General features: G+C 46.0%; 53 protein-coding genes and 2 pseudogenes (1 of these 55 running past the window's edge). 2 read left to right on the forward strand and 53 right to left on the reverse strand.

Features of this window, described 5'->3' with window-relative positions; genetic code table 11:
* Positions 1 to 57: 57 nt before the first annotated feature.
* The 3 genes from RIC19_RS09670 to RIC19_RS09680 form a co-directional block, all read right to left on the reverse strand.
* On the reverse strand, positions 58 to 696 hold the full coding sequence (locus tag RIC19_RS09670; RefSeq protein ID WP_350178106.1) for a nucleotidyltransferase family protein: 639 nt from the start codon (positions 694 to 696) through the stop codon (positions 58 to 60).
* On the reverse strand, positions 696 to 1874 hold the full coding sequence (locus RIC19_RS09675; protein WP_350178107.1) for a hypothetical protein: 1179 nt from the start codon (positions 1872 to 1874) through the stop codon (positions 696 to 698). The genes RIC19_RS09670 and RIC19_RS09675 overlap by 1 nt, the downstream gene beginning before the upstream one ends.
* A gap of 148 nt (positions 1875 to 2022) precedes the next feature.
* Complete coding sequence (locus tag RIC19_RS09680) at positions 2023 to 2265, reverse strand: hypothetical protein (protein ID WP_350178108.1); 243 nt, start codon at positions 2263 to 2265, stop codon at positions 2023 to 2025.
* A 702-nt stretch (positions 2266 to 2967) separates the two neighbouring features.
* Here RIC19_RS09680 and RIC19_RS09685 point away from each other — a divergent pair.
* Positions 2968 to 4248, forward strand: coding sequence for a GNAT family N-acetyltransferase (locus RIC19_RS09685; RefSeq protein ID WP_350178109.1), 1281 nt, complete (start codon positions 2968 to 2970; stop codon positions 4246 to 4248).
* 1584 nt (positions 4249 to 5832) lie between these two features.
* Here the strand turns inward: RIC19_RS09685 and RIC19_RS09690 are convergent.
* The 4 genes from RIC19_RS09690 to RIC19_RS09705 form a co-directional block, all read right to left on the reverse strand.
* Positions 5833 to 7434: a hypothetical protein gene (locus RIC19_RS09690; protein WP_350178110.1), complete on the reverse strand. Its 1602-nt coding sequence runs from the start codon at positions 7432 to 7434 to the stop codon at positions 5833 to 5835.
* Between the two features lie 1222 nt (positions 7435 to 8656).
* Entirely contained in the window at positions 8657 to 8860 is a 204-nt protein-coding gene (locus RIC19_RS09695) for a hypothetical protein (RefSeq protein WP_350178111.1), read from the reverse strand.
* A 227-nt stretch (positions 8861 to 9087) separates the two neighbouring features.
* A complete protein-coding gene (locus RIC19_RS09700; protein WP_350178112.1) occupies positions 9088 to 9546 on the reverse strand; it encodes a hypothetical protein in 459 nt (152 codons plus the stop codon).
* On the reverse strand, positions 9531 to 9875 hold the full coding sequence (locus RIC19_RS09705; RefSeq protein ID WP_350178113.1) for a hypothetical protein: 345 nt from the start codon (positions 9873 to 9875) through the stop codon (positions 9531 to 9533). Before RIC19_RS09705 ends, RIC19_RS09700 begins: the two co-directional genes overlap by 16 nt.
* Positions 9876 to 10087: 212 nt before the next feature.
* Between RIC19_RS09705 and RIC19_RS09710 the strand changes: the two genes are divergently transcribed.
* Entirely contained in the window at positions 10088 to 10291 is a 204-nt protein-coding gene (locus tag RIC19_RS09710) for a helix-turn-helix transcriptional regulator (protein ID WP_350178114.1), read from the forward strand.
* 371 nt (positions 10292 to 10662) lie between these two features.
* Here RIC19_RS09710 and RIC19_RS09715 read toward each other — a convergent pair whose 3' ends face one another.
* The 46 genes and pseudogenes from RIC19_RS09715 to RIC19_RS09940 all read right to left on the reverse strand — a co-directional run.
* The gene (locus RIC19_RS09715) at positions 10663 to 11091 is read right to left on the reverse strand and encodes a putative toxin-antitoxin system toxin component, PIN family (protein WP_350178115.1); all 429 of its coding nucleotides are present in this window, start codon (positions 11089 to 11091) and stop codon (positions 10663 to 10665) included.
* Complete coding sequence (locus tag RIC19_RS09720) at positions 11072 to 11290, reverse strand: hypothetical protein (RefSeq protein ID WP_350178116.1); 219 nt, start codon at positions 11288 to 11290, stop codon at positions 11072 to 11074. The genes RIC19_RS09715 and RIC19_RS09720 overlap by 20 nt, the downstream gene beginning before the upstream one ends.
* Before the next feature lie 1218 nt (positions 11291 to 12508).
* The gene (locus tag RIC19_RS09725; protein WP_350178117.1) at positions 12509 to 14449 is read right to left on the reverse strand and encodes a polysaccharide biosynthesis protein; all 1941 of its coding nucleotides are present in this window, start codon (positions 14447 to 14449) and stop codon (positions 12509 to 12511) included.
* Between the two features lie 2266 nt (positions 14450 to 16715).
* On the reverse strand, positions 16716 to 17168 hold the full coding sequence (locus tag RIC19_RS09730; RefSeq protein ID WP_350178118.1) for an NUDIX domain-containing protein: 453 nt from the start codon (positions 17166 to 17168) through the stop codon (positions 16716 to 16718).
* A gap of 280 nt (positions 17169 to 17448) precedes the next feature.
* Positions 17449 to 17808 (reverse strand): four helix bundle protein, encoded by a 360-nt coding sequence (locus tag RIC19_RS09735; RefSeq protein WP_350178119.1) that lies wholly within the window; start codon positions 17806 to 17808, stop codon positions 17449 to 17451.
* 238 nt (positions 17809 to 18046) lie between these two features.
* A complete protein-coding gene (locus tag RIC19_RS09740) occupies positions 18047 to 19186 on the reverse strand; it encodes a DegT/DnrJ/EryC1/StrS family aminotransferase (protein ID WP_350178120.1) in 1140 nt (379 codons plus the stop codon).
* 312 nt (positions 19187 to 19498) lie between these two features.
* Complete coding sequence (locus RIC19_RS09745; RefSeq protein WP_350178121.1) at positions 19499 to 19885, reverse strand: hypothetical protein; 387 nt, start codon at positions 19883 to 19885, stop codon at positions 19499 to 19501.
* Positions 19875 to 20168 carry a BrnT family toxin gene (locus RIC19_RS09750; RefSeq protein ID WP_350178122.1) on the reverse strand — a complete coding sequence of 98 codons (294 nt, stop codon included), beginning with the start codon at positions 20166 to 20168 and terminating at the stop codon, positions 19875 to 19877. Before RIC19_RS09750 ends, RIC19_RS09745 begins: the two co-directional genes overlap by 11 nt.
* Before the next feature lie 483 nt (positions 20169 to 20651).
* On the reverse strand, positions 20652 to 21443 hold the full coding sequence (locus RIC19_RS09755; RefSeq protein WP_350178123.1) for a GDP-L-fucose synthase family protein: 792 nt from the start codon (positions 21441 to 21443) through the stop codon (positions 20652 to 20654).
* Between the two features lie 8 nt (positions 21444 to 21451).
* A complete protein-coding gene (locus RIC19_RS09760) occupies positions 21452 to 22291 on the reverse strand; it encodes an ATP-grasp domain-containing protein (RefSeq protein ID WP_350178124.1) in 840 nt (279 codons plus the stop codon).
* Between the two features lie 175 nt (positions 22292 to 22466).
* Positions 22467 to 23600, reverse strand: coding sequence for a CapA family protein (locus RIC19_RS09765; RefSeq protein WP_350178125.1), 1134 nt, complete (start codon positions 23598 to 23600; stop codon positions 22467 to 22469).
* The gene (locus RIC19_RS09770) at positions 23593 to 24546 is read right to left on the reverse strand and encodes a hypothetical protein (protein ID WP_350178126.1); all 954 of its coding nucleotides are present in this window, start codon (positions 24544 to 24546) and stop codon (positions 23593 to 23595) included. Before RIC19_RS09770 ends, RIC19_RS09765 begins: the two co-directional genes overlap by 8 nt.
* Before the next feature lie 167 nt (positions 24547 to 24713).
* Positions 24714 to 25778: an ATP-grasp domain-containing protein gene (locus tag RIC19_RS09775; protein ID WP_350178127.1), complete on the reverse strand. Its 1065-nt coding sequence runs from the start codon at positions 25776 to 25778 to the stop codon at positions 24714 to 24716.
* Positions 25779 to 25902: 124 nt separating this feature from the next.
* Positions 25903 to 26286 (reverse strand): annotated as a pseudogene (locus tag RIC19_RS09780) (GxxExxY protein).
* Between the two features lie 528 nt (positions 26287 to 26814).
* Complete coding sequence (locus RIC19_RS09785; protein ID WP_350178128.1) at positions 26815 to 27795, reverse strand: sugar-transfer associated ATP-grasp domain-containing protein; 981 nt, start codon at positions 27793 to 27795, stop codon at positions 26815 to 26817.
* A gap of 44 nt (positions 27796 to 27839) precedes the next feature.
* Positions 27840 to 28442 (reverse strand): sugar transferase, encoded by a 603-nt coding sequence (locus tag RIC19_RS09790; RefSeq protein WP_350178129.1) that lies wholly within the window; start codon positions 28440 to 28442, stop codon positions 27840 to 27842.
* Positions 28426 to 29439 (reverse strand): hypothetical protein, encoded by a 1014-nt coding sequence (locus tag RIC19_RS09795; protein ID WP_350178130.1) that lies wholly within the window; start codon positions 29437 to 29439, stop codon positions 28426 to 28428. Before RIC19_RS09795 ends, RIC19_RS09790 begins: the two co-directional genes overlap by 17 nt.
* Before the next feature lie 122 nt (positions 29440 to 29561).
* Entirely contained in the window at positions 29562 to 30749 is a 1188-nt protein-coding gene (locus RIC19_RS09800; RefSeq protein WP_350178131.1) for a glycosyltransferase family 4 protein, read from the reverse strand.
* Between the two features lie 88 nt (positions 30750 to 30837).
* Entirely contained in the window at positions 30838 to 31875 is a 1038-nt protein-coding gene (locus tag RIC19_RS09805; RefSeq protein WP_350178132.1) for an NAD-dependent epimerase/dehydratase family protein, read from the reverse strand.
* Between the two features lie 69 nt (positions 31876 to 31944).
* Positions 31945 to 33084: a glycosyltransferase family 4 protein gene (locus RIC19_RS09810; RefSeq protein ID WP_350178133.1), complete on the reverse strand. Its 1140-nt coding sequence runs from the start codon at positions 33082 to 33084 to the stop codon at positions 31945 to 31947.
* Positions 33081 to 33812: a sulfotransferase family 2 domain-containing protein gene (locus tag RIC19_RS09815; RefSeq protein WP_350178134.1), complete on the reverse strand. Its 732-nt coding sequence runs from the start codon at positions 33810 to 33812 to the stop codon at positions 33081 to 33083. Before RIC19_RS09815 ends, RIC19_RS09810 begins: the two co-directional genes overlap by 4 nt.
* 12 nt (positions 33813 to 33824) lie before the next feature.
* Positions 33825 to 34901 carry a glycosyltransferase gene (locus RIC19_RS09820; RefSeq protein ID WP_350178135.1) on the reverse strand — a complete coding sequence of 359 codons (1077 nt, stop codon included), beginning with the start codon at positions 34899 to 34901 and terminating at the stop codon, positions 33825 to 33827.
* A 4-nt stretch (positions 34902 to 34905) separates the two neighbouring features.
* The gene (locus tag RIC19_RS09825; protein WP_350178136.1) at positions 34906 to 36231 is read right to left on the reverse strand and encodes a transposase; all 1326 of its coding nucleotides are present in this window, start codon (positions 36229 to 36231) and stop codon (positions 34906 to 34908) included.
* 83 nt (positions 36232 to 36314) lie between these two features.
* On the reverse strand, positions 36315 to 37418 hold the full coding sequence (locus RIC19_RS09830) for a hypothetical protein (protein ID WP_350178137.1): 1104 nt from the start codon (positions 37416 to 37418) through the stop codon (positions 36315 to 36317).
* Between the two features lie 38 nt (positions 37419 to 37456).
* Complete coding sequence (locus tag RIC19_RS09835) at positions 37457 to 37789, reverse strand: integrase catalytic domain-containing protein (protein ID WP_350178138.1); 333 nt, start codon at positions 37787 to 37789, stop codon at positions 37457 to 37459.
* 104 nt (positions 37790 to 37893) lie between these two features.
* A complete protein-coding gene (locus RIC19_RS09840) occupies positions 37894 to 39066 on the reverse strand; it encodes a glycosyltransferase (protein WP_350178139.1) in 1173 nt (390 codons plus the stop codon).
* A gap of 17 nt (positions 39067 to 39083) precedes the next feature.
* The gene (locus RIC19_RS09845; RefSeq protein WP_350178140.1) at positions 39084 to 40382 is read right to left on the reverse strand and encodes an EpsG family protein; all 1299 of its coding nucleotides are present in this window, start codon (positions 40380 to 40382) and stop codon (positions 39084 to 39086) included.
* A gap of 133 nt (positions 40383 to 40515) precedes the next feature.
* Complete coding sequence (locus RIC19_RS09850) at positions 40516 to 41424, reverse strand: ATP-grasp fold amidoligase family protein (RefSeq protein WP_350178141.1); 909 nt, start codon at positions 41422 to 41424, stop codon at positions 40516 to 40518.
* Entirely contained in the window at positions 41393 to 41836 is a 444-nt protein-coding gene (locus tag RIC19_RS09855) for a transposase family protein (RefSeq protein ID WP_350178142.1), read from the reverse strand. Before RIC19_RS09855 ends, RIC19_RS09850 begins: the two co-directional genes overlap by 32 nt.
* A 391-nt stretch (positions 41837 to 42227) precedes the next feature.
* Complete coding sequence (locus tag RIC19_RS09860) at positions 42228 to 43274, reverse strand: polysialyltransferase family glycosyltransferase (RefSeq protein WP_350178143.1); 1047 nt, start codon at positions 43272 to 43274, stop codon at positions 42228 to 42230.
* A complete protein-coding gene (locus RIC19_RS09865) occupies positions 43271 to 43954 on the reverse strand; it encodes an acylneuraminate cytidylyltransferase family protein (RefSeq protein ID WP_350178144.1) in 684 nt (227 codons plus the stop codon). The genes RIC19_RS09860 and RIC19_RS09865 overlap by 4 nt, the downstream gene beginning before the upstream one ends.
* The gene (locus RIC19_RS09870) at positions 43951 to 44997 is read right to left on the reverse strand and encodes a nucleotidyltransferase family protein (protein WP_350178145.1); all 1047 of its coding nucleotides are present in this window, start codon (positions 44995 to 44997) and stop codon (positions 43951 to 43953) included. Before RIC19_RS09870 ends, RIC19_RS09865 begins: the two co-directional genes overlap by 4 nt.
* Positions 44984 to 46105: a UDP-N-acetylglucosamine 2-epimerase gene (gene neuC / locus RIC19_RS09875; protein ID WP_350178146.1), complete on the reverse strand. Its 1122-nt coding sequence runs from the start codon at positions 46103 to 46105 to the stop codon at positions 44984 to 44986. Before neuC ends, RIC19_RS09870 begins: the two co-directional genes overlap by 14 nt.
* Positions 46087 to 47118: an N-acetylneuraminate synthase gene (gene neuB / locus RIC19_RS09880; protein WP_350178147.1), complete on the reverse strand. Its 1032-nt coding sequence runs from the start codon at positions 47116 to 47118 to the stop codon at positions 46087 to 46089. Before neuB ends, neuC begins: the two co-directional genes overlap by 19 nt.
* Complete coding sequence (locus RIC19_RS09885) at positions 47111 to 47785, reverse strand: acetyltransferase (protein ID WP_350178148.1); 675 nt, start codon at positions 47783 to 47785, stop codon at positions 47111 to 47113. Before RIC19_RS09885 ends, neuB begins: the two co-directional genes overlap by 8 nt.
* Entirely contained in the window at positions 47727 to 48881 is a 1155-nt protein-coding gene (locus RIC19_RS09890) for a LegC family aminotransferase (protein WP_350178149.1), read from the reverse strand. Before RIC19_RS09890 ends, RIC19_RS09885 begins: the two co-directional genes overlap by 59 nt.
* The gene (locus RIC19_RS09895) at positions 48881 to 49879 is read right to left on the reverse strand and encodes an NAD-dependent epimerase/dehydratase family protein (RefSeq protein WP_350178150.1); all 999 of its coding nucleotides are present in this window, start codon (positions 49877 to 49879) and stop codon (positions 48881 to 48883) included. The genes RIC19_RS09890 and RIC19_RS09895 overlap by 1 nt, the downstream gene beginning before the upstream one ends.
* A complete protein-coding gene (lhgD, locus tag RIC19_RS09900; RefSeq protein ID WP_350178151.1) occupies positions 49876 to 51060 on the reverse strand; it encodes an L-2-hydroxyglutarate dehydrogenase in 1185 nt (394 codons plus the stop codon). Before lhgD ends, RIC19_RS09895 begins: the two co-directional genes overlap by 4 nt.
* A gap of 602 nt (positions 51061 to 51662) precedes the next feature.
* The gene (locus tag RIC19_RS09905; protein ID WP_350178152.1) at positions 51663 to 52568 is read right to left on the reverse strand and encodes a sulfotransferase domain-containing protein; all 906 of its coding nucleotides are present in this window, start codon (positions 52566 to 52568) and stop codon (positions 51663 to 51665) included.
* Positions 52569 to 52691: 123 nt separating this feature from the next.
* Positions 52692 to 53372, reverse strand: coding sequence for an NAD(P)/FAD-dependent oxidoreductase (locus RIC19_RS09910; RefSeq protein WP_350178153.1), 681 nt, complete (start codon positions 53370 to 53372; stop codon positions 52692 to 52694).
* A gap of 107 nt (positions 53373 to 53479) precedes the next feature.
* Positions 53480 to 54184 (reverse strand): annotated as a pseudogene (locus RIC19_RS09915) (UDP-N-acetylglucosamine 4,6-dehydratase); the annotation flags it as partial.
* A gap of 122 nt (positions 54185 to 54306) precedes the next feature.
* Positions 54307 to 55404: a hypothetical protein gene (locus tag RIC19_RS09920; protein ID WP_350178154.1), complete on the reverse strand. Its 1098-nt coding sequence runs from the start codon at positions 55402 to 55404 to the stop codon at positions 54307 to 54309.
* A gap of 219 nt (positions 55405 to 55623) precedes the next feature.
* On the reverse strand, positions 55624 to 55848 hold the full coding sequence (locus RIC19_RS09925) for an SAF domain-containing protein (protein ID WP_350178155.1): 225 nt from the start codon (positions 55846 to 55848) through the stop codon (positions 55624 to 55626).
* A gap of 15 nt (positions 55849 to 55863) precedes the next feature.
* The gene (gene pseF / locus RIC19_RS09930; protein ID WP_350178156.1) at positions 55864 to 56589 is read right to left on the reverse strand and encodes a pseudaminic acid cytidylyltransferase; all 726 of its coding nucleotides are present in this window, start codon (positions 56587 to 56589) and stop codon (positions 55864 to 55866) included.
* The gene (locus RIC19_RS09935; RefSeq protein WP_350178157.1) at positions 56586 to 57185 is read right to left on the reverse strand and encodes a GNAT family N-acetyltransferase; all 600 of its coding nucleotides are present in this window, start codon (positions 57183 to 57185) and stop codon (positions 56586 to 56588) included. Before RIC19_RS09935 ends, pseF begins: the two co-directional genes overlap by 4 nt.
* On the reverse strand, positions 57154 to 57671 hold the end of the coding sequence (locus tag RIC19_RS09940) for an N-acetylneuraminate synthase family protein (RefSeq protein WP_502930831.1). The gene runs 559 nt beyond the window's last position; the window shows 518 of its 1077 coding nt (coding positions 560-1077); the start codon falls outside the window, past its right edge; it ends in the stop codon at positions 57154 to 57156. Before RIC19_RS09940 ends, RIC19_RS09935 begins: the two co-directional genes overlap by 32 nt.

Below are 57671 nucleotides of genomic sequence, written 5' to 3' on the forward strand. Positions count from 1 at the left end.
CGGTTTTGTCATGAAAATCAAGGATTTATGGCTCTGGCGAAGTCACTAAATTTGAGTTTAGCGGGCTAAATGAAAATTTAGTGAGGAAGTCAGGTTCATAAAGCGTTGATTTGCAATAGAAACGAGCTCCAAACATGCTCTAAGACGGTTATGAATTTCTACTGCTGCTATTTTGTCCGGGTGGGAAATCCGTGGCAGGTGCGTTTGCTCCAAGGATTCAGTTAGAGAGGGGTGGAAAAATCCTACAAACAATTCGCGATATCCTAACTCTTCCAGTAGCTTGAAAGTGGAAATACTATCCTCAATATTAACCAGCAGGTCAATGTCGCCCATCATACGCTCCCCAATATCCTCGTAGTAGCCACCAGCGAGCATCGCCCCGCCTTTCAAAAAGACATATTCTATACCTTTAGCATCGAATAGCGCCCCGAGCTCTTTCATTTGAACCAGGATTTCCTGATTGCGAAGCCGGTTCTCTGCGGTTACTGCTTCGAGGTAGGCGAGGAGGTCCTCCGGAAAATAGTGGCTCCAGCCTTTTCGCAGGATCTGACAGTAGATAGCCGGCAGCACTAAGTGACTGCTGCTGATGAAAATAAAGCGCTCCCAATCCACGGAGGCATGGAAAGGGTCTATCGTCTCTTCGTCCGGGCTTAAAACAGAGGCGATCAGCCGGTAGTAATCTTCAAGTCCTTTCATTATGGTTGCGCGGTAAGGGACCGGATGGCTTCGATACCACCCTCCGGGCTACTGTAAGTCAATTGATAAAACGGCAGCCCGTCCAGCCACTTCATAAAAGCGCGGGCGTGGTCCGGTTTTGGGGAAACCCAGGAGTCGGGGATGAGGTCTTGTAATACTTCGCTCGGCTCTACCGGTCGCAGCTGGGCCTCGGCTCCTTCCTGATAATTCACCAGGACCATTGCCTTGCAGGGGTAGTGCAACCGCTCGGGCGGCGGCAGGGGCAGGTACTTTACCGTCCCTTTGAAGGCATTGATGAAGACTTCCGGACAGGATTCAAAGGTGTCAAAATGTTGCCCTACCAGCGGGAAAGCCCCTTTCTTGATGGAAACTGCACTTGGGTTGTAAAACAGTTCGAGGGAGCCGGCGTGAAGGGGCGTGATGTCATCAGCCAGGAGCTCAAAGCCTCCGCTGACTAAAAGGGTAGTCAGGGTGCTTTTGCCTCTGCCGGATTGCCCGGTTAGCATTATCGCGGACTCGTTGCTGACCACTGTAGAGGCATGCAGGGTGCATATCCAGTCGGATTCACTTAAACCATGAACCAGGCTGATCACCCGGAATAGGAATTTACCCCTAATGTAATGATCCATTTGTTCGTTGACAGCCTGCACCAATACACTATCCTGAAAGAGGTAAAGAAAGCCGCCTTCCCTGTAAAGCCAGAATGCGGTTTGTGGTTGTGTTGCGCTACCCTCCGAGTAGTGGGCAAAAATATGATGAATCAGATCGAGCGTTTCCTCGTTTTGGTAATGCACCCGGAAGGACACCCCGTTCATCGTATACCCTTCAGACCGGGTACAGTAGTCAGGGTTGAAAGCAGCAGCCGGGGCATCTGCAATCTCCTTTTCGGGTGCTTCCTGAGCAGCGGACAAAAAAGCCGTCAGATCCTGATAGAGTACCTTGAGGTCCAACTGCTCCACGCCCTCTTCCTGATGCATGCGGGCATAGAATGCTTCTTCGTTACGGGATTCGAGGAACCTGTCGAGGACTTTTTTTAGTCCACTCTCCAATATAGTGTAACGGTTACTTTCTTTAAACCACAGCAGCCACGACCTGCCCAATTGTTGTTGCAGGTGTGGCTCTACGGTACCCGTTACTTCTTTAATAGAGTTTATTAATGTAGGTTTTGTATAGGTCATGGATTAGGATTTTTTGCCAGATTAAAGAACGCCCGGAATCTCGTAGCCTGAGCTACGAAGGTGAGGACGTGATGCAGAGCTGGTGAAAAAGACAATTCAGGGACATACAAAATTTACGTTAATAAACTCTAATACTCAAAGTCTTGATTTACCGGCTCTTGCGTTCGGAATCTCCATTGTCCCAAATGCTGCCGCGGTCCTGATCGGACTCGGCTTCTTCGGTTGAGTTGCTGCCTGGTCGTGGTAATGAATCCGCCTGAGCCTGTTTGGGGCTCAGTAAAATAAAAGTCCCCGCAGCGGTAGCAGCAGCGTACTTGCCCATTTTCCGCAGGGCTTCCTGCCGGCTTATGGTTGTTTTTTGTTCGTCGGAATTTTGTTGTTTAGGTTCCATGGTTGATTTTTTGTGCGGTTCATGGCTTCAGAAGCTCTGAACCAGGTAAAAAAGAAATGCTGCTTAGATTTTCTATTCTATATGAACAGAAGCTTCAAGCAACGGGGTTTTATGTTATAGCGTATCCCTTGAGCCAAATCTTTGGATTCCCGTTCAGCATATTACATACGGTAGTCTGCGCTAAGCCCCAAAGTCGTTTCAATTAAGATAGATACCTCAAGAGGCATGCCTTTTAAATAATTTATTGAGTTGGGATTGCATCCTGGTGGGTTTTAGAAAAAGAAGAACGCAACTGTTTGTTCAATCTCAAAGTTAGAAAATCTCTTTAAGATAAAAAAATAAAGTTAAGGAAAAGAGTGTTTTGTGGACAAAGTGCATTGTGGGGTGGGGGGCACGGATGGTTTAGCCACGGAGGCACGGGGGCAGGGAGTTTCACGGAGGTAATATCTGCTCAGTGGTCCTCAGTGCCTTGGTGTCTCGGTGGCGGGGAAGTAGTCACGGAGGCGCGGGGACGCGGAGGTTCACGGAGGAGGATTCTCTGCGGCCCTCAGTGCCTTGGTGTCTCAGTGGCGAAAAAAGTAGCCACGGAGGCTATATCTACTCTGTGATCCTCAGTGCCTCAGTGGCGAGCACCCCCCAATCACAACCAACTCCAGCCCCCAAGCGTTACGGTAAAGGACAAAGCCACCCGAAAGCAAAAACATGAAAGAAACGATGGAGCGCCTCACTGCCCGATGCCCGATTTACGATACTGTACAGCAGTTGCTGCAGCCCGAAGCCCGGCTGGGGTGCGGCAAGGCAGTAGAAGAAGTACCGGTGGATGCCGGGGCCGGAGGCAAGGTGCTGGCGCTGGGCAGCTGTGGTTATCAGGCAAGAGTGTATAGCTCTGCCATCGACTTGCCGGCCGACTGGGACCAACTGGCGGGCGGTGCGCAGGTCTTCCTGAGCCGCAACTACCTGCTGGCCTGGGAAGAGGTGCGGCCGGAAGGCATGGCGCTGGCTTATGTGGTGCTGGAACGAGACGGGAAAGCACTGGGCATTGTGTCTTTGCAGGTGGTTGAATTCCGGATCGGGGAAGCGCTGCCGCAGTGGGAGCGCCTGGACTGGGGGCTGCGGGTGCTGGTGTGCGGCGCGGCGCAGGCGTCGGGCCCTTTTGGTTTTGTATTTGCTCCGGAGGTGGGGGCGACAGAACAGCCGGTCCTGCTGGAGTCGGTGCTGGAGCTGATGCGCCAGCGGCTGGGCGCCCGGGCGGTGGTGGTGAAGGACCTTGCGGAGACGGCTTTCCCGGCAGTGCGCGGGGGGCTGAAGCGCAGTGGGTTTACGGCTTTCGACTTTGAACCCAATATGGTAGTGGAGGTAGACCCCGCCTGGCGTACCCTGGACGACTACCTGGAGGCGATGACCTCGAAGTACCGGGTACGGGCGCGGCGGGCTTTCCGCAAGGGAGAACACCTTGGCTGCCGCTCTCTGACGCTCCGCGATTTGCAACGCTACCAGGACCGCATGTACACGCTCTACACGGAGGTGGCCGACCGGGCGGATTTCAGCCTGGTGCGCTTGCAGCCCGGCTACTTTGTGCGCCTGAAAGCGGCGTTTGGGGCTTCCTTTAAAGTCATAGGGTATTTTGATGGGGAGTCGCTGGTAGGCTTTTGTACGGTTTTGCGCAGCGGCACGGCAGCGGAGGTCCACTTTCTGGGCTTCGAGGAGGCTTACAATACCTCGGCTCAGCTTTACCTGAATATGTTATTGGCTTCTATCCGTACGGGCATCGAGGATTTTGGGAGCCGCCGCATTATACTGGGGCGCACGGCTTCGGTCATCAAGAGTTCGGTGGGTGCCCGTCCGCACCGGGAGCAGGTGTGGCTGCGGCATTCGAGCTGGTGGGTGCAGGCGTTGCTGCCGCGTGTGGTGCGTTTCCTGCAGCCGCCAATAGAGGTGGGGGAAGGGTTGCGGCATCCGTTTGGGGAGGAGGTTGAAGGTTAGAGGTTAGAGTGTAAAGTTTAGGGTTTAGAGGGGGGGCTTGGAAGTATAAAGGTTAAAGTGTAAAGGTTAAAGGGGTGAGCGGTGCGGGTTGGTTGGTCTTTGAAGTTTAAAGTTTAGAGTGTAAAGTTTAGGGTTTAGGGGGGCGAGCGGTGCCGGTGGGTTTGGCAGTCATTGCAGTTGCCGCCCCAGCCTTTGCAGCCAGCACCTTGCCTCCGGAGATTGAAGTGGGACAGCTGGCTAATCCAATTTTGAGAAGATTATGTTGCCCAGGAAAGGTTGATGACTTCGCTAAAGGCTACGTCGTCCAGAGAAGGTTAAGAGCCTGGGCTAGACCACCCGGGAGGGAGACAGCGAGCTGTCTTGTCAGTGGAGTGTGTACAGGCAGCGCACGGTCCGCCCGGGAGCGAAGGCAGCTCGCTGCCGGTGGGGTTGTCGCCCCTGCTTGCGCTCAACCTTAACCTGAGCCTTGACCTTTACCCTTGCCTGTTGATTTTTCTAAAAGTAAAAGCGTCTTATTCCACCCCCGACCCCCGCCAGGATGATAATGGGTTTTGGTTCGGTTATTGTTTTGTGCGGGGGACAGCGAGCGGTGCCGGTCGGTGGGGCATGGGTGCCAATCTAGCGTGCACTTTTTTCTTGATAAAAAAGTGCCCAAAAAATCAAGGCTGTGTACCGTTTCCCCTGCCTGTTCTGAGCTGTGTCTGTGGTCAGGCAGGGGCCGCACAGAAAAAGCAAGAATGCCGCGCATATCAAAACTCGCTTTGGTGTGTAGTGTGTTGCGTTGTTCGCAGTAGATTGCTGGCCGTTTTTTGTAGGCTCCTGGCGTGGTTTTTAGCTCAAACACTGATCTGCTTCACCGGCATTCTTGCTTTCCCTGTGCTAAACGCTACAAGGCCGGGGGCTAGGCTGGCACGGCGGGGGCTGGGGGCGAGCAGTGCCGATTGGTGAGGCAGGCAGCGCACAGTCTGCCTTGGAGCGGAGGCAGTTTGCTGCCGGTGGAGTTGTCGCCCCTGCTTGCCCTCAACCTGAACCTTTGCTGGTCTAATTTTTCTGGAAGTAAGCGGGTTTTCTTTTTTGCTTTTTGCCTTTCCCGGAAGAGGTTGAGGTTGTCCAGGCTAGGTCAGGTGAGGAGGTTAAGGTTGAGGCGCCAGGCTAGGGCACCCAGGGGGAGACAGCGAGCTGTCTTGATCAGAGGAGCGTGTACAGGCAGCGCACGGTCTGCTTGGGAGCATAGGCAGCTCGCTGCCGGTGGAGTTGTCGCCCCTGCTCGCGCTCAACCTGAACCTTAACCTGAGCCTCAACCTTTACCCTAAGCACTTTCCTTTTGGTTGCGTTGAAATTCCACCCCCCAACCCCCCGCCAGAATGATAATGGTCTTCCATTCGGTTATTGTTTTGTGCGGGGGACAGCGAGCGGTGCCGGTGGGTGGGTCTGCCAGGAGGCGGTCGCAAAGCGGCCGTGCCCTGAAGGACGCTGTCTGGTGCTTCTCCGTCCGACGTAGCTTTGTGAAGTCGGAAACCTCGGCTGGGTCTTGTCCGGGACCAACCTCAGCCTTAGCCTGGGGCAGTCCTCACTCCTCCAGCATCAAAAATCCTGATAAGAAGCATACACATTTGTACGCAGCCCGAAGTAGGCCCAGCGGCTGTCCGGAAAACCGCCGACTTCGCTGGTCTCGGTGCGGGCACGGTAGCCGGCGTGGACCTCCAGGTTGTAGACCGGGTTGATGGTGAAAGCGGCTTCCGCGCGCAGGTAGGTGAGGTCGCCCAGATTGCCTTGTACGGCGAAAACGCCGGTATCGGCGGAGCGGATATCGAAGGACTTGAAAATATCACCGCCCCAGTTTTCTCCCGGTGCATCGCGGCCGGTGCGCCCCTGATGGTAGGCGGCCAGGAAGCTCCAGCGGCCAACGCGGTAGTGGGCGCGCACGAGCATTTCTTCAAAATTAGCGCCCCAGGGGTGGGCGAGGGGCTGATTGTAGTGCCCCCAGTTGGTGAGGATCTCTCGGTGGGCGTACATGTGGGGGCGGGCGATGTTGTACTCGGCGCGCAGGAAGAGGTTGCGGATGCCAAAGGCGTCGCCCCATTTGAGCCCGGCCTGCCAGGCCATCATATTGCGCCAGTCGCCCTCGCTCCAGTTGAAAACAGCGGAAGACGTGAACTCATCCATGGCCATTTGCCCGTAGGCCAGGATGCCATTCTTAAAGTGGTAGGAGGCTTGTAAGCCCATGAGGGTGTTGCCGCCGGCAAAGCCTTGGGCAAACTCCACCGGACGATAGAGGATCACCGGGTTGAGGAAGTTGGGGTCGAAGCCGTAGCGGTTGAGCTCGTCCCCCCACATGATGCCTTCGAAGAGGCCGAGGTTGAAGCGCTTGCCGATATTGGCGCTGAGGTAGTGCATGGACATATACTTCTTGGCGAAGATGTTGCCGACCATCACGCTGTCGCGCAGGTCGTTCATAATGGCCCAGGTATTGACGTAGCGGAATTTCCAGAAGGTGGTCTCGATGCGGAAGTAGGGATAGTTGACGCTGTTGTCGGACATCAGCAGCGACCGGTAGCCTTCGCCGATGAATTGCTTGCCGTGGCCGAGGCGGAAGTGGAAGTTGTCATTGGGCGTATATGCCACCTCTCCGGCGGCGTAGGCGTAGTCGCGGGCCCCATTCTCAAATCCTTTGGACAGCCAGTAGCCCGGTACGACGCCCCGGCTTTGGCGTACGAAGTCACGGACATGCTCTGGCAGGCGGGCCTGGGTTTCCACCAAAGTGGTATAGGCGGAGACCTTGCCGAGTTGTAGCTCCAGGCGGGCGCCCCGGCTGTTGCGGTAGGTATAGTCGAAGTCGCTCTCGGCGTCCTGCCCGCCGCGGAAGTACACCACGGGGTTGAGGGTAAAGTAGTGGTCGTCCCCCCGGGAGTGGATGAAGTCTTCGTACAGGGCTTTGCGTTCCACCCAGTCCCAAAAGCCGCCTTTTTTGACGACGGTGTCGGGCAGCAGATCTCCTTTGCGGCTGTAGGGGTCTACTTCATCGCGCCGCCAGGGCCGTACTGCGGTGTGGAGCTGATGGGTGTCGCGGAGGAGGGCGTTTTCGTACCAATAGCGTTCTTCGGCATTGAGCTGCAGGAGCTGGTATTGGGAGAAGGTGAGGGTGGGGAGGAGGAGCAGGAGGTATATTAGGATGTGGGCTTTCATTGCTTTGGGTGGTTTTGGGGGTGAAGGTAGGGGTTTTTTGGGTTTTGGGAATATGGTGTTTTGGTTCTAGGGTATTTTGGTCCCTCCTTCGCCTGAAGGCTTCGGCGGGCGGTGGGTGGGTCAGGCTGGATGGGGGACAGGGCGGTTGGGGGGGGCTTGGGCGCAGGATTGGCTTGGTCGTATGCCCTGACTTGTGGGTGGGTATTTTTAAAACGAAGGAAAGGTGCGACGCTCTACGAGGTCGAAAAACCGATAGGAGTGGGGGTGACTAATATTCGACGCTCTACGAGGTCGGTTGGCTTGGGCTGCTGGGGGACATGGCTTCGGCGGGCGGTGGGTGTTTTGGTATTTTGGTCCCTCCTTCGCCTGAAGGCTTCGGCGGGCAGAGGGTTTTTTGGTGCGGCAGTCTCGCCCGGCGCACTCGCCGTCCGACGTAGTTTTATACAGAGTCGGTCCTTTCGCCGGGCGTGCTTGTTGGGTTGGTCTTGGGTTTCGAGCGTTGCCGGTCGGTGGGTATTTTGGTATTTTGGTTCTATGGTATTTCGGTTCTATGGTTTTTTGGTGTGGGAGCCTCGCCCGGCGCACTCCTTTCGCCGGGCGTGCTTATTGGGTTGGTCTTGGGTTTGCGAGCGTTGCCGGTCGGTGGGTATTTTGGTTCTATGGTATTTCGGTTCTATGGTTTTTTGGTGTGGGAGCCTCGCCCGGCGCACTCCTTTCGCCGGGCGTGCTTTTTGGGTTGGTCTTGGGTTTCGAGCGTTGCCGGTCGGTGGGTATTTTGGTTCTATGGTTTTTTGGTCCCTCCTTCGCCTGAAGGCTTCGGCGGGCGGTGGGTGTGGCAGGTTGGATAGGGGTATGGCGGTTAGGGTATACTTTGAGCGCAGACTTGCCTTTGGAGTGTGCTAACTTGTGGGTGGGCGGTGTGCGACGCTCTACGAGGTCGGTTGGCTTGGGCTGCTGGGGTACACTTTGAGCGTAGGCTGCTTTGGGGAGTGTGCTCCAGCTTGTGGTTGGGATGGGTAAGGTTAAAGTTTAAAGTTTAAAGTTTAGAGGGGCGAGCGGGGGCTGTAGGGGCGGGCGGTGGGTGTTTTGGTCCCTCCTTCGCCTGAAGGCTTCGCCGGGCGTGCTTATTGGGTTGGTCTTGGGTTTGCGAGCGTTGCCGGTCGGTGGGGCACTGTTTTCACATGCTGTACCTACGGCACAGGGCGACGGGTTGGCTTGGAGGTTACCGGTATTTTGCCCCTATGGGGCATTGGCTGTGGTGGGTCTGCCGGGGCGGTGGCTTGGGGCGGGCGTTGCTGGGCGGTGGGTATTTTGGTTTTTTGGTGGGGTAGTCTCGCCCGGCGCACTCCTTTCGCCGGGCGTGCTTGTTGGGTGGGTCTTGGGTTTCGAGCAGTGCCGGTCGGTGCGGCAGTCTCGCCCGGCGCACTCGCCGTCCGACGTAGTTTTACACGGAGTCGGTCCTTTCGCCGGGCGTGCTTGTTGGGTGGGTCTTGGGTTGCGAGCAGTGCCGGTCGAGGGCGCTGCCGGGAGGCGGTCGGAGAGCGGCCGTTGCCTGGTGCTTCTCCGTCCGACGTAGCTTCAGCGGAGTCGGAAACCTCCCTCGGGCTGCGCTCCGGACCAACCTTAACCTCAACCGCCCAGGCCCAAGCCTGCCTACCCTTCCCCAACCGCCTTATCTTCTACCAGCCATTGGTGGAGGAGGTGGCGGGCCTGCGCGGCGGTCTCTTCCGTGAGGTAGAGGGTGATGACGAGCTCCGGGATGGGGGCATCGCGCAGGGCAGGATCGGTGGGGTGGGGGCGTTTGTCGGGGTCCATCTCGGGGGTGGGCCAGGTGTCGGTGTAGTGGCCGACGGGACCTTCTTCGAAGGTGGCCGGGTCGTATTGGATGATGCGGACGAGCTTGTGGCGCCCGGGGATGTAGCCGTTGAAAATAGGGTTGCCATCGGCGATGGGCTGGCCGTTGCCGAAGTGATTGGTGTAAAAGGGGTGGTGGCTGAGCCCGTGGGGCTGTAGCAGCTGGGTGACGGCATCCGACCAGTACTGCTCGGCTTGCTGGTAGACGTTGTAGTCGGACAGGAAATCGGGGAATAGAGGGTTTATAAGAGTCGCCATAGTACGATGGTTATGATCAGAATAATGGATACAAAAGCGGTGCCGCTCCAGACTTCGATATCGACCCGGATGCTGCGGCGCTGCCGGTTGTTGAAGCTTTTGCGGACCGGGGCATCAATGCCGCCTTCGGTTTGGTTGATGAACCGCCCGGCTTCTTCAAAGGGGCGTTCCCGAAGGGCCTGGTCTTCCGGGCTGAGCTTGTTGCGCAGCCGCTTCAGAAGGGATAACCCTTTTTCTTTGCTTAATGGTTCCGTTTGCGACCAGCTTTCGCTGGCTTCCAGGCCGCCGCCCTGGGCTTGTATGCGACCTCGGTGTGCTTTTCTCGGCATGAGAAAGAGTTTTAAAGGTGAATAATGGTCGCAAGTGTGGGTTTGAAATTGGGTGCTTTACGCCTTTACCGTAAGGGTGAACGCGCTTGCATTTGATTGCAAGGTATAAGAAATATGCATGAAATGCAAATTATAGTGAATTTGGTTCAAAAATTCTTGATTTTACGCGAAAGGTTATTGGTTATATTACAGGCTAACCACTTTAGCTGATTATGTCAAAATACAACCGGATTAAAGCCGTACTTGCGGATAAGGATAAAACGGCCAAATGGCTGGCGCAGGAGATTGGGCGGGACCGGTCTACGATCTCTCGTTGGTGTACGAATGATGTTCAGCCGCCATTGGAGGTGCTGTACCAGATTGCGGCGTTGCTGGAGGTGGATGTCCGGGAGTTGCTGGTGCCTAATAAAAAATAAGGATTTCTGGAAAAGGGCTTTAATCGGGAGAAATAGGGATGTGCGACACTCTACGAGGTCGTAAAACCTGGAGGAGTGGGGGTGACTAATATTCGACGCTCTACGAGGTCGGTTGGCTTGGGGGCGAGCGGTGCCGGTCGGTTGGTCGTCAGGAGGCGGTCGCAAAGCGGCCGTGCCCTTGGGTGACGCAGGCTGGTCCTTCTCCGTCCGACGTAGCTTTAGCGCCAATATCCATCCGTATGGACTGGCCCGTCCATACGGACAAATTATGAGGAGTCGGAAACCTTAACCTTAGCCTTGGGGGGATGGCTTGTGGCGAGCGTTGCCGTTGGTGCAGTCCTGAAGGGCGAGCTTATGAGTAAAAACGTAGTTTATTCCGGCAGGTCAATAGAGGTGAGGAATCCTGAATAGGTAAGAATAGGCGTGTGACCAAATTTTTGCAGAACCAGTAAATCTTGGTCGCCTGTAATAAGGAAGTCTGCCTGACTGTCCTTTGCTAATGCCAAAAGAAAGTTGTCTTTAGGGTCTCTGCACACTTCTACAATGGAAAAAACTGAGGCGATACGGCCGTAGCTTTCGAATGTGCGTAGCAAGGCTTCAATATCTGGCCCGGAAAAGTACTTTTGAAACTTTGGACGACGTACGACTATCAAAAACTCCTCTAAAAGCTGTTCGCTGAAAATCAGCCGTACTTTCCCTTCGATAAGCAGTTGGTCCAAATGGGCAAGGCTATTCGAAATGAGGTGACTGATCCATAGATTAGTATCGAGTATTACATTTTTAGGAGCTGCTTTTTCCATGCTGTTCTGCTCTAACGGCTTCTACTTCAGCCCTGATTTCATCATCAGACAGTGGGGAGGTGGCAGCTCGTTCCCGGACACGCTGTAAGGCATCCCGGAAATCTGAACTGGGGTTTTCCTGAATACGGATAAGGTTAAGTTTTACCAGTTCGTCCAGTAAGCTTCTTGCTCTGGGGTCTATTAATTCTATGGTTAACATGCTTTTTTCGTTTTAATGTACAAAGAAAATACTTTCAAAGCGAAATTTGTTTGGTGATCGGTGCTGTGGGGGCGGTCTTGAGGGGGTAAAGGTTTAAGTGTAGCGTCCAGAGTTTAAAGTTTAGAGGGGCGAGCGGGGGCTGTAGGGGCGGGCGTTGGTTTTGGGCGGTACTGGAGTTGGTGTTGTCCCTCCTTCGCCTGAAGGCTTCGGCGGGCGGTGGGTGGGGCAGGTTGGATAGAGGTATGGCGGTTAGGGTATACTTTGAGCGCAGACTTGCCTTTGGAGTATGCTAGCTTGTGGGTGGGTGGTGTGCGACGCTCTCCGAGGTCGGAAAAATGGGATGAGGTCGGGGGTGACTAATATTCGACGCTCTACGAGGTCGGGTTGCTGGGGTACACTTTGAGTGTTGGCTGCTTTGGGAGTGTGCTCCAGCTTGGGGTTGGGATGGGTAAGGTTAAAGTTTAAAGGTTAAAGTTTAAAGTTTAGAGGGGCGAGCGTTGCCGGTGGGTGGTTCCGGGGGCGCTTCGCTGTTCATAAGAATGTCTTTCCAAAATGGGAAATGGTTTGAAAATGGGTAATTGGGTACTGGTGCGGGCGGTTCTTCCCCCTTTCTCTGAGCGCCGAAGCTGATGCGAAGGCGTTAGGGGGTCAGGGGGCAGCGTGGGTGGTTGTTTTTTATGTGGCACTACTCCTAAAAAGGAGAAGTTGGAACCTCCACCCCCGACCCCCGCCAGGACAGTAATGGTTTTGTGTTGGGTATTGGTTTGTAGCGGGGGACCTGCCTTCGCTCTTGCTTCAGCAGACGGAGCACGAGCGGTGCCGTTGGTGCGGTCTTGGGGCGAGCATTGCCGGTGGGTGGTTCCGGGGGCGCTTCGCTGTTCATAAGAATGTCTTTCCAAAATGGGAAATGGTTTGAAAATGAGTAATTGGGTTTTAGTGCGGGCGGTTCTTCCCCCTTTCTCTGAGCGCCGAAGCTGATGCGAAGGCGTTAGGGGGTCAGGGGACAGCGTGGCCACTCTCGAGTCGGAAACCTCAACCTTAATCTAAACCTCGGCTGGGCTGCGCCCGGGACCACCCTCAACCTTAGCCCTGACCGGAGCCTTTAACCTTTAACCTTGCCCCCCTTTAACCTTGAAACTTTAACCTTTAACCTTTAACCTTCCCCCCTTTAACCTTGAAACTTTAACCTTTAACCTTTCTCCCTTTAACCTTGAAACCTCAACCCTTCGACCCCGTCCGCGGCCGGTCCAGCTCCTCAAAGTCGGAATTCTGGCTGGTGAACTCCGGGACGAGGTCCTTCATATAACGGACGATCTCCCGGGGCGGGGCACCATCGCTGGCGAGGTCGATGAGCCGCAGGATATCGATGGTGACCGAGTTGTGGTCACACTCCCGGACGCTGGCGATTTTGATCTTCTGGTGGTGGGTGGGACGAGTGTTTTCCCCATTGTCGAGGAGCTCCTCGTAGAGCTTTTCGCCGGGGCGGAGCCCGGATATTTGGATTTCGATCTCCTCCCCGGGGGTGAAGCCGGCCATTTGGATCATCTTCTTGGCGAGGTCGTAGATGCGGACGGGCTTGCCCATGTCGAAAATGAAAATCTCGCCGCCTTTGCCCATGGAGCCGGCCTCGAGGACGAGCTGACAAGCCTCAGGGATGGTCATGAAGTAGCGGGTGATCTCTTTGTGGGTGACGGTGACGGGCTGCCGCTTCTCTATCTGTTTCTTAAAGATGGGGATGACGGAGCCGTTGGAGCCGAGGACGTTGCCGAAGCGGGTGGTGATGAACTGCGTCTCGTTGCCGCTGCGTTTGTTGAGGGACTGTACGTAGAGCTCAGCAATGCGCTTGGAGGCGCCCATGACGTTGCTGGGGTTGACGGCTTTATCGGTGGAGACCATCACGAATTTGCCGACTTTATACTCGGACGACAGGCGGGCCATATTGTAGGACCCCTGCACATTGGTCTTGATGGCTTCCTCGGGGTGGTCTTCCATAATGGGCACGTGCTTGTAGGCGGCGGCGTGGAAGACGTAGTCGATGCAGTGGGACTCGAACAGGCGGCGCATGCGCTCTTCGTCCCGGACATCGGCGATGACGGTCTTCAGGCGCTTGGCTTTGATCTGTTCCTGGAAGGACAGGGCGGTCTCGGCCAGGGGCGTCTCGGCTACATCGGCTCCTATCAAAAGGTGGGGCTCGAAGCGCAGGCATTGGCGGACGATCTCTTTGCCTATGGAACCGGCACAGCCGGTGACGAGTATGGTCTTGCCTTTGATGGATTGCTCAATGGCGTTCAGGCTCAGGGTGATGGGCGGACGGTTGAGGAGGTCCTCGAATTTGATGTCCCGCAGCTTGTCGACTTGCAGGTTATTCTGTATCCAGGCTTCCGTGACCGGTACTTTCTTGACCTTTATCTTATGCTCCAGGCATTGGTCGATAAAGGCGATGCGCCGCTCTTCGGTCAGGCTGGGGCCAATAGCAATGATGGCGGTTTTGATATTGTACTTTTTGACTACCTCCCCGAAGCACTTGCCGGGGTTGTAGACGGGTATGCCGTTGAGGTGTTTTTTGTGGACTTTCTGGTTGTCGTCAAAGTAGGCCATCACCCGGTAGTCGTGGTTGACGTTTTGCTTCAGCACCTGATAGAGCTGTGCGCCCAGTTCCCCGGCCCCAAAGATAACCGTATTGATACGGGAAGCCCCGTTGTGCATCCGTCCCCGGTTGAGGTCAGCCAAAGACCGCAATGTCAGCCGGAAGCCGCCGGCAAGGGCGATGAGGGCTAAGGTGTCCACCAGGATGATTTTCCAGTTATCATCGGTATTCAGCAGGGTAGGGAAGCAATAGGTGGCGAGGAGGAAGGTCAGGGAGGAGGTCAGGACGGCCAAAAAGATATTCCGGGCGTCCTTCAGCCCGGCGAAGCGGATGATAATCAGGTAGGTCTTGAAGAGATAAAACGACAGTGCCCGAAGGGACAGCAGGAGGACTAGCCCGGTGCTGATGATGAAGATGCCTTGGTTCAGGAGGCCCATGTTGTCAGTCAGGAGCAGACCGAACGAGAAGGACATCAGTGCCGCGAACAGGTCGATGGCTAGGATCATCACTTTGGAGGCGGTGCCGGAAACGGCAGTGCCGCTGCCGGGGAGGTAGTGTAATGGGAGTTTCATGGGGATATTTTGTGCTTAGGTCTTTACAAAGATAATTGTTTTTTTGTAATCGGCACAGAGACATTGAGGGCGCGGAGGTTCACGGGGTTATTTTTGTAATCGTCACAGAGACACAGAGGACACGGAGGTTCAGGGAGTTTTTTTTGGTTTTTGTCACAGAGGGCTACTTCGCGCGAGGCTACGTCGCCCGGAGACACGGAGGGCACGGAGGTTCAGGGAGTTATTTTTGTAATCGTCACAGAGACACGGAGGGCAGGGAGGTTCAGGGGGGAGGATGAGGTTGTCCCGGTGCAGCTCCCAGAGAAGGGTAAGGTTGAGGGGCCAGGCTAGGTCACCCGGGAGGAGACAGCGAGCTGTCTTGCCAGCGGAGCGTGTACGGCTAATGCAAGGTCAGCCCGGGAGCGAAGGCAGCTCGCTGCCGTTGGTGGTTGTCGCCCCCGCTCGTCCTCAACCTGAACCTCAGCCTTAACCTTTGCTGGTCTAATTTTTCTGGAAGCAAGAGGGTCTTCCTTTTTACTTTTTTCCTTTCCCGGAGAAGGTTGTCAGGGCTGTGGCAAGTGAGGAGGTTGAGGCGCCAGGCTAGGTCACCAGGGAGGAGACAGCGAGCTGTCTTGCCAGCGGAGCGTGTACAGCCAATGCACAGTCAGCCCGGGAGCGAAGGCAGCTCGCTGCCGGTAGAGTTGTCGCCCCCGCTCGCCCTCAACCTCAACCTGAGCCTCAACCTTGACCTTGGCTGTTCATTTTCCTAGGAGTAAAAGCGTCTACTTCCACCCCCTAGCCCCCGCCAAAGCATACCGGTTTTTTTATAGCTTTTGCTCTATTGCGGGGGATACGAGCAGTGCCGGTCGCTATGGCATGGGTGCCAATCTTACGTGCCCTTTTTCCTTGATAAAAAAGTGCCCAAAAAATCAAGGCTGTGTATCGTTTCCCCTGCCTGTTCTCAGCTGTGTCTGTGGTCAGGCAGGGGCCGCACAGGGAAAGCAAGAATGCCGCGCATATCAAAACTCGCTTTGGTGCGTAGTGCTTTGTGTTGTTCGCAGTTGATTGCTGTTCGTTTTTTTTGTAGGCTCCTGGCGTGGTTTTCAGCTCAAACACTGATCTGCTTCATCGGTATTCTTGCTTTCCCTGTGCTAAACGCTACAAGGCCGGGGGCTAGGCTGGCACTGCGGGGGCTTGGGGCGAGCGTTGCCGGTCGGAGTGGCAGTCAGCACACAGTCCGCCTGGGAGCGGAGGCAGCTCGCTGCCGGTGGAGTTGTCGCCCCTGCTCGCGCTCAACCTCAACCTGAGCCTCAACCTTGACCTTGACCTTGACTGTTCATTTTCCTAGAAGTAAAAGCGTCTACTTCCACCCCCTAGCCCCCGCCAGGATGGTATTAGGCTTCCATTGGGTTGTTATTTTGTGCGGGGGACATCGAGCGGTGCCGGTTGGTTTTGCAGCCCAAGCGATGGCAGCCAAAACGGTGCTGCCGTCCCCGTTGTGCAGAAGGTGCCGTTAGGTACCGCGCATGGGTAGCCATTACGGATGTAGCGGGGTTGGGTGCCGTTAGGTACCCTGGGTAGGAGATTTTTGTTTTTTTGCTTCCGCTTTTTTGCTTTGCGTGTGCTGCTTGGGTTTGGCTGCTGGGGGGTGTTGCTTGTTCGCCAATCTTACGTGCCCTTTTTCCTTGATAAAAAAGTGCCCAAAAAATCAAGGCTGTGTACCGTTTTTAACGCGGATTGGGCTCCCAAAAACCTAAACTGCTCAAACTCGCCTTGGTGCAGTGTGGATGCACTGGAGGTGGGGAACTGCATAGGGCTGTGTTTTGAAGCTAATAGGGGAGTATTGGCTCAAACAGTGAGCCGTTTTTCACGGTTTTTGGCCGCCCAATCCGCTAAACGCTACAAGGCCGGGGGCTAGGGCAGAACGCCGGGGGAAAGTAGAGCCCCCGGCGTTGGGCGAGCGGTGCCGGTCGGAGTGGCAGTCAGCGCACGGTCTGCTTGGGAGCGGAGGCAGCTCGCTGCTGGTGGTGGTTGTCGCCCCTGCTTGCCCTCAACCTCAACCTGAGCCTTAACCTTGACCTTCTTTTGGCAGCGTTGAAATTCCACCCCCCAACCCCCCGCCAGGATGATAATGGTCTTCCATTCGGTTATTGTTTTGTGCGGGGGACAGCGAGCGGTGCCGGTCGGAGTGGCAGTCAGCGCACAGTCAGCCCGGGAGCGAAGGCAGCTCGCTGCCGGTAGAGTTGTCGCCCCCGCTCGCCCTCAACCTCAGCCTCAACCTGCACCTTTACCCTTCAACCTGTACCACCATACGCAGTGCACGCTCATAAGCATCTGGGAGGCCAAGCTGCAGGGCTTCTTCGGGTGGGAAAAGGCGGAGCTCAAAGCTCTCGCTGCTCAGGCGCAGGGCATCGGCAGAAGATTTCGTAAAACATTGGTAGAGGAGGACCACCACATTGACTTGGCGCAGTATGCGCAGGGTGGTAGCGTGGAGGAGAGGGCCGACTTCGACGGCTATGCCGAGCTCTTCGCGCATCTCGCGGCGGAGGCACTCGGGGAGGGATTCCCGGCCATGTAGCTTGCCGCCGGGGAAATCCCACTCGCTGCGCTCGTTGCGCAGGAGGATGACCTCGCCGTCGAGAAGGCAGATGCCTTTGATGGAGACGGGGTAGCGGCGGGCGAAGTAGTCGGTGGGGAGGAGGCGGCCGAGGGTTTTAAGGTAAATAGATTTTAGGGTCAAGGATCAAGGTTAAAGTATCAAAGGATAAAGGTTAAAGTTGGGTCAAGGATAAAGTGTCAAAGGATAAAGTGTCCAAGGATAAAGTGTCCAAGGTTAAAGTATCAAAGGATAAAGGTTAAAGTGGGGTCAAGGTTAAAGTGTAAAGGTTAAAGTTGGACCAAGGTAAAAGTCTAAAGTGGGGTCAATTTGGGGTAAGGATAAAGGATCCAAGGTTAAAGTATCAAAGGATAAAGGTTAAAGTTGGGAAAGGGTGTGGGTAGGAATACAGGGACAGGGCTGGTTATCTTTTTCTGGAAGTTTTGCTGTATATGCTGCCGAGGATGCGCTTGAGTTCATCGGCTTCTTTTTCCAGGGGGAGCCAGGGTTGGTGCTCGGGTAGGGTGGCGACTACGATTCTGATCCAGTAGTGGGTCTCCCGCATTTCTTTTAGGGCAATGCCTATTTTATTAGAGAAATCTGCATTGGAAACGGCGGCTTGTGACTCCTCATAATTTGCTCCGGTAGAAGTCGCCGATTTTACCAGCTGATGGATAATGACCCGGTATTCAGCTGCATTAGGAAGCTTCCGCGTCGCTTTGATGACCGCTACCGCAAAGCGAAAAAGCCGGTCTGCCAGATCATTTTTTCCTTTCTCAACCACAAGAGATACTCTTTATTTACCCTTCGCCAAGCCAAGTCCAAGCCCCCTTTAACCTTTGCCCAGTCAAAGCCTCGCAATCCTTTAACCTTTACCCTTCCCCAAGCCAAAGCCCCAGCCCCCTTTAATCTTCCTCAGCCCTAGCCAAGCCAACTTTAACCTTTACCCTTTCCCAAGCCAAAGCCAGGTCACCTTTAACCTTCCCAAAGCCCCAGCCAAGCCCCCTTTAACCTTCTCTACTTTATCCTTTAACCTTATCCAACCCCCCAAATATCCGCTCCCAATCCCCCTCCGACATATTGGTACCTGAGGGCAGACATAGTCCAATCTCAAACAACCGCTCCGAAGTCCCATCCCCATAGAACGGAGCCTCCTGGAAAACGGGCTGCAGGTGCATCGGCTTCCAAAGTGGGCGGGCTTCGATATTGTCTTTTTCTAAATGGAGGCGGATGTCCTCGCGGGTGAGGCCTTTGTTTTGTTTGGGATCTACGAGGACGGTGGTGAGCCAGCGGTTGCAGAAGGTGCCCTCGGGCTCGGCGGGGAAGTGGATGTGGTAGCCTTTGTCTTGCCAGGTGGCGAAGTAGTCTTTATAACGCTGGAAGTTGGCGCGGCGCTGGGCGATGCGCTCATCGAGGACTTGCATCTGACCGCGGCCGATGCCGGCCAGGACGTTGCTGAGGCGGTAGTTGTAGCCGACCTCGGTATGCTGATAGTGGGGCGCAGGGTCGCGGGCCTGGGTGGCGAGGAAGCGGGCTTTGTCGATCAGGGCTTGGTCGTTGCTGACGAGGGCGCCGCCGCCGCTTGTGGTGATGATCTTATTGCCGTTGAAGGAGTAGACGCCGAGCTTGCCGAAGGTGCCGGTATGCTGCCCGTGCAGGGTGGCACCGAGGCTTTCGGCAGCGTCTTCGATGATGGGGATATCGAAGTTGTTGCAGAGGCGGGCGATCTCGTCCATTTTGGCGGGGGTGCCGTAGAGGTGGACCGGTATGCAGGCTTTGGGGCGGATGCCCTGACTGTAGAGGTCTTCTATGGCTTCCCGCAGATGGGCGGGGCTCATGTTCCAGGTGTCGGGCTCGGAGTCGATGAAGACGGGCTTGGCGCCCATGTATAGGATGGGGTTGGCGGAGCCGCAGAAGGTGAAGCTCTGGCAGAGGACATAATCGCCGGGCTGCACGTCCAAGAGCCGCAGGGCAATGTGGATGGCGGCGGTGCCGGAGGAGAGGGCGGCAGCGTGGGGGACTTTGTTATATTCTTGCAGATCGGCTTCAAAGCCGTTGACGTTGGGGCCCAGGGGGGCGATCCAGTTGGTGTCGAAGGCTTGGTGGACGAAGTGGAGTTCTTCGGTGCCTAAATGTGGACTAGAGAGATATATTTTATTCATGAGCTAAATTACAGTTGTATTTTTAGAGGTCCCGCCTTCGCGCTATGGTAGTTCATGATTGGCTACGGCGGGCGGAGGGGGGCTGGATAAGTATATTTTGTTATTCATTATTTTTGTTTTTACCACTAAGGCACATTAGGCACTTAGGAACACTTAGTAGGAAGGGTTTTGCCTTAGTTTCGCTTAGTGCCTAAGTGTCTTAGTGTTGACCCTTGGTTTTTATTACTAAGTCACTAGAGACACTGAGGGCATTAAGGGGTTACTAAGTGCAGCATACTGACTACCACTCCACGCCGCACAACCAGCAATACCTCAACCTTTCCTAAGCCGCTGCTCAGTACGGTAAAAATTCACTAGCAGCTGTTCGAGGAGCTGGCTGGTAGGAATGGACTGCTGTTCTAACCAGGCTTTAACTTCCGGATTTAGCTGCAGGCGGACGTTCAGTGCTGCTTCGGCTTCCGCTTCCGCAAGGCCATCGGTAGCCACTGGTGTCCATTCGCCTTCGAAAGCTTCGTCTTCGGCAATAGCCTCATCATCGTAGTAGATGCTTTCCTCGGGCACCTCTACCCCGGCTTTGGCAAGCTGCATCGCCTCCAGGGCTTCGACTTTATGATCGGTAAAATCCACTTGGTAGCCTTGTAATGGCTCTTCGGCCCTGGCTCTTTGCAGGGCTTCGGCTACGGTTAGTTTAGTTTTCATCGTCCTGCGATTCTAATTTTTTGCTAAGGTAGGCTCTCCGCTCTTTTTTATTGGCCCTACGGGCTGATATGATGCGCACCACAACGCCACGGAGCGTATAAGCGAGGCTTATTATGGCTAAGAACGCTTTGCCTACCGTCATAAACCGCTTCTCTCCGTTGCGCTCTTGCTCAAAAGTTAGCCGGTCCCGGTCGTTGAAAATATCTTTTGCGTCCTCAAAAGGAATTCCATGTTTCGCCTTATTCTTAACGTTTTTGTGCTCATCCCATTCAAATTTTGGCATAGCGGTAGGGATTGATATTGTTTAATAAACCTTCTTTTCCGGGGAGTAGTTCCGGGGCGAGGAGTTTTTTGGGGCTCACGCGGCGATAGCTACGCAGCAACGGTACGCGGCGTGGCTTGGTGATGGGCTGCGGAGGTGGTACAGGCTTGTTGAGTGCACCCCTCTTCGTTGCGAGTCTTGGCTGCGTTGCGTGCGTGGCGTTAACCCCTTTTAGCTCACGCGGCGATAGCTACGCAGCAACGGTACGCGGCGTGGCTTGGTGTTGTGCTGCGGAGGTGGTACCATGGCGTTGCGAGTCTTGGCTGCTTGGCGCTCGTGGCGTGCTCCCCCCTAATACCAGGGATTTTACCACTAAGGCACATGAGGCACAAAGGGGGGAACCATGGAGTTTCAGGGAGTTGCAGGGAGTTTTAGCACTAAGGCACTATGGTAGTAAGTCTGAGGAACTCTGTGGAACTCCATGCGTTTCTGTGGTTTAAAACATCAATACCAACTCTCCCCATTCAGGCTTTCATATACCCTTTGAATCCCCTCCCGCAGCCCAATCTGCGCCGTCCAGCCTGCCTTTGTGAGCTTGCTGACGTCCATCAATTTACGGGGGGTGCCATCAGGTTTGGAAAGGTCGTGCTCCAGTTGGCCTTCGAAGCCGACGATCTCTTTGATGAGCAGGGCCAGGTCTTTGATGGGGATATCCTCTCCGGTGCCGATGTTGACTAGCCCGGGCTCATTGTAGGTCTGCATCAGGTAGTAGCAGGCATCCGCCAGGTCATCTACGTGGAGGAACTCCCGCTTTGGGGAGCCGGTGCCCCAAATGGTTACCGATTGTTCGCCCCGCTTCTTTGCTTCGTGAAATTTGCGGATGAGAGCCGGGAGGACATGCGACTTTTCCAGGTCGTAGTTGTCATTGGGCCCGTACAGGTTGGTGGGCATGACGGAAATGAAGTTGCAGCCGTATTGGTGGCGGTAGGCGTCGCAGAGCTTTATCTTGGCGATGGCGTAGGGCTCGTTGGTGGGCTCGAGTTCTCCGGTCAGCAGGTAGTCTTCCTTCAGGGGCTGTGGGGCCATTTTGGGGTAGATGCAGCTTGAGCCGAGGAACATCAGCTTTTCCACGCCGGTTTCCTTTGCGGCGTTGATGACGTTGTTTTGGATCATCAGGTTGTCGTAGAGGAATTCGCCCCGGTAGGTGTTGTTGGCGAGGATGCCTCCTACTTTGGCGGCGGCGAGGAAGACGTGGGTGAGGGGATTGAGTAGGAAGTGGGCGATGGTGCGGAGCATCTCAAGGTTTATGCTTCTGCTTTCTGTTTGGCAATTTGCTTCAGCACCAAATCAACCATCCAGTCTTGCGAGTTGAACCGCTCTTCGTGCCAGTTTAAATCGCTGTCCCAGTAACCCGGGCAATCCTCGTATCCTGCGGGTGAGAAACCGTAGCTTATTTCAACGACCAATGGCTCATCATTTTTACCAAAAACAAAGTCATATGCTGCACATTGTGAACCAATTTTTTCAGTCATTTCAAAGGAGAGCTTGATGCATCGTTCATCAAAGAGCTCGCGTTCATAGGCGAAGCTGCCGCTACCGGATGCCCGGAAATCATTCTTGCGCACGTAACGCCTAAGCCCGAAGGCTTTGCCGTCGATGACGATGATGCGTGTATCGTATGCGTTGTTGGGAATGAAATCCTGAAAGTAAACATAGCCCCTTTCTTTCCCCATAACTTTGCTGTAGTGGGGTGGGTATAGAAAACGAGCTACCCCTTTTGCCAGGTCTACTACCCCTGATTTTGACCATTTGAACTTACGTACCCGTTCCCTGAATGTGCCCCACCGGTCGAAATTTTCAAAGCCGGACCTGAAAGCCCGGCGGATCAATTTTCGGGCTTGGGCTTTGGTTTTGACTAGCTTGACATTCGCAGAACCAGCCCCACCCCTTAGCTTGAAAACCTTAGGGAAATCTGTTTCTTCGGTCCAAGCCAGCGCAGAGGCTTTATCGTAGAAAACGTAGGAGGGTACCAAGGGCGCATTTATTCCTTCAAACAAGTACTTTTGCCCCACCTTATCGTCGAAGTGCCAAGCGGTATGGAAGTCAGGGAAAGTGACCATACCGGTATTTTGAACTGCAAACAAAATTTGTTTTGCTACTAAAATATCTGCAGGATTCTGTTGCGAATGGTGCCACATCAGGGCGTCACAGTCTTTGAGTTGCTGTACTAGATCATTAGCGTAACAGTTGACCAACTTGTAAGGAATATCATTCTGGTCACAGTAAGTAATCCACCTGGGCGTAAACCCCCTGCTGCTTTTATGTATCGCTATTCGCATTGGAAAGTAAGTGTTGTACAACATCACGATGAGCTTCACATCTGATTAGGTTCTCTAACAAAAGCCTCTTTCGCTTTGACCAAGTGGAGGGTAAAAATCCTCTATTTTGCATGGCGACTATCCACCTGTTGTTGTGTGGTTCTAAATAGGCGCTGTACATTCTTTTTTTTGATGAACAGTAATCTCTAAACTTCGAATGGAGAATTTCAGAATCAGCGATAGCTAAATTCAGCCTGTTTATTTTATCGATTACCTGCTCTCTTGGGATCATCTCAAGAGTTGGTATTTCCTGACACTGATTAAAATAATAAGGGTGAAAGTTAATTGTATCTGAAGAGAATTCTAAATATAGAGCAACTCCAATATTCCAAATGCCATTTCTTTGCTTATCCTTATCAAAAAGGAAGTTCCCTAAAGAATAGAAAATTGGTTTATCCCGATAAACTTCGTAGCCGCTAATGCAATGCGTATGGTGATTGACCACCGCATCTGCTCCCATATCGATAAAAGCCCGGAACCAAGATTGCATACGGGGGCTGGGCAGTTCGTACATTTCATGCCCGCCGTGGGTGATTACTAAGATGAAATCTGCTTGCTGTTGTGCAGCTTTTATCTGCTGGTAAACATGTATAGGATCAATTGGGTTAGCACCGGGGTATTCGCCGTGCGTAGTAGACCATTCATTTTCAGCTACATTGATTATAGCTAGTGTTTTCCCCTTGCTATTGTATAAATATATGTCGGAGGCATCTTCCAGGTTTTTTCCCGCACCTACCGAACTAATGGCTTTATCTTGCAAAGCACCTAATGTATCTTCCAAACCCTTTGCCCCATAATCCATGATGTGGTTATTGGCCAGCGTAACAAGCTGGAACTTAGCTTCCGCGAGAAAGTCTAAAGCCTTGGAGCTGCCTTTTAGAGCAGGGCCTGTTTTGGAGATGGGTTGCTCAACTTGGGTTATAGGGCATTCCAGATTGGTGGCTGCTACATCTACGCTTTTAATTAGAGTCCTAAACGCTTCCGGCAACACCTGTGGGACATCTGCTTCCGAGAGCGTTTCCAAGCGCTGAACCGGGCAAAAATCTCCCGTAACTAAAACACTAATTTTATCCATCAGCATCCATGGTTTGTCCCAATTGGTCGGAAGTCATAAACTCTACATTTGGCCAACGCTCTAAAATGCTACTAATCAATTGATTCAGTTGAGCTAGATTCTGCTTGGCATTATCGGGATTAAGAGAGCCAATGTAATTTACCCTATGCGTACAAATGACGGCCGGTTTACGCCATCTAAATGCCCGGTTGATTTGCTCCAAACAAGAACCAACAGAGTCTTTATGGTTATCCAGAGTCGGTTCAAAATCGGCATTACGCACTAGATACCTTTGATCGTTGTGGTTACGCTGCCCCATGTAATGTCTTCTTATTTTCAGTCTATCGCCATGGTCTTTAGGCAGTCTCTGTACCCTTGATCCTTGAAAGTATTTGATGCCAAGCTCATGGGCGTGGTTTTCTATTCCTTCATCCCAAATGTAGTTGGGAGCGATGAAGGATTGGGACTGAAAACCGAAGATGTCTTTGAAAATATACACGGCGTCTTTCAAAATCGTTTTTTTATCGTACAATGCTTCGCTCTGTCTGCCATCGAAAGCAGCCTGATAACTGCCCCGATTGGATTGAGTTATATGCCTGCTTATACCCGTCATTCCATAATTGAAACTTAAATGGGTTTCCGCTACTCCTTCCTTTAAATCCCTCATCCATCGGGAAAGATTTAAATGTTCCCGTCCGTGCAGCTGTGGCCAGAAGAGCTTTTGCCTTATCCCGGATTGAAACGTTTCAAAGACACTTTCTCCCGCATAATACCGCCGGTAAGTATTCGTGAAAGGTTCAAAGTAATATTCTTCAAAGCTGCTCGCTGCAATTTTGTCGAAATCAGGATTAGCGACGATGGTATTTGCCGTAAAAATTGGGTGATTTCCTTTGTGATCTTTGTAGTGCTGTAGGACACCGAACAAATTTTGCAAATCTTCCTCACTTTCCAGGCAATCATTCATCATGTATTGGCACTTATCTACTCGCAGCTCTTTTTCTTGAAGGCTACGAAGGGACAATAATGACGGAGTTCTTATAGAACCCCAATCATCGCTTTCAACTACCACAATCTTCCGGTTGGTACGCCAGCCGGGTATATTGACTAAATTGTTCTTTATCTTGTTAACTATTGTCACTGTTCTGCTAACAATTGTCTTTCATTCATCAATAAGGGTCGAGCATCAACATCCCTAAGAAAGATCAAGTCCTCCTCAAATGTATACATTTTATACTGCCATTTACAACATTGGTCACCGTCAAGCAACCGCACCATATCCTCCGCAAAAGTCGCCCCGCCCGCCGCAAAGCAAACCGAAAACGCAACATGCCGCACATTCACCTCCGTGACGTAGGGCTTGCCTTCGGCATCCTCTTTAAAATCGACAGTAAAAAAGCCATGCTTCTGAGCACCTGCATGTGCGAATAGGTGGTCCATCACTTGGCTCGCGGTATCCACGAGCTGAGGTTCATTTAGCAACCGCCCAAATGAGGTATTACCCGTAATTCCTGATGGGGCGACCTTAGCCATAATGTAGTTGACCCGCTCGGCGCAGGCAGCGCGCAGAAATTTTCCTTCAAAGTAAAGCAATTTACAGGCTAGATTGCGCCCCGGCAGGTATTGGCTGCCGATAAACTGCTTGACTTTGGGGTTGATGTGTATCCAATTGCGCAGGGCGGCTTCGTTTTCCACTTTAAGAGATCCCAGGCCACTCGAGCCAGAAGTAGCACGGATCCAAAAAGGATAACCTAAAGTATTTACCGCCTCTGCAAAGTTCTCGCTATCCGGCTCAATAATGACCGATGGGGGCACCCAGCCGGTATCTTTTAGGATTTCGGTCATCACCCCCTTATCTGTAAGTTGCTGTGCCAATTTGTAGCTTGGTAATAAAGCTTTGCAGGGGAGTTTACCCTTTTCTGCGCGTTTTGCCCAGGCGAGTACTTCCAGCTCTGGCTGTACCAGGGCGATTTCGATATCGTGCTGCTCGATAATCCGCTCCATCTTCGACCAGTAGTCGGTATGACCGGCGGGCGGGACCAGGTAGGTTTTGTTGTAAAGCGTGGAGTCGTATAAGTCCCGGGCATAAGGGTTGATGTCGGTGCCGATGAGCTCGTAGCGGGCATAGCGGCTGTACCAGCGTAGGGCGCGGGCTATGCTGCGGGGGGTGGGGCCGCCGATGCCGTTGATGAGGATGTTCAAAGGGGATAGTGTTTATGTTAAAAATAATCTGTGTTCATCTGCGTATATCTGTGGACCATTTTATCCGCAGATGTTCGCAGATTAGCACAGATGGAGTACATTTCCATTAGAGAACCCATTCCTGTCATCCAGAGAATATGATTCTCTTGAATTCCAGGCGCTTTGTCCCAAAGTTAATCAATAGCCCTAACTCTACTTCCGCGGCTTTAAGGTAATTCAAGCCCTGCGCCAGGTCATCTGAAGTAAGTCCGGAGGAGGCTTTGAGTTCCACGATGATTTGATTATAGCAAAAGAAGTCGGGTTTTTAGGTTTTCTTGAGTGGATAGCCTTTGTATTGCAGGTTTAATCGGGTTTCTCTTTCGTAGGGCACCTGCTGTATCTGAAACTCGAGCTCTAGGGCTTCTTGGTATACTGCTTCCAGAAAGCCCGGCCCAAGCTCGTTGTGCACTTCCATTGCGCAGCCGATGATCTTGTGGGTTTCTTGTTTTAGGGGATATTGTGTTTCCATTGGGCTTTGTGGATTGCTGTCCACGGATTTTTTGGATCCGCAGATGGCGCCGATTCGCGCAGATGTATTGGACAACCTATCTGCATTCGTCTGTGTGTATCTGTAGATGGTTTTAGGCCGCAGATTTTCGCAGATGTACTGGGTGTTTATCTGCGTACATCCGTGTGCATCTGCGGATACTTTCTTCACGGCTTGTTTAGTCCACAGATTTACGCGGATTAATGCGGATGTATTGGATATTTATCTGCGTACATCTGTGTGCATCTGCGGATGGTTTTTCCGCGGCTTGTTTGGTCCACAGATTTTCGCCGATTAACACGGATGTATTGGATAACCTATCTGCGTACACCTGCGTGCATCTGCGGATGCTTTTAGGCCACAGATTTTCGCCGATTAACGCAGATGTATTGGACATTTATCTGCGTACATCTGTGCGCATCTGCGGATGCTTTTTCCGCGGCTTGTTTGGTCCACAGATTTTCACGGATTAACGCAGATGTATTGAATATTTATCTGCGTACATCTGTGTCAATCTGCGGATAGTTCTCTCCGGAAGCTCTCCAGTACAGGCTTCAACCCCCTCTTCACCGGCAGCTGCCAAAGCAACTTACACCAATCATGATTGCCTTCGATCAGCTCAGGGCCTTCGTCGGTGATTGCCACGTCCCAGCCGATGGAGCGGTTGCAGGTGTCTACGAGGGCGGCTTCTTTACACATTTGGAGTGTTTCTTGCCAGTATGGTATCTGGAAGCCGACAATGGGCACTCCGGTGACGGGATGATTATGTTCATCCGCTTTGGTGATGTCGCTGTAGACACCGGGGCCTTTGACTTCTCCGGTTGCAAGATCAATAGGAGCGGCGATATTTCCGGCTGCTAAATTGTCTATGGCAGAATTGACAGTGATTCTTAGGCGGGTGCCGATGATGTGGACCTTATTGTTTCTGTCTAGCTGGGTGATGATGCGCACGGTGTTCAATCCGGAAGGGGAAAGACGCATTATGTCAGGATGCTGAGTGACGAAGGCTTCTACAAAATCATTGCCGGTTGCCTTCAAACGTTCGATCAGAGAGGCAGGTGAAAAATCATCGCAGCTACGAACCTCAATACCACGCCCGCACTGCCCGTCGGAACTTTTCAGGACGATTTTTCCGGAGGGATTTCGCAGTAATACTTCCGCCTTCTCCGGCTGACTTTGCAGTTCTTCATGGGTCAGGAACTCGTGCCGGACGAAATCCCGGTACTTTCGCAGGAATTGAGTTTTATCGGAAAGTACTTCACGGTACTGCGGCGGGTTCATCTTGAGTTGGTACTCGTACATGTAGCCGGTGCCCGCGTAGGAGCTATGTTGGCTTTTATGGTTTTCGTAAAAGTGGAAGTTGTAGTATTCCTCTATGGATATATTATGCCGAAATACCGCTTGAATGGCTTGTCGCCACTGAGCGAGACGGGACAGGCGAGCCTTTTCCTGCACAAAGGATTGAAAGCGCTTGAGCTTAACCCAATCCATTTGTTTTAAATAGTACCCTAAGTATAGTAATCGCTTTGTGTACATTAGTTGTGGCCGTTGAAAGGTTGCATAGGACGGGCGGCGCTTTGGTTCACCCCCTCCCGCTTAAGGACTTTTTGCACTGTCAGCCAAAGAATTTTCAAATCTAACCAAAAGGATTGGCGATTTACGTAGTAAATATCGAGCTCAAATTTACGTTTCCAGCTGATGCTGTTGCGGCCGTTTACCTGTGCCCAGCCAGTAATCCCAGGCTTAACTTCGTGGCGGCGGCGTTGCTCCGGGGAATAGAGCGGAATATATTTGAATAAGAGTGGTCGAGGCCCTACAATACTCATTTCACCACGCAATACATTGTACAGCTGAGGTAGCTCGTCGAGTGAAGTTTTTCGGATAAAGGCACCCACCTTAGTTAACCGTTCGTTATCCGGTAGCAATTGACCGTTTTCGCCCCGCTTGTCCGTCATAGACTTAAACTTAGTCAGGTAAAAGGGGCGTTCTTTAAAGCCTGGCCGCCGCTGCCGGAAAAACGGCTGCCCATTGTTTTGTAAGTATAGTACTGCTATTAGCCCTAATAGAATAGGGGAGAGGACGATGATAATTAAAACCGCAGATAGGATATCAAGAACAGATTTAATCGCGGGATACATCTTGTTCTTTTTGCATGATTTTGACCAATTCTCCTACCGATATAAATTCTACATCCGGCCAGCGCTTTACTATTTGTTGGAGTAAAGCTTGCAAAGCTTCTAACCCCTGCTTTCGATTTTCGGGATCAATATGCCCACAGAAGTTGACGCGGTGCGAACTGATGATGGCGGGCTTTCGCCATCGGAATGCCGCCTCAATTTGTTTTAGGGTGAATGCTACCCAATCGACACCCCGATCTTCGGTAGGCTCAAACACTACATTTCGGACGATGGTGGCTTTGTCGGTGGTTTTATCGCAACGCGTGCGGCTGAAGACCCGCTTATATTTTCCATTGCCCAGGTGCTGTTTGTACATTAAGGGACGGTCAATAGCTTGTATGCCATTTTCCCAGAGCACGGGATACAGGGAGGGGTGAAACTGCTGAGCGGGCGGCGTAAAAGCGGTAGCCCGGTAGCCAAATACGGATTCAAAGGCATTTAAGCCAGATTTCAAAATGCCCGGAAAGCGTTTCAATTCTTCCGCTTGCGCAAAGGAAAAGGCAGCAGTCCAGCCAATGCTTGGATAATCCTGTTGCCGTATCCTTGTATAGGAGTGGTTTTGCAGCGCGCACATGATATCGTGGTCCCGCCGCTGCAGCTTTTCTTCGAATACCTTGAGGTTGAGGTGCTCCCGGCCGTGAAACTGCGGCCGGAGCAAACCCTTGGCGATGCCTTCTTGCCAGAGCGGCCAGGCGCCCGCATAGGCTTCGGGCTGCTGTCCACTCAATTTTTCATAGGTGTCTTGCAGGGACTCGTAGTGGTAGCCCTGATAACCATCCATCTGCAATTGCTCAAAGTTGATGTTGCAGGGGAGGGCGTAAGGGGTGAAAACGGCAGGACGACTCTCCTCGTCCTTTACAGAGCTAAGCACCTCATACAGAGCCTCTAAGTCCGCCCGGGTCTCGAGGGTGTCGTAGGCATCAAAGCGGTTATTCGTTTTTAGACCAGCTTGATCCATATTTTTACGGGCTTGTCTGGAATTGAGGCGGACGTTACCGTAATCATCTATCGCAAAGGATATAAATTTCCTACTAGTCTTCCAACCAAGAAGGTTTTTTATATTGTTGGTTAAATAGTTTTTCAATTAAGGGTATTCAATTTTTTCTCTTCTAATGGTGGGTGCCCTAAATGCATACATACAAACTTTTCCGCATTCGCGGATGTATATTTCTGTGAAGCTGATTTAGAGTTCTCGGAGTAGTATCGGTAAAATTCTTGTTCTTCAATAAGCCGATTGATAAAGGTAGCACACTTATTAATGTCGGTTGGTCCGTAAATCGATCCAATTTTGTTTTTATCAACCAGCTTACCTAATTCGGAATCTTTTTTACCAAAGCAAACGATTGGCTTTCCAGCTCCCATTAAGTTAAAGGTTTTACTTGGAATGGAAACGTAGGCATTAGGCTCATCAATGGTTACCACTCCTATATCTGTCCCAGCTAACATGTGTTTAAAAATCTCTTTTTCCTGATAGGGTAACCACAGACAATTCTTTAATTGTTCAACATGTATTTTTTCCTTTATTAATTGCTTTTTATATCCTTCCCCCGCAATAATAAAAAATACTTTAGAGTTGTTTTCCATGGACTTTGCTACTTCCACTAACAATTCTACGTCATGTCCTTTTCCTAAATTACCAGAATAGACTACATAAAACTTTCGTGGATCTAGATTATATCTTTTGAAGAATTCATTTTGGCTCCTCTCTACTTGAAATCTTCCTACGCTTTGATCTACCCATAAATTAACTACTGGCACCTTAGTGCCATCTGTATACTGCTGAATTTTTTTAGCCATTGCATGAGTTATGGTGGATAAAGAATAAATTTTTTTAAGAGCTTTTTGATTTAAGGTTTTCCACGTTTTAAATATTGCAGACTCTTGGCTCTTTAATATCCCGGAAGTGACTAAAGCATCAGGATAAACATCAACAATAAGATGAGACATTTTTCTCTTCACAAAGAATGGTAAGAAAGCAAGCAATGGAGGATTGGAATAAAGGAAAACTTCGTGATTCCGATATTTGAAAATCAGAAACCAATAGACCTGGATGAAACCAACCACCCAAGATAAAATTCGTGTAAGCGTGTTTTTTACATTGTACGGAACTATTGACTGGACTTTAATCCTCGAATCAAGCTCGTTTCCTAATGGATGTACAACCCCTGCAATAAGAACGACCTCCTCATAATGCTTAGCAAAGGCATTAGTAATATCAATAAATAGATAAGCAGTATGTTGGTTAACTAGTACTATTTTTTTTTTCATAGATTGCAAACAGAGCTTAAAGGTTCTATGAGCGAGAAGCCTCAAAAATAAACAAAGAGCACTTCTCGCTCGAAAGGCTTTTTTAAATCTATTGTTGTGGCTGAAAAGTCTTTACCTGCTTGTCAATCCATTGAAAAGTGAACTTCATTCCGACTTTCAAAGGCTGAGAAACACTCCAATTCATCTTTTCTTGGTAAAGCTTGTTATCTGAGTTTCTACCCATTACACCAACAGGGCATGGAAAGCCATACTTTCCGTAGAATTCTTCTCCATCAATATTTTTAATGGTGATATTTTTCCCGGATAAGTCAATGGTCATCTGAGCTAACTCATTGATTGTAACCATTTCTTCAGAGCCAATATTAACAGGTCCCATAAACTTGTCTTGACGTACAAAACGAAGGACAGCTTCTACACACTCGTCAATATAGAGAAAAGACCGAGTTTGTTGCCCTGTTCCCCAAACCTCTAATTCTCCACCATCTGGCGTTTCAGCAGCTTTTCTGCACATGGCGGCAGGGGCTTTTTCTTTGCCTCCTGTCCATGTCCCCATGGGACCAAAAATATTGTGAAACCGCGCTACTCGCACATCGAGGTCATAGTTGCGGTTAAACGCCAGGAAAAGCCTCTCTGAAAACAGTTTTTCCCATCCATATTCAGAATCCGGATTGGCCGGATAAGCAGAACTCTCTTCACAATTAGGGTTATTGGGGTCTAACTGATTGTGCTCTGGGTACATACAAGCGGAAGAGGAATAAAAAACTTTTTTTACTCCTTGCCGACTGGCCTCGAAAGCTACATTAAGATTGATCATTGCCGAATTGTGCATGACATTAGCATCATTTTCTCCAGTGAAAATATAGCCTGCTCCGCCCATATCGGCTGCTAGTTGATATACTTCGTCGAACCCATTATTTCCCTCAATGGGATGCATGATCTTTTCAACTACTCGGGGATTACGAAGGTCTCCTTCAATATATTCATCGCAGATCTTGTTATGATCCCAAAAGTCATGTTTTGGCTTTATGTCGACAATTCTCACATAAAAACCTTCGTCTTTCAATTTGTTGCCTATATGACCTCCAATGAACCCTCCTCCTCCGAGGACTAATGCTGTCTTTTGCATATTCATAATTTTATGATCGCGTGAAAAATAATTTAGCTTAAAAGATGATGTTTCTTTATCGTAGTAGAATTAGTTCTGATTCTGCCTAACCTTAGCGTACCGTTCGCAGATTTTAACATATTTGTATGTTCTTCTTTGGGGAGTGTCAAAGTTGCTTAACTGCATAACACCAGCACGAGCTAGCTGTTTTCTTAAATCTTCATTTTGAATTAGCTTTTCGACTTTGTTCGCAGCGCTAAACGGACATTTAGGTGTAAAGAAAATGGCAGCCTGCCCACAAATGCTACGGGAGAAACCAAGATCAGTAGTTACAATGGGTTTTTCCATTTTCATGGCTTCGGGGTAGGAAGCAGAGAAACATTCTGCTAGGGTTGGCAAGAACAAGGCATCACACTCCTGATAGAGAGACGGACACGCCTCAGGTGGAATCGGTCCGATATTGTGAATACCGGGGACCTTGTCGCCCTTCAGCACCTTTTCTTCAAAATCTTCTGGTTTAAGTGTCAGTACAAATTCGACATTAGTTATGCCCCGCTTGCGCAGTTCAATTTGCACCTCCGGGATGAGGTCGAGGTTTTTGTGCGGATACCAAGAAGAAATGGTAATAAAGCGAAATACACCATTCTGCTTTTTTGGCAGCTTAGGCGGAAAGGCTTGCCAATCGTCAAAAAAGTGGTTGTGGGTATTGGTAACCGTGTAGACTTTTTCTGTTCGCAGGGCTATACGCACTCGTTGATTGACATCATCGGTTTGCACTACATACGCCGCGGCATCCCTTCGGAAAAAGTAAAAGTGCACCATTTTCTTGAGCCGCATTTTTATTTTTTGGGAGAGCGACCAGCTTTGTACATGCGGCGATTCGGGGTAGATATAAAGGGGCAAATTAAAACCGATGATTTGGGGGGCTTTAGAATGAAAATAAGTAGGACCAGAAGTAGCAATGATAACATCAGGCTGTATTATTTGCTCTAATTTCCTGAGGGCTTTTTGAATGCTGAACGTCTTTTTTAGTGAAAGCAGGCCGAAATCAAAATGGTAAAAGCTGAAATTGGGGGGGAAGTCCGCCTCGCATAGCGATTTTCGCACCCCTGAACCGACCCACACGTGAAACTCATGTTCTTTGTATCCGCAGCATTCGTGTATGAAAGAAAGTGCTACTTGTACGGCACCGCCGAAACGTTGATGAGATGTGTTAATGACGATTTTCATTCTATACTCCTCAGGGATTGATCCAAGCTTTTACCATAGAAATCAAATGTTGGTGGCTTTGAAGCTACTATACAGTATAGTTCAAGTTCTTTCCTGTAAATAAAGTCAAATATTTTTTTATGCATACTACCTTCTTTGAAATATGAAGAAGGCTCATTGTGTGCACTCTTATTTTTTGAAAATTGCCCTATTTCATTTTTTACTTTCAAAGTTATACCGATTTCAGAAAATATCGAATGGAAATGGGGTTCTAAATATTCTGTTCGACCTATATAGTTTACCACGAATTGGTTTCCATCTAAGACGTATTTGCTATTTCGTTTAGTCGGTCTCAATATTGACCAAATTTCAAATGGAATGGTTCTTGCAGTTATTGTATTTAAATAAGTGACTATTGCTCTAATTAAAGTTTTTAATTTTAAACGATAAGCCCAGATGTTGCCCTTAGTCAATGGATTGCCATTTTTTAAAAAGAAATAGCTTGACACAACCTTATCATAAGGATGGCGTATAAATACCACCTTTTTGTAGATATTATAAAATTCAGCCATGTCTTTTCTTACAATTGAAGGCGGTACGTGTTCACCAAAGTTGAAAACCTTTTCATTGGTTAAGATTGTATTTTGCAGGGAGTCCTCAATGTTGCATTTTAATATATTTTGAATATAAGTTGTTCCAGTCTTAGGATTTGCAATAAATATAAATTTATGTTTAGCTGAACTAGTCATAACGTTCTCTTACTATTGGTTGGGTATGATGAATTGAAAATATTTTTGAGCAACAATTTCAGGTTTAAATTTCAATGTTTTCTGCTGAGCTGCAATACTAAACCGATTTTGAATATCTTTATTATCGATTAATAGTTGAAGGTTGTCTTTAAATTTCTTTTCATCACCTTCCGAGATTAGGAAACCATTTTTATTATGATCGATAAGGTCGGCAGGACCTGCCATACAATCGTAGGCGATACAGGCACAACCAGCAGCCATTGCTTCCCCAAGTACATTAGGAAACCCTTCCGATGTAGACATGAACGCAAATATGGCACTTCGGCAGTAGAGGGAAACTACATTATGCTGTGCACCGGTAAGAATGATTTGGTTCTTCATCTGCAGCTGTTGCACTTGACGTTTAAGCTGCTTAGAAAGCTGCATTTGCTTAGCATCGCCTCCGACAATGACTAGTTTCCAGTCTTTTACCTGGCACTGATGAAAAATGTGAACTAAGCGGTCAAAATGCTTTGTAGGGATTAGCCTGCCAACGCTGAGGATGATTTTTTCTTTTGGTTTATCCAAGCAACTTATCTGTGGAATAGGGTTCCCTATTATCCGGATATTACCATTCCATTTATTTTTGATTGCCGCCTTCTTTGCTTGCTTTGTTTGGGCAATATACCCTGCTGCCTTGGGGTATAGTTTGCCCCGCAGCCAGTTTTGCAGTCGTCCCAAGTCTTTTTCTGGCTTGCTACGGTCAGAAATATAGACTGGGTAGGGAAGACCAATTAACGAAAGCAGCACTAAATTATTCCACATTTCGCCAAAGCTTAAAATGGTATCCGGATGAATTTTTTTTATTTTTTTTCGGATGAATGTCAAGGTCTTCAATGTATTCCAAGTTCTCCAGCTATTATCAAAAGGCCAGTTGGGTTTGTGTATGAAGGTCCTGTTCGGAATAGTCTGTAGAACTTCTCGCTTGCGACCGATGAGCAGTAAGTGGAGCTCTAATTCTTCATACTTATCGAAGTGATGCAAAAGAATTGTCATGACACGCTCCATTCCTCCGATACCCAGAGAGTGAATAATCATTACTAATTTCATATTATTATGACTTACATAATTTTTCAGCAATTCTCAATTTAAAAATTACTCCAGTTTTAATCTGATACATTTCGGCCACGGAGATAAGCACCTCGGCCATATTTTCTCTAGGCAAGATTTTGAACACCGCCCGGATACTTTCCCACAGCTTTGCTCTGGCCTTTAGCTCTCGGAGCACTATCCTAAAGTACCGGCAGCTGCTTTGCTGGATTTGGTCCACATAAAATGCCAGCATCATCAGGTAAGCAAAAACGGTACACAGGTTCTCCTGCCCATGGCCAAAGTTATGCTCGAAATTGTAGGACTGGTTCTTGAGCGTATTGAACGTCTCATTCTCAATCTTCCATCGGCTGCGCCCCATGCGCATCACTTTATAAACATTAGCCTTCGTCAGCTTGATGCTCGTTACCCAGCTAAACACTTGCACTTTGCCGTCATTGCCTATCCATTCATAGTACAACATATTGACGCGTACATCTGCGTTGCTATCATTAAGGGCTAAGTCATTGGCATAGCTAAAACGGTGCTCTCCTTGTTCGTCTTCTATAGTGTGCCATTCGGCCTGCCCGCGCTCCACGCGGTCTTCAAATTGGCTGAACAGTGATTTATGGCCGTCCGGCTTGACAGCTATAATGTACTCCCAGCGGACCACCGCGCCCAGCTTCCGGAGGCCAGGCGCACAACTGTACAGCGCATCGCAGACAAACACCATGTGCTGCTTTGAGTATAAACTTTGCAAGTGCCCGAACAGCCTCTGGGCTGCATTGCGCTCGCAATCGTTTTTGGCTGCGCCGTCTTGCTGGACTATTGGCTCGTTATCCAGGACAAAAACCTCTTTTTTGTCCGGGTGCACTATTGCTGCGCTGAGCATCGCATGGTAAAAAGAAGTGCTGCAGTCCCGGTGGCTGCGCTGCAGGCAGTGCTTGCAATTGATTGTTTTTGAACAGAAGTGCTCAACACCGTCCACGCTGACAATAAGGTGCCTGTTCCAGTACCGGTAGGAGTCGAGCACCCCGATTTTGCGCACGCGCTTGAATAAGTCATGGAACCCTTGTCTGAGCTTATCAGGCTTGGCGTTGTCCGTGGGTATGCGCCCAATACCGTAAACAGTAGCAAGGTTGCTGTCTTCAGCCTGGCTGCGCTTACGGAAGGAAAATAAAGACGCACACTTCAGCGAGTAGATGGCGAAGCCGCTTCTCAGGGCATCGACCATTATATAGCTCGCATTTTCGGCGCGGCTATCCTCCATGCGGTTGAACAAACGGGAAATCACTCCGTGATAAAGGCTGTCAAAGCAGCTCAATGATTCTTTGTTTACTACTTTTTCCATCCTGCAAAGTTAGCCAGATGTGCTCATTATCGGAATGATATTTAAATTGAGAATTGCTGCCTATTAAGTTTTGCAAAGGAATATTAGTAAATTTGACTGAATTGTTGTACGAAGGAAGTGAATGAATTATAATAGTAATCGAATTGACTTTGCGCGGTTTTTATTATCGGCAGATAATCATTATAGTGATTTCTAACATCATCTATAATGTTTTCAATGTCAGAGAAGTCCCATTTTGTTGCAATATATGTTTTTCCAGGTTCGTAGATATCTGGATAAGTAAGTAAATGATCCATACTAGGTTTAATTAGTAAACTGCCGTTGATTAGCGTTTCGAAATCTCTATAGCAAATTTCTCCATATCCAAAAGGACTTATTATAGCTTTTGAGTTACGAAGTTCTCTTAGATAATGTTTTAAAGGAATTTTACTCCCAAAAGCAACACCATTTTTATTTGAAAGACTAAAGAGCTTTTCTAGCAGCTTTATTCTATGTGAATCATATTTCGGAGTACCTTTTAACCCTCCTCTGTAGGAAACTAGAACCCTTTTATTTATTTGGGGGTGTAGTTGTTCAATGTGTCTGTAGTATCTAGGTAAAATCGAAGAAGTGCCTAGAGGTAAGTATTTGTGAACAAACTGTGGAAATTTTCTATAATCACATAACCCGATATTCCAACCTACACGTATTTTGGATATAGTCTCTTTAGGGAGAGATGCTCTTTGAATATACTCTTCACTATAATTAAGAGATGGTCTCCAACTATACATTTTAATTTGCTCTTCAAAACATGTATATATTTCAGCTTTCTTAAAAATTTGCTTTTTCAAAATCACATCATAGTAGGAGACAAGTTCAGGCACTAAAAATAATGCAGAATCGCTACTATCAAATAAAACCTTTTTAACTCCGCGGCTTTCAGCATTATGCAATAATTTTTTTATATAATCGAGAGACTTTGATGTAAAACCTTTAGGTGCAAAGTACCCTTTGTTTATCTGCTCATAATATCGTGCATCCACGATCAATATGTCACAATCCAAGATATGTGAATCTCGATGATTTGTTTTAAAAAAAATGGAGTAGTTTGAACTTCTTAATTCTTTTTTCCATTTAAGTATTGGAAAATAGTGGTTAAAACCTCTTTTCCAAGGCGGTCTATGGCACAATATATGAACTTTACGCATGCTACTTTTTAATTCGATTTACCGAGCTGGATGAAACGCTACTCTATTCCGTGTTCAGTGGTCCATTCCTCCAATCGGCTAGATATAAACTCCGGACCATTATCACAACGGATATAGACCGATTTTCCACGCCATTGAATAACTAAGTTGAAGAATTCAATAAGTGTTTTTACCGAAATGCTACTGAAAGCTTGTGCCCAAAAGGATTTACATGGGCATTCATCCATGATATTGTTAATATGTACTTTTTCTTGGCCTGGGCTGACTACCCAGTCGCTTAAAAAATCAGCACCCCACCATTCGTTGATTGCCCAAGAGTCTAGGAAGAGAACAAGGTCAAACTTACTGTCCAGTTTTTGGGGTGGGCTCACACAAAAAAAAAAAAGAAATTATAATAGACCAGATGTCCGAGAATTTGCTCACGCGTACGCGCGCTTTTGTAAATCGCTAGACATATTGTCTAATGATCATTCTATTACTCATTTATTATTGCATTAAATAAGCTGCCCCATTTTTTACCAACATTTTCAATGGTGTATTGCTTAGAAGATTGCAAACATTTCTCTGACAAAGTTTTTCTCAAGGCTTCATTTCCAACTACATCTATAATACCTTCAGCCATAGCATCTAAATCAAAAGGCTGGTAATAAAAACCATTATGACCATAATTGATAATATCTTTTACGGCAAGATAACTGTTAAATAAAAAAGGAATAGCTCCATAACTTTGTGCTTCAAGTACTACATTAGGAAAGCCTTCTTTCTCGGAGGTCATTACAAATATTTTCGCTTTTTCATAAAAAGGTTCTGATTCCTGAATACCAAAAAGCTTTACATTCCTTAAATTCTTTTCTTTGATAGTGACCTCCATTTGTTTTCTTAAAGGACCATCACCCAATATATCAAATTTCCACCCAGGCATAAGATCTTGTAACTTCTCCCAAAGGGGCAAAAGTAAATCAGCTCGTTTATGATCTTTGGATAATTTACCTACATAAAGCAAAGTATTTTCTTTTTTAGACTCACTTGGGTAAACCTCTGGTATTGAATTAGGAATAATTTTCACCTTTTCAGCTAAATAATTGCCAACAAAAAAGTTTAACTCAACTTTATTGGCTGGTGTTAAAAGTACAAAGTAGTCATGTAACCCAAGGATAGCCCTGAGCTGAGAACGGTGCTTAAAAAAATGAAAGCTGTGAATTAAGCCCAGACCCACTTTATTATCAATAATAGGGAACAGCCATGAGGGTAAAGATCTCTGCACTACATTTCTCAAATTGTCTTTAAAATTAAATAATGTGTTTCTTAAGCATGCAATCAGTTTAACACCCTCTTTGCTATTTGCATAATGGCTAAGTACCTTACTGGTGCGTTTGAGATAAGGCATTTGGTTGATAATGATATCAGGCTGAATAGTGTTGAGTAAATCTTTTAGCTGGGTTAAATTTTCGGTTGAAACATCAAGTCCTGGCTGTTTCGAAAAATATTGTTTACCTGGATATTGAATTTTATGACCGAAATGTTTTAAAGAAAAATAATAGACTTCTTCACCTAATGAATAAAAATAAGAACCCATTTTATAGGTAGTGCGCTGTACCCCACCTTGCGTGGGATCAAAAGCGGTGCTCTTGACGAAGAGAATTTTCATGAAGAATATATAGTCAGTTAAAAGGGAATTAAAAACCGCAGCGCCTGTTTGAGTGAAAAGTTCATTTCAGGGTTTATTATTACCAAACCTGGCATAATAAAAGAAAATAAACTTGGATGATCAAACCAACGGCTGGTATTCCAAATAGCAAAAGGAATCATAAGTATTAAGTAGATATTCAGTCCCCATTTAAATTCTTTTTTCCTAAAATATACTGCCGTATCTCTAAGGATTAAGAATAAGCTGATTAAAATGAACATCTCGCCAATAACTCTTGACCGACCGGCCACTTCGGTAATAAACCATGTGAAGTTTGAAAACGCGTGTATTGTAGTACCAAGAGTAAAAAAATAGACAAACAAATTTGAAGGATTGTATATTCGAATTACGAAAAAATACATGATAAAAATTATAAAAACAAAGGCATAGCTTTGTAAGCCAAAAGATTGCATGCTTTTATATAATCGCTGTTCTTTCTTCTTGTTTATATTTGCCCACCTTTCATTAGCAGTTGATTGCTTGTCTATACTGTAGTTTTCAATACGTTCTTTAATGATTTCTTGACCTCCGAAACGATTAGATAGACCCTTATTAGGGTTGAAGCCAGAAAAAACCATGGAGAGCAAAAATGCTGCCAAGGCCAAATTAGGTTTCCTTTTAATGAATAACCCAGCAAGTACTGGCACGATAAACACAATATAAGAAAAATGCACAAGTGGTGTAAGAGCTATAAAAATTAAATACTTGTTGTTCTTGTATTTCAGAAATTTAATGACGCCAAACAATAAAATCCACATGGCAGTCCAAGTTCTAACCGTATTTACACCTTCAACATTCTTATGCATAATAAAAAGGAACCCCACTGCCATAAGAGGTAGATAGCGATTAAATAATGGGCGATCAAAAATTTCATAAATTGAGTTTATGAAAAAGAATCCGTAAACACCAGCCACTATCACAAAAAAGATAGGCGGATATCCTATTATATTACCTGATAAATAGGAAACCACATGTTTGTAAATATCATCAGAACCCACTCCTGATTCTTGAAATACTAAAATTTTTAGTGAGCTATTAATAAATAATCTAAAGCTCATTTCAGGGTAAAAATTCCTTACGGCTTCAAGGTGTCTATGACCATCATTCTCTACATCCATATGTAAAGTAGCTCCATAAAAAAGGAAAAAAATAAAGAGCACGATTTTTTGCTGTGACTTATTTCCATTTTTAAGACCATAATAGAGGCTTATAGCTGGCGCAATAAGAGAAACCAAAAGGTTCTGGAAAAAGTATACTAACTTGTTTTTATAAGTCACTATTATAATGCTATGGATAGAAATTTGACCTTATGAATAATTTGAAGTCTTTAGAGCAATAGCTTTTTGTACTTCGAGTTGACTGAACCGAGTATTGTTTAACCTAAGTGATATAACTTTATGGTTATTTTGTTCAGCGTAAAATTTTCGGTCGTTTGCTGGCTGAAAGATTGTCTTGATTTTGTTCAAGTATAATTTTTTCACCCCATTCTAAATCCCATTTATGGTCGGTGAATTTCTCCATCCCACCTCCAGGATAAAAGGTAAACTCTCCAAAGTATATGTTTGCATCACAGAGATAAAAGTCTATCCTAACAAAAGACCATCCTGAAGATAATTTACGAGCAAGATTTAGAAGATCATCTAGTTTGCTAGGTTTTGCTATCTCTCTGGAATACATTTCATAACCAATAGAATAGGGCTGTTTTTCCCATTTTGTATTATAAATAGCCCGTGTGTGTTTTGAAAAACGATCTACATCCACTTGAATGTATTCTGGTTCTCCATTAAAGCAGAATGTCTTGTAATCTTTCGGTAATGACCCTGAAGCATCTCTTATTAATGGTTCAGCTATTACCTTAGGAGTAATAGCTTTGTATGGTTTTTCTTTTGAGCCAGGGTAATAATTCTTTTTGAGCCAAAATTCAAAGTATTTCTTGGCTTTTTTCTCAGGACTATTTTGTTTATCCAGCACTAAAAAATTCCATCCAGAGCCATGATTTGCCTTTAAAATAAATTCCCCTGGTAATTGGTTATAATTTATCTCAGAGGCTTGATCATATACCGCCAATGTTGGAATTACATACTGTTCACCCAGCGTAAGTTTCACATATTCTTTAACCGCAACCTTATCAGCAAGTGTGGTCATTTGAGCTCTAAAGCCATTTAGCTTAAGCCATTGTATTTTTTCGCTAAAAGCCAGTGGTCTTTGCAAATTCAAAGTCTGTCCCATACGTTCTTTATAGCGCCTTTTGAGGAACGCAGCATCAGTTAAAAACTCTTGCTGCAGTCTATTGTAGATACGGTTTAATAAGTTCATCATTCTCAAGTTTAGATAAATTTGAGTAACTGTTTTGGCGTTTGAGCGAACCTGATGTGAGTAAGATCACTTGTTGTGAATAAATGGATAAGTTTTTCGATGCATATAGCTCTTGTTCTGCCATTGCTTTATCAGGGATAGCCCCGCGCCAGGTAAAGCCTAAAAAGTGGATAAACTGATACTCGTCGCACAGCACGGAATTCTTCGCTGTATGCTGCTTTTGCTTGCCTGAATAGTCATGCTTTTGGGCTTTATAATCCGTGTTGCGCCCTGTAGGGTGCTCGGTAGCATCAAGGTAGAGCATTTGTGCTTGCGGGCGCTGGCGGAACAGCTCGTCCATGTCCCGTCCCGGGCTGGTTGCAAATGCAATTCTTTGATGGCAGTCTCCAAGACCGGCATCAAGATATTGATCCACTTGTTGACTTGACCCTGGCCCATGTCAAAGGTCGCTGCGGCTAACTGCTGCAGGGGGTTGTTCTTAAAGAAATAGAGGACGAAAAACAGCTTGTCTATCTCGCTGGGCAAAGTCCGCGTGGGATTCTGGGCAGCAGTAGTGGAAAGCGGCTTCCGCCTTCCTTGCATCCGGAAATCATAGTGCTTGTGCCATTGTTGCCATGTATGTGTAAATGGGCTCAGAAGCTGATCAAACTCTTCGGTGGACAGGCTGGTGATGGCTAGAAACTGGGCTTTGTTGTCATATATTTTTGCTACATTCATGTGTAGAAGATAAGCATTTTTTTTGGGAACTGCCCTCGCGCAGGCGTCCACGGCTGTGCGTGTGTAAGCGCGAGCGCGGTTTAGAAAAACTATTCATAATCTTTATTTAACAGTTTAACCTTGTCCCAATAAAATTCGAGCTCATCAAAAACCGTAATTGGCTTATCTCTGATTTGATCGTAATTTGATAAAGTTTCATGACCGAAAATAGAACCATAAAGCAATAACGACGATACTGTACCCACTAACTTACATTGTTTTGCATAGATTAAGACTTCTTCCAGAATCATAGTACTTGGAATAATTTTATAAGGTATCGCATTTCTTTTTAATGCGATACCCCATAGAGAATCAATTTCTTTTTGGTTAGGTCGTAGCTTTATAAAAACTTTCCTGTTTTTCAAATCATTATCTAGAATAGATAGAGATAAATCAATAGTATTATCTGTTACTTCTTCTTTAATTTTGAATACCCGAAAATAAGAGTCCTCAATCAAAATTAAACTATTATCATAGATAGAATATTCTTTTTTAGAATCTAGCTTATCTGGAAGTAATATAACTTTTTTGTTTTCAGGCACGCCAGGGAAAGTTAGTGAAGAGAAACCATAAAACTTGGAATTAGGTATAAAACTATAAGCACCTGGAGAATAGGGTAAAGCTAACGATTTTAAATTAAAACCTCGCAGTATTCTACGAATTGCCCTTACTCTTTCTTTTATTGTATTAAATCTAAATTGTGTTTTAGCCTCTATAAAGGTTAAATAGTGTAAACTATTTGGCGCAATATAACTTGCTGTACCCTCTTCAATAAAATTAATTCCTACACAGTTTGAGTGCGTAATTAAAATTCTTTGATAATAATGGACTAAGTCGATGTAGGCCAAAAAACTATCGCCTTCGGTAATACTGGATAAATAATTATCATAATGCTTTACAAGGTTAAATGTTTTTATTTTAGCTAAAGTACTTTGGTTTTTATCATGAAATGTTTTTACAATTTTCCCCAAACCCTCTGGCGGGCGATAATTTGTATAGAGAAAAATCACATCTTCACTAGCTAAGTTTTCGTATTTTATTACGTTGGCAGCGCAAAAAAAAGTTATCGGCGAATGAATAGTAAAAATATACTTCATGCGCGGTTTTTATTTAAGACCTCAGCTAAAAGCCAATCGAGCTCACTATCAATATCATGAGAGCTGTTTTCCCCCATGATATACTTCCGCACCTTACTCATTTGCTGAAGAGGTTTCTTTTTCAAGGATACCGCATCGATTACATAAAGAGCCCCATTCACCTCCCAAACCTTAGGACAATCTTGTCTCCGCGTGAAGTTACCCTCTTTGGACTTCACTAGCCAGCCCTCTTCGTTATCTTCTCTTAGTATATAGTATGGATTAGCTTTGGTCTCTTTTACAGATACCACCATTTCGCAATTTTCGTCAAATGCTGCTATCGCTTCGCGGATATGTCTCGCGGTTCGAAATGGGGAAGTCGGCTGCAGGAGTATAAGGGTATCTGGTTTGTAGCCCTGAGCTTCATAGTACGCCACGGCATGCAAAAGTACCTCATAAGTCCCTGACTCATCCGTCGCTAGATGGGCTGGGCGGAGGAAGGGCACTTTCAGCCCAAAGCTTTCCACAACGTCTTTAATAGCTTCGTCATCGGTTGATACACATATTTGTTCGTCAGGAAAGACCTCTCTTGCCGCTTCCAGTGTGTATTGAATTAAGGGTTTACCTCCTAGGAGTTTGATGTTTTTGCCCGGCACCCCTTTAGAACCTCCACGAGCTGGTATGATGACTAGTTGCTTCATAAATCCAAATGTTTAACATCCGCTTGCGCCTTTTCAAAATCCTCCGGCTTGCCAATATCCAGCCAATACTGCCGCATAGGGTAGGAGACCAGCTTTAGCCCATCATCGATCAGCGACTGCATCAAATCCGTACTATCGTAAAACTGTTGCTTAGGGATTCTGTCAATGACCGATCTCTTCATGAGGTAAATCCCACCATTCGAATAGTAGGTGTAGGTAGGCTTTTCCCGGAAGGAAAGCACGTGATGATTACTCGTTTCCAGGACGGCGTAGGGGACGTCTACAGAGTAGGGGATCGTCGCCACGGCCATATCGGCTCCCTTTTCCAGGAAATCCAGGAAAAAGTCTTCGTAGTCGAGTGTGGTCAGGATATCGGAGTTGGTCACCAGAATATAATCATGTTGCCAATTATCAATCTGACTCACCGCACCGATAGTACCTAATGCTTCCTGTTCCCAGACGTACTGTATGCTGATGCTTTTAGTCTGTCCGTCACCAAAGTATTCTTCCAACTGCTCTCCCAGGTAGCGTACGGATATCCAAAAGTCATCGATTCCAAAACTGCACAAACGGTCGATGTTGTGCTCAATGATGGGTTTGTCCCCGATTTTGAGCAGAGGTTTTGGGGTATTATCTGTCAGTGGACGAAGCCGACTGCCTCTGCCGCCGGCCATGATTACGGCATCAAGCGGTAGGTAAGATTTAAGCTTTTTTAAATTAATGACATTAACCACTTCCTGATTACCATTGAGGACCGGAAGCACTTTAATATCCTGCTTACGCAAAGCAATAATATCCTGTAGCTGATAATTGCCTTTTTCGATATAGCGGGGCGAGCTGAAAGCAAATTTCAACACACTATCATCAGCATCAAGACCATTGATAAGACCCCGCCTAACGTCTCCATCGGTAAGACTCCCGTGAAGTTTTCCGTTCTCATCAATTAAAAATAAGATGGCATCACTTGCCAGTTGATCCAGTTGTCGGAGCGCTTCCCGGGTGGTGGCATCTTTGCTGATAAGGTGTTTACTATAGGGAGGCATCAGTCAGGTGTTTTAGGATACGGTTAGCCGTACCGGCTTTATGATAAATGTTAATCCCATTGTAATCCCCGGCAGCAAGTGCTTGATTTGATACTGTAACCATGGACTCTGCATCAAAGCTGGCATTGATGATATTACCGCTTTGTGGTCTTCCCTTTTGCCGGTCTCCCACATTGACAACACACTTCTTAAAGGAAGCTGCTTCCACAATACCACTTGATGTATTACCCAGCAAAAAGGTAGCCTGACGCATGGCAGCGAAGTAATTAAGCCTGCCAAAGCTTTCTACCAGGAATATGCTATTAGGCTGTTGATTTTTCAAGGTGTCAAAAGCATTTCGAAACAAAGTCCCTTCGGTATCTGCATTAGGCATGGTAATCACTACTGGAACAGTTTCCGCCAACTGTGCTAAAGCAAACGCAGCCTCCTGACTGTATGTCGAATTTTGACCATAGGCTACGGTCTCAGGATGAAAAGTACAAAGTATAAATTCATCAGTTTTGATACCGAATTGTTTTTTTACCTGCCCCCATGAAGGTAGTTTCAGCTGGCTTAAGTTATCAAGGCTCAATGCGCCAACGGCATATATGTGTGGTGCATGTGTTATCTCTTTTACCCGCTCCGCAAAAGCGTCTGTCGCTACAAAATGCAGGGTAGATGCTAAGCTGATTTGATGCCGGTAGATATTGTCGATAGCCCCCAGGGTTGTTTCCCCACCGTGCAAGTGGGCAAATTTTACCCCTTGAGGTATACCTGCCTGCACGGCTGCAGACATTTCGTACCGGTCTCCCAGGGCTAACACCCAATCGAAATCGTGGACAGCCCAAAACTGACTGAAGTTAGACACTACACTGCCATACGCATCGGCAATAGCCTGTGGGGTGTCGGAGAGGGGCATCCCATAAACTTCGTGAATAGGAAAATCGGTAAAGGCTTCAATTTCTGATTTGGTGTAGCCATGGAAACGGGAAAGATGCGTACCGAAAACGATCAACTCGGTTTCAAATTCACCTGAGTGGACTTGCAGCTCTTTCAACAGCGGCTGATAAATGCCAAAGTCCGCCCGGGTACTGGTCAGCACACCTATTTTTAGCCGAGATCCGTCCATAATAATTTAGTGCCTGCTTCCAGGTCATTATTTAATCGACGCCCAATGATACGGTTCCACTGCATAGGCGAAATTCCATCGCCCGGCCTAAGGGCAATCAGGTGCCCCTCTTCAATGACTGTCCCTTTTGGCAATGATGAAGTAAGATGCAAGCTTTTTCGGGCAATTGATTTGTTTGGTAATTCACTAGGGCTTGGCTCTTTCCGCCCATGCCCGCTTATCGCCAGCTCAATATTACGTATAGCATCGACCATTGCTTTTAATTCATCCGGTTCGAGCGAAGCGCGGTGGTCCGGTCCCGGTAAATTCCGGTCTAGCGTAAAGTGTTTTTCAATTACCTTTGCCCCCATCGCTACCGCTGCAATAGGCACTTCAATACCCAGTGTGTGATCAGAATAGCCCACCGCCACTCCAAAGGCTTGCTGAATCGTCCCCATCGCTTTGAGGTTGACGTCCTGCATAGGGGTAGGGTACTCGGTATTGCAGTGCAAGACCGTAATGTCTTTTCGGTCAAGACCTTCTGAGGTTAGCACCTGCAAAGCCGCTTCAATCTCCCCCAGATTCGCCATTCCCGTGGATAAGATAACCGGCTTTTTGAAGGCAGCCAGTCTTTTCAGATAAGGATAATTAGTGATTTCTCCGCTTGGGACTTTAAACTGAGTAAACCCAAGCTGATTTAAAAAATCAAGACCTTCGGGGTCAAAAGCAGTAGAAAAGAAACCGATTTCTTTTTCATTACAGTACGCTATGAGCTCGTCATGCATACTTTCAGAAAGCTCTAGCTCTTTCAGCATTTGGTACTGAGAGGTATCCTGACTACCCGTATTTTTTTGCTGATATGCTGCCTGTTTGGCTTCCCGGCTAACAATTTTATCAGTGGAAAAGGTCTGAAACTTCACTAAATCAGCACCTGCATAGGAAGCCGCATCAATAAGCGCTTTGGCCTGATTGAGATCACCATTATGATTGACTCCTGCTTCGGCTATGATCAGTACAGATTTCTGCTTATTCATATTGAATGGTTTTGGCAGGAACACCTACTACAGTTGAATAATTTGCTACATTTTTTAAAACTACACTTCCTGATCCAACAACTGCCTCCGTTCCAATAGTTACCCCTTGTTTTACTACTGCATTAGCTCCTACGAACGCTCCGGGTTGAACAGTCACATTACCTGCAAGGGTTGCGGCAGGTGCAATATGTGCATAGTCGCCTACCATACATTCGTGTTCGATAACGGCTGCAGTATTGATGATTACGCCTTCACCAATAATTGCTAAAGGATTGATAGACGTATTTCGGGCAATAAAGGCACCCTCCCCAATTTTTGCCTGCATTGAAATCGAAGCATTTGGATGCTTTACAGTAAGCAATGATTTGCCTTGATCTTTGACTCGAGCTGCCATCTTTTTTCTTAGACGATTATCACCTACTCCCAATGTAAATACATCGAATTCCTGCCAGGGGAATTCTTGGTCTGACTCCAATCCTGCGTATTCGAGTTGGTAGGGATTATTGGTCATTTCATTACGATCTGCATAATAGAGATCGGAATAACCCAAGAGGCGGAGTGCTTCCGCCACTACGATGCCATGTCCAGAGTAACCTAGTAGGCAAATTTTAACCGTCGACGACACTGCTAGGAATATTAACAATTCGATCTTCCAGATATTCAGCATTCTCTTGATTATCTCTCTGACAATGCTCGTACATCGGCAAGCGATACATCAATTGCCAGATAGGTCGGGTCATTACACCATTATCATTAGTTTCCTTCAAGAATACATCTCTTTGTGCGCGATTCTCCAACTTTACCGCCATAAGCCAATAATTCCATTGGGAGGTAGTTTCCGGCAAAGGTATCAGCTCTGCCCCTGTGTTGTTTTCTACAAAGAATTTGTGATATTGTTCATATACTTTACCTTTGGCTAAGCGATATTCCTCTAGTTGCTCCAGTTGAGCTAGCAAAAGGGCTGCATTCACGTTTGGCATTCGGAAATTATAGCCTAACTCATCGTGGTAATACTCGTATGGGTGAGGTTTTTTAGCAGTAGTGGTTAAATGCTTAGCATTTTTTCCCAACTGTTCATCATTCGATACAATTAAACCTCCACCACCAGCAGTAATAATTTTATTTCCATTAAAAGAAAAAGTTCCTATTGCCCCAAAGCTACCGGCTGACTGCCCTTTGCTTTGCGACCCCATAGCTTCTGCTGCGTCTTCAACAAGTGGAATATTCCATTTGTCGCAAATGGACTTGATTTCATGAATGCGAGACATAAAACCAAATGTGTGCATAGGAAGAGTAGCAGCGATTCGCCTCCCGGAATGCTTATTGTAAACGCCATCTTCACGTTTATCGCCAAACTCGTCCAAGAAATCACTCAACGCTTTAGGTGACATACCCAAGGTGTCTTGATCTACATCTACAAAAACGGGCTGGGCACCGTTGTATGCAATTGCATTAGCGGTTGCTACGAAAGTCAATGCCTGCGTAATTACTTCCTCATTGCGCTCCACTCCGACTAAACGTAGTGCCACTTGAATAGCTGCAGTACCGTTTACTACTGCCACTGCTTTCTTTACTCCGGTATACGAAGCAATAAATTCTTCAACTTTATCAACGAATTTACCTACCGAAGATACGAAAGTGGAGTCTATAGTTTCTTTTAAATATTCCTTTTCGTTTCCTTTAAAATGAGGGACATGCAAAGGAATAAAATTGTTGGTTTGATATACTTCCCGGACTTGCTCAATAAATAGTTGGTTGACCATTAATAATTTATTTCGTAGTTGCCGTAATGCTTTTTATTCTTCAATGAATCTGCGTAAACTCCCATCTCAAGAGCATTAATAAGCTCTTTGATTCCCATTGGCACGGTGTATTTTGGCTCAAAGCCTAAAGTCTCTTTTACCTTTTTGAATGATACTTTATAATTTCTTGGGTCAGAACCCTTCTCTGTGTATTTGACCTTTGCATCAGGTAAAAATTCGAGAATTGAGTCTACAATCATTTTCTTTGTGTTGTTATTTACATCGCCTCCTGCATTAAATACTTCGAAATCAATTTTTTCTTTGGGGGCTGATAGGACTAAATCAATTAATTGGGCAAAGTCTCGGACATGACAATAAGGTCTCCAAGTATGTTCGTCAAAAACCAATAGCTCTTCACCAAAGAAAAGATCTCGAACAAACTCACTTACACTAAGGTCAAATCTCATGCGCGGCGATAATCCGAATGCTGTGGCAAACCTCAAGACAGTTGCGGTGTAAGAAACCTTACCTTTCTTTGATAAAAGATGCTTTTCTGCTGCGACTTTAGCTTTAGCATACAACGACAGTGGGTTCAATTCAAACTTTTCATCTGCTAATTCGTTTTCGCCTATAAGACCATAGTTCGAGCAAGTGGAAATAAATAGTAAGTTTGAAATGTTTTTATCGTCAAAGAAGTCAATACAACCTTGAATACCATCTTCATTGATTTTTTTACTTTCAGTAGTGTATTTTTTTGTGATAGGGTCACCAACTAAACCAGCTAAGACAACCACCGAATCAACACATTCTGCTGATGCTAATTGAAGCTTTTTAGGGTCGTTAATATCTCCAAGAATTAATTTATAGTTTGGATCTCCTAGATAGGGTTGAATCGCAAATTGATTTTTGTAAACAAAGTTATCCAGTACTGTTACATGGTAACCTCTTCTTAAGAAATCTGCGGTTATAACTGTACCTACATAACCTGCGCCACCTAAGAGTAAAATATTCTTCTTCATAGGTCTAAATGATTTTTAATGATATGTTCTGCTATCGCCAAAGATGCCGTAGCACCAGGAGATGGAGCGTTTAGTACATGTATTTGGTTGTGAAACCTTTTAATTTCAAAATCCATAAGTAATTCTCCAGAAACTGACATTGCTTGAGCTCTAACCCCAGCTGTTCTTTCTTCAAACATATTTGCTTCAACATCTGGAATAAGTTTTTTGGCTTTTTTTACAAAGCCATCGATTGTCATAGAACTCTTCAATTCCTCAATACTGAATGCAAAATGATTTTTAAGGAATCGTAATAAGCCTATGTATGATAATGACTCAATAGCTTCTCTCAAATCAAAGTCTTTCCATGTGTACCCTTCCCTACTTAATGCTAATACAGCATTAGGTCCGACCTCTCGACCACCGTTAAGTAATCTGGTGAAATGGACTCCTAAAAAAGGAAATTGAGGGTCAGGGACAGGGTAAATTAAATGGTTTACGAGATGATTGAACTCTTTTTTTAACTTCAAATATTCACCTCTAAAAGGGATTATTTTCAGATCTGGTTTTTTCTTGGTAAAAAGCTTGTAGTTTTTATCAGAATATAAACCAGTACAATTTATGATAAAATCAAATTCCTGACCAAGCTCTGGTGTATGAATTACAGACTTTTTCGTATTCAATTGATCAATACGGATAACTTTAGAGTTTTCTAAAACTTCGCCTGCATTGTTTTTGATAATTTTTTCAAAAGCTTGTAGTACTGATTTGTAGTCTACGATACCTTCTTCGGGAACAAGCAGGGCTTCTTCTGCTCTAACGTGTGGTTCTCTTTTTCTAAGTTCTTGCTTTGTTAAAAAGGTTAGACCATTTAATCCATTTTTTTCCCCCCTTGTTGCTAAATCTCTCAATCTTCTTATCTCATCATATGTTGTTGCTACAACAACCTTACCCGATATATCATGATTAATATTATGTTCTTCACAAAAAGATACCATTTTATGAATACCATCTACAGCCAGTTTGGCTTTTAGCGAGCCCGGTTTGTAGTGTAATCCGCAGTGCAGCACACCACTATTATTTCCAGATTGATGACTCCCAACTTGGTCTTTTTCAAATACGGTTACGTTATGACCTTGCTTAGAAATTAATTGGGCTATTGCTAAACCTAAGATTCCTCCTCCTATTACTCCTACATCCATATTGCTTAGAATTACTCTTTAAATAGAGGTGATGAGGATTTATAACATTTTTCATGCGATAATCCCGCTAGAGGCTTTTGACTCTAAAGTTTTGCAGGAAAACAGTATCCGCCATGGTATTGTACCTCAAAGGGGTAATAACTCTGCAAATCAAACTAGCCATTTTTGTTCTTTTGACGCCAATGATTGCATGTTTTACCTGGATCCTCTGCTTGTTTCCTCGTTTGTGGAATTCTTCTTGAAATTTTATTTTGATTGCACTTCATGAGTATTGAATGGTTGTGCTGTATGAATTGCCTGGCAAACTATTAGTCCATCGCAATCATTGTCCTCTAGCCATCATAGCTGGAAGTCAGGGTCAGCCTTTAAGCGTTTGAGGTCAGTCATCTTCTAATTCTAGTCGCCCCCGTGGTAATTGAACCTGGAAAATGGTTATTTAATTGGGTAGGCTCCTAATGTTTTTTGATAATATAGTGCGACCTTTACCACTGCAATTTTATTTGTATGAAGTAGTCAAGATTCTACACTATATGTCATTTAGCGGAATCTAGATAGGGGGTATCCTGAAATTAGTTTCGAGACACTGGCTCAGAAGCTATAGTCTATTCGTATTTAATATTTAGCGAAGTGATTATTGAGTTTTTTTCTACCTTATTTTTGATATAATCAATTGTATCTTCTGTTAATTCGTTTTTATATGACCCTATTATACCTTTTCTTGCAAACTCCCCTTTGTTAGCCGCCGCCATGCCATGTTGTTGATCTTTAATTCGACCCATAGTTTTAACGGAATTAAATGATGATAACTCTATAGCTTTTTTTAACTTATCCAGATCACAATTATGATTTGGATAAGAGAAGCTGAGTATTTTTTTAAAACTTCCTACAGGTTCTTTTAAAAGCTCTTCGTAAGAGACTGCAAGAACTTGATGTTCGTCAAGTTGACTGTAAGACACCATATATTTTTCCCAGTCTACATATCTTAACTTTACGTAGGCGTTTATATCATTTTTTGGATAACCGATTCGCTTTAAATTATTTCTGTTTTTCACATGATAGTTCCAGGAGGAGGCTAATGTATCTAGCGGATTTCTATATATCAATAAGTACTTAGATATGAATTTAGAGTAATCGCTTTTGAATGGTGCATGAGTCCAGACGATTTTATCTATTAGGCTATTACTTTTTCTGGAATACTTTTTTCTATTGAAAGGACGTTCTAATATTAAATTTTGAATCTCATTCAATTCAGAATAAGTGATAGTTGATGCTACTGTTTCTTGCTGTAAAATTGAATAATGTGCTAAAAAGAAACGCAACCAGGTATTACCGCTTTTAGGATATCCGCAGAGAAGAACATGTTGTCTAGAAAATTTTCGGATTAGTTTCAGGTTATTAAATTCTATCTCTGTTAGTTTTAAATTACGTTTCTTCCAGTTTATAGTTTGGTTGTATATTAGCAACTTTAGATACAACTTAGGGAGATTTTTTTGGATTATTTTTTTCATTAGATTTTAATCTAAAGTGGTCTAATTCCCCGATGCTTGCATCGGAAAGAAATAATGTTATGCCGCTTGATACTCCGAGGCTCTGCCTCGGGGCAGTTCATTCAAGTTAATCAAGTTAAAAGATTAAACAAACGTGCGCGCACCCGCTTGCGCGCCGCGTGCATACGCGGAGCTCCGAAAGCGGACTCGCAGGTTGTGCAGGCCGCAACCAATGATGAAAATTTGGTGCCGTATATTTTGCTTCCAGTACCGCATCGGGCGGGAGAGCAAGGCCAATCGTTTGATGCCGCTGATGCCATGAACTTTAGACTTTTCAAATACTTTTCCTGAATGCTTTTCAATATCCCTCTTAAAAGAATACAATACCTTCTTATAATCAACTATACCCTCTTCAGGTACCAATAAGGCTTTTATAGCCCTAGCATATGGTTCTCTTTTCTTTAATTCGGCATTATTTAAATATTGAAGCCCCTTCAGACCATTTTTTTTCCCTCTGAGGGCAAGTTTTTCAAGCCTAGATAGTTCTTCAGAACTATTAGCTACCACGACTTTACCACAAACATCATGATCAATATCGTTAACCCTGCAGTACTCTATCATTTTCCTTACTCCTTCAACTGCAAGCTTTGCCTTTAGAGAGCCTGGTTTGTAATGTAAGCCACAGTGCAATACCCCACTATTATTACCTGATTGATGACTTCCTATAGTGTCTTTTTCAAAGACAGAAACTTGATGTCCTTTTTCTGATATCAATTTTCCAGTGGCTAATCCAATTATTCCACCTCCAACTACTCCTACTTTCAAGATATAGAAATTAAGGTTTTAAGATTGAGTATGAAAAATAAAGTCTTCTTAAAACGAATTCTTTAAGGAAGACGACCTTTATCCAATTTTGGAAAAAGTTAATTTCTCCTGTCTGTTCCAAGCAGGCAAGACATAAGGCAGAGCTCTCCCGATTCCTGTGGAGTTACAAAATATCGCCTTACATCACTCGGCGCCACAATAGGCTGAGTTTTCGCTAACCTTTGATTAAAACTATGTAGTAAAGAACCATCCGAAAATGCCACATTGGCAAATCTTGCCATCGAGATACCAATATTTTGGCTTTCGCGCATGGCAAACATTTCCATAATCCGCTTTGAAGCCCCCATCATGTTGACCGGATTTGCAGCTTTGTCTGTCGATACGCAAAAATATTTTCGGGTGCCTTTATCTATGCTTTGTTGAATTGTTTTCGTCGTATTGAAAATATTGGTTTCAATCATCCGCATCAGCGTATAGGGGTCTTTTTCGCTGCGTACGTGCTTCAAAGCTGAGAGATTTAGTACGTAGTCATAAGAGCCATCGGCCTGAATAAATGCATCGTATTGCCAGGAGCCGATATCGAGAGCGAAAGTCTTGAATTCTCCATCGATGTATCCATAGGAGCTTCGTATGTCTCTGACCAGTTCTACCAGATTGTTCTCACTGATGTCGACAACATGCAGCTTTTTGGGGTTGCGTTTAAAAATTTCTTTCGTGACGGCTTGCCCTATAGAGCCAGCACCACCAAGTACCAGAAAGGTAGAATTCGTCACTAAATCATCTAGTGTCGATTTCACTTTTCTCACATCCACACTTAATAAACCACTTTTTCGATTAAGTAAACCTAGTATACTCAATTTTTGATATTTTACAGTAGTTATTGATGAGAAAACTTATCGAGCTTTGACTATGTTTTATTGGAAATTACAATCGTTTATGGGTTTTGTACATCAATTGGTTGTCCCCCAATCATCTTAGGGTACACACTTTTTAGTTTTGAAGTATAGTTTGAAATACCCATTTTTAATACATTTTCTAATCTTCTATCTCCACTCACAAGTCGTTTTGTAAATAAATTATGCATAAACATATAATTCATAAATATATCGTGGACGGAGAAATTCAGTGTTATAGTTGCTAGCTGTTTCGGGAATGGATTACCATATGAAGGATCGTAATCATAACTTGTAAATAAGTCTACTCCATATATCTTAATGGATTTTGGATTGAATAACAATAAATCAGCTACCGTATTCTCCATCATTGAAAATGAGCCATTCCAATTTAAAGTAACTGTACTTGGGATGACATGCACAGAACCATGTTTGGATAGATTTTCAAGATATTTCGTCCTTTTTACGATATGGAACTTAACATTAGGAATTATATCATTAAAGCCTTGCTTTTTCAGACAATCAATTCGATAGTTATTGTATGTAACTATGGATGGTTGAGCATGATATTTATTTTTAACTGCTTCACGTTTTGAGTTAAGTGCATTAAGCTCTACGATAATATCATGGCTTTCAATTTCTTTTTTATAATTATCATCGAACTTTAAGGGACCTACAATTGCAATAGACTTGGAGTTTATAAACTCAAAGAGTTGTGGAGCATCATTTTTGGCTTTTTCGTAGTTATTTAGAAATATTGCTTCCCAATATTTATTGTTATTGCCTTTAAGTCTTTGGATTTCTTTTTGGAACTCGTTAAGATTGCCACTATCAAAAAGCTTAGCTAAGTTTAATGTGTTGTAATTAAAGGGATAAACCACTCTATTTAGCTTGCTTTTTGCATCGAATTGCTTATAAGAGAAGTTCCTACACATAAGTGAGGATTGGAAAAAACCCATAGCCAAAAAGTACATTGAAAACTCTAACCATTGACCAGGAGTCAAAATATTTTTTGATCTTTTGATTTTTTCTAAAATGGAAAGAACTTCTTCTTCTGATCGACTTTCTTGATATGAGTAGACGATGGCATATAATAGGCTTTTTATATTGTTATCGAACTCAACATCTAGTTCTTTCAAGTGGAATTCTATTAAGTTCAAGTTGTAAGAATCGTTAATCAAATTAGATAGAAGCATTTGAAACTTGACAGCCCTAGGATTTCTATTTCTGTACTGTTGGAGGAGAAGACTGTGCTTTTTACCTATAAAGGATGTGATTTTATTTCCTATTCCGTGTTTCATCTATTTAAGTTCATTTTCGTCGAGAAAGAATATTTCCTACTTATTTTGCTACTATTCTTATTCTCCAAGGAAACGGTCTCCTTTCTTATAAATTCGGGTAGACCGCTTACCTATCCAGCCTTTTAGAAATTTCGGATGCCCCCCATACCCCGGTCGAATACTCCGCACATTATCCTCCGTAATCACCTCCCCCTTCTTAATATCCTTCACCACATAAAGCGAACGGCTAAACGCCCGCCCTTTAATCTGTGAATTCTCCGAGGCTTGCCTCGGAGAATTCACAGATTTAGGATTTTTTTACTGCTTATTTGAAATTTCCAAATCTGAAACGTCTCCTTTGTTTCTTATCTGCATCTTTAACTCTGCTAAAATCCAGTCTTCAATGTTGTCGATGTCTTGTACTTCAATTTCACTAAGCAATAATACTCCACTATTTGCTCCAAATAGCTTTTGCTCTTTCATAAAGTTATCAACACAGAGCCAGTAAAACTGGCCCGCATCATGATAGGCTGTAGGTAGGTCTTGTGAGCGAGTTTTCTCATATTCTGGCCAATTCATCAATACCCTACCATCAGGTTCCATCTTTAAGGACCGCCAAATAGGATAGCTGAAATTAATTGCAGGAAAGACCGACATGTAGCCTTTTGCTTCTAAAATATTAAAGGCTTTTTTCAGGTTAGCCGTACTAATAAGAGGAGCAGTAGGGTATATACAGCATACAAATTCAAAAGAATTACCTATTATTTTGTAATGCTGCAGCACTTCATGAATAACATCTGAAGTAGTTGCAAAATCATCTGCATTTTTATTGCTTCGCATAAAAGGCACCTTTGCTCCGTGGCTTCTTGCAATCTCAGCTATTTCTTCATCATCTGTGGAAACCATTACCTCATCAAACAAACCTGATGCTATAGCAGCTTCGATGGAATAACTAATTATTGGTTTTCCCAAAAAAAGCTTAATGTTCTTACGAGGAATACGCTTACTGCCTCCTCTTGCAGGTATAATGGCAAGTTTGCTCAAATTGTAAGAGTATTATTATTAGAGTTAGTTAATTCATGATACTCGGTAGCCAACAAAGAAATAATTAACGAATCATAATAGGCACCCTTATAAAAACAGTTTTGACGAAGTTTACCATCAATTTTGAAGCCCATTTTTTTTGTAAAAAAATCGATCTTTGCATTGTCGTATTCATATAGTTCCATCCATATCTTATTCATATTCAGAAAATTGAACCCATACTCTAACAATCCCTTTGCTGCATCACCGCCATAGCCCTCAGAATTTAGATATTCACCCTTTTCACCTATATAAATTGAAAAGTCGGCTGATCTCAATATCCAATCAATGTATAGTAGCCCGCCGGCGCCTATGAGTCTATTATTTTCTAATTCAAGGATAGCAAACATATAGTCATTGGAACTTTGGTTCACTTTAGTTAGCCAAGCCCGCTGGTTGTACATACCCAACTCTTTGACTTCTCGAAAATTTTTTCGGAAATGAGGCTGATTCCTCCAATCTCGGAGTTGTTCCAAATCATCATCTTCAATGGCACGAAGGCCTATTTTTCCCTGTATTATCATCTCAGTTGAAGTGCTTTTCTGTAAAATGCTCACCAGCAGCGATAGATTTCTTTAATTCTTTCCCAACCAACTCATCGATAAAATAAGGCGCATAACTTGCCTCAGGCTTAGGGCGTAAGACAACTATATCTTCTTTTTTAAGAATACTACCAATTTTCATGTTGGCGACGGCCCGTAAAGATCTTTGTTGTACGACCAACGAATCCTTTTCGTTCTCCTCAACTTTCTTAACACCATCTCCCAGCGAACAGTAGATTTCATTACCTAAATCTACCATGGTTCTCCACAATGCAGGGTTCATGGCAAACTTATGATCGGGGCCATCTCGGTGATTGTCATCAGTAAAATGCTTCTCAATGATCCTTGCACCAATCGCGATAGCCCCTCCAACCGTAGCACAACCGAGTGTATGATCAGAAAGCCCCAGCACCACATCTGGAAAAGATTCCTTATAAGTATTAAGTACATTGAGGTTCACATATTTATACTTATCAGCATCAACAGTATAGTTTGTATTAC

Origin of the sequence: Phaeodactylibacter sp. (assembly GCF_040219495.1) — a bacterium.
Classification (GTDB): Bacteria; Bacteroidota; Bacteroidia; order Chitinophagales; family Saprospiraceae; genus Phaeodactylibacter.

Coding starts and splice junctions, on each gene's coding strand:
- neuC (WP_350178146.1), bottom strand. CDS start 46,105: ATGGACGGATCTCGGCTAAAAATAGGTGTGCTGACCAGTACCCGGGCG.
- RIC19_RS09840 (WP_350178139.1), bottom strand. CDS start 39,066: ATGAAAATTCTCTTCGTCAAGAGCACCGCTTTTGATCCCACGCAAGGT.
- RIC19_RS09680 (WP_350178108.1), bottom strand. CDS start 2,265: ATGGAACCTAAACAACAAAATTCCGACGAACAAAAAACAACCATAAGC.
- RIC19_RS09770 (WP_350178126.1), bottom strand. CDS start 24,546: ATGATGAATGATTGCCTGGAAAGTGAGGAAGATTTGCAAAATTTGTTC.
- RIC19_RS09745 (WP_350178121.1), bottom strand. CDS start 19,885: ATGAAAACTAAACTAACCGTAGCCGAAGCCCTGCAAAGAGCCAGGGCC.
- RIC19_RS09805 (WP_350178132.1), bottom strand. CDS start 31,875: ATGCAAAAGACAGCATTAGTCCTCGGAGGAGGAGGGTTCATTGGAGGT.
- RIC19_RS09825 (WP_350178136.1), bottom strand. CDS start 36,231: ATGGAAAAAGTAGTAAACAAAGAATCATTGAGCTGCTTTGACAGCCTT.
- RIC19_RS09750 (WP_350178122.1), bottom strand. CDS start 20,168: ATGCCAAAATTTGAATGGGATGAGCACAAAAACGTTAAGAATAAGGCG.
- RIC19_RS09810 (WP_350178133.1), bottom strand. CDS start 33,084: ATGAAAATCGTCATTAACACATCTCATCAACGTTTCGGCGGTGCCGTA.
- RIC19_RS09795 (WP_350178130.1), bottom strand. CDS start 29,439: ATGGATCAAGCTGGTCTAAAAACGAATAACCGCTTTGATGCCTACGAC.
- RIC19_RS09885 (WP_350178148.1), bottom strand. CDS start 47,785: ATGCTGAATATCTGGAAGATCGAATTGTTAATATTCCTAGCAGTGTCG.
- RIC19_RS09725 (WP_350178117.1), bottom strand. CDS start 14,449: ATGAAACTCCCATTACACTACCTCCCCGGCAGCGGCACTGCCGTTTCC.
- RIC19_RS09785 (WP_350178128.1), bottom strand. CDS start 27,795: ATGGATTGGGTTAAGCTCAAGCGCTTTCAATCCTTTGTGCAGGAAAAG.
- RIC19_RS09790 (WP_350178129.1), bottom strand. CDS start 28,442: ATGTATCCCGCGATTAAATCTGTTCTTGATATCCTATCTGCGGTTTTA.
- RIC19_RS09860 (WP_350178143.1), bottom strand. CDS start 43,274: ATGAAGTATATTTTTACTATTCATTCGCCGATAACTTTTTTTTGCGCT.
- RIC19_RS09865 (WP_350178144.1), bottom strand. CDS start 43,954: ATGAAGCAACTAGTCATCATACCAGCTCGTGGAGGTTCTAAAGGGGTG.
- RIC19_RS09675 (WP_350178107.1), bottom strand. CDS start 1,874: ATGACCTATACAAAACCTACATTAATAAACTCTATTAAAGAAGTAACG.
- neuB (WP_350178147.1), bottom strand. CDS start 47,118: ATGAATAAGCAGAAATCTGTACTGATCATAGCCGAAGCAGGAGTCAAT.
- RIC19_RS09700 (WP_350178112.1), bottom strand. CDS start 9,546: ATGGCGACTCTTATAAACCCTCTATTCCCCGATTTCCTGTCCGACTAC.
- RIC19_RS09870 (WP_350178145.1), bottom strand. CDS start 44,997: ATGCCTCCCTATAGTAAACACCTTATCAGCAAAGATGCCACCACCCGG.
- RIC19_RS09820 (WP_350178135.1), bottom strand. CDS start 34,901: ATGAAATTAGTAATGATTATTCACTCTCTGGGTATCGGAGGAATGGAG.
- RIC19_RS09690 (WP_350178110.1), bottom strand. CDS start 7,434: ATGAAAGCCCACATCCTAATATACCTCCTGCTCCTCCTCCCCACCCTC.
- RIC19_RS09710 (WP_350178114.1), top strand. CDS start 10,088: ATGTCAAAATACAACCGGATTAAAGCCGTACTTGCGGATAAGGATAAA.
- RIC19_RS09740 (WP_350178120.1), bottom strand. CDS start 19,186: ATGAATAAAATATATCTCTCTAGTCCACATTTAGGCACCGAAGAACTC.
- RIC19_RS09765 (WP_350178125.1), bottom strand. CDS start 23,600: ATGGATAAAATTAGTGTTTTAGTTACGGGAGATTTTTGCCCGGTTCAG.
- RIC19_RS09830 (WP_350178137.1), bottom strand. CDS start 37,418: ATGCGTAAAGTTCATATATTGTGCCATAGACCGCCTTGGAAAAGAGGT.
- RIC19_RS09670 (WP_350178106.1), bottom strand. CDS start 696: ATGAAAGGACTTGAAGATTACTACCGGCTGATCGCCTCTGTTTTAAGC.
- RIC19_RS09720 (WP_350178116.1), bottom strand. CDS start 11,290: ATGTTAACCATAGAATTAATAGACCCCAGAGCAAGAAGCTTACTGGAC.
- RIC19_RS09800 (WP_350178131.1), bottom strand. CDS start 30,749: ATGAAAAAAAAAATAGTACTAGTTAACCAACATACTGCTTATCTATTT.
- RIC19_RS09815 (WP_350178134.1), bottom strand. CDS start 33,812: ATGACTAGTTCAGCTAAACATAAATTTATATTTATTGCAAATCCTAAG.
- RIC19_RS09685 (WP_350178109.1), top strand. CDS start 2,968: ATGAAAGAAACGATGGAGCGCCTCACTGCCCGATGCCCGATTTACGAT.
- RIC19_RS09705 (WP_350178113.1), bottom strand. CDS start 9,875: ATGCCGAGAAAAGCACACCGAGGTCGCATACAAGCCCAGGGCGGCGGC.
- RIC19_RS09715 (WP_350178115.1), bottom strand. CDS start 11,091: ATGGAAAAAGCAGCTCCTAAAAATGTAATACTCGATACTAATCTATGG.
- RIC19_RS09890 (WP_350178149.1), bottom strand. CDS start 48,881: ATGGTCAACCAACTATTTATTGAGCAAGTCCGGGAAGTATATCAAACC.
- RIC19_RS09905 (WP_350178152.1), bottom strand. CDS start 52,568: ATGAAAAAAATAATCCAAAAAAATCTCCCTAAGTTGTATCTAAAGTTG.
- lhgD (WP_350178151.1), bottom strand. CDS start 51,060: ATGGATGTAGGAGTAATAGGAGGAGGAATCTTAGGTTTAGCAATAGCC.
- RIC19_RS09850 (WP_350178141.1), bottom strand. CDS start 41,424: ATGATGAACTTATTAAACCGTATCTACAATAGACTGCAGCAAGAGTTT.
- RIC19_RS09895 (WP_350178150.1), bottom strand. CDS start 49,879: ATGAAGAAGAATATTTTACTCTTAGGTGGCGCAGGTTATGTAGGTACA.
- RIC19_RS09755 (WP_350178123.1), bottom strand. CDS start 21,443: ATGCTCCGCACCATCGCCCACTTCCTACTCAATCCCCTCACCCACGTC.